Annotated in this window: 48 protein-coding genes, 2 tRNA genes and 4 pseudogenes (2 of these 54 running past the window's edge); 36 read left to right on the top strand and 18 right to left on the bottom strand. The window is 67.7% G+C overall.

Annotation, left to right across the window (positions count from 1 at the left end):
- Positions 1–24, bottom strand: the 5' end (the start) of a protein-coding gene (locus J2W78_RS03245) for an SDR family NAD(P)-dependent oxidoreductase (protein ID WP_253368000.1). 765 nt of this gene lie to the left of the window's left edge; 24 of the gene's 789 nt are visible here — the first part of the coding sequence; the start codon lies at positions 22–24; the stop codon falls past the left edge of the window.
- 109 nt (positions 25–133) lie between these two features.
- Between J2W78_RS03245 and J2W78_RS03240 the strand changes: the two genes are divergently transcribed.
- Complete coding sequence (locus J2W78_RS03240) at positions 134–706, top strand: TetR/AcrR family transcriptional regulator (RefSeq protein WP_253367999.1); 573 nt, start codon at positions 134–136, stop codon at positions 704–706.
- Positions 707–1,239: 533 nt separating this feature from the next.
- Here J2W78_RS03240 and J2W78_RS03235 read toward each other — a convergent pair.
- The gene (locus tag J2W78_RS03235) at positions 1,240–1,935 is read right to left on the bottom strand and encodes a TetR/AcrR family transcriptional regulator (protein WP_253373949.1); all 696 of its coding nucleotides are present in this window, start codon (positions 1,933–1,935) and stop codon (positions 1,240–1,242) included.
- A gap of 116 nt (positions 1,936–2,051) precedes the next feature.
- Between J2W78_RS03235 and J2W78_RS03230 the strand changes: the two genes are divergently transcribed.
- The 10 genes from J2W78_RS03230 (at position 2,052) to J2W78_RS03185 (ending at position 12,588) form a co-directional block, all read left to right on the top strand.
- Complete coding sequence (locus tag J2W78_RS03230; RefSeq protein WP_253367998.1) at positions 2,052–2,930, top strand: FAD binding domain-containing protein; 879 nt, start codon at positions 2,052–2,054, stop codon at positions 2,928–2,930.
- Complete coding sequence (locus tag J2W78_RS03225; RefSeq protein ID WP_253367997.1) at positions 2,927–3,430, top strand: (2Fe-2S)-binding protein; 504 nt, start codon at positions 2,927–2,929, stop codon at positions 3,428–3,430. Before J2W78_RS03230 ends, J2W78_RS03225 begins: the two co-directional genes overlap by 4 nt.
- Positions 3,427–5,805 carry a xanthine dehydrogenase family protein molybdopterin-binding subunit gene (locus J2W78_RS03220; protein WP_253367996.1) on the top strand — a complete coding sequence of 793 codons (2,379 nt, stop codon included), beginning with the start codon at positions 3,427–3,429 and terminating at the stop codon, positions 5,803–5,805. The genes J2W78_RS03225 and J2W78_RS03220 overlap by 4 nt, the downstream gene beginning before the upstream one ends.
- Positions 5,806–5,871: 66 nt before the next feature.
- A complete protein-coding gene (locus J2W78_RS03215; RefSeq protein ID WP_253367995.1) occupies positions 5,872–7,119 on the top strand; it encodes an ABC transporter substrate-binding protein in 1,248 nt (415 codons plus the stop codon).
- 17 nt (positions 7,120–7,136) lie between these two features.
- Positions 7,137–8,027, top strand: a complete 891-nt coding sequence (locus J2W78_RS03210; protein WP_012252921.1) for a branched-chain amino acid ABC transporter permease — start codon at positions 7,137–7,139, stop codon at positions 8,025–8,027.
- Between the two features lie 11 nt (positions 8,028–8,038).
- Complete coding sequence (locus J2W78_RS03205) at positions 8,039–9,052, top strand: branched-chain amino acid ABC transporter permease (protein ID WP_253367994.1); 1,014 nt, start codon at positions 8,039–8,041, stop codon at positions 9,050–9,052.
- Positions 9,049–9,819 (top strand): ABC transporter ATP-binding protein, encoded by a 771-nt coding sequence (locus J2W78_RS03200; protein ID WP_253367993.1) that lies wholly within the window; start codon positions 9,049–9,051, stop codon positions 9,817–9,819. The genes J2W78_RS03205 and J2W78_RS03200 overlap by 4 nt, the downstream gene beginning before the upstream one ends.
- The gene (locus J2W78_RS03195; protein ID WP_253367992.1) at positions 9,812–10,516 is read left to right on the top strand and encodes an ABC transporter ATP-binding protein; all 705 of its coding nucleotides are present in this window, start codon (positions 9,812–9,814) and stop codon (positions 10,514–10,516) included. Before J2W78_RS03200 ends, J2W78_RS03195 begins: the two co-directional genes overlap by 8 nt.
- 29 nt (positions 10,517–10,545) lie before the next feature.
- Complete coding sequence (locus J2W78_RS03190) at positions 10,546–11,022, top strand: SRPBCC family protein (RefSeq protein ID WP_253367991.1); 477 nt, start codon at positions 10,546–10,548, stop codon at positions 11,020–11,022.
- Positions 11,023–11,088: 66 nt separating this feature from the next.
- Entirely contained in the window at positions 11,089–12,588 is a 1,500-nt protein-coding gene (locus J2W78_RS03185) for a CoA-acylating methylmalonate-semialdehyde dehydrogenase (RefSeq protein WP_253367990.1), read from the top strand.
- A 224-nt stretch (positions 12,589–12,812) separates the two neighbouring features.
- Here the strand turns inward: J2W78_RS03185 and J2W78_RS03180 are convergent.
- Positions 12,813–13,795 (bottom strand): annotated as a pseudogene (locus tag J2W78_RS03180) (IS481 family transposase).
- A gap of 285 nt (positions 13,796–14,080) precedes the next feature.
- Between J2W78_RS03180 and J2W78_RS03175 the strand changes: the two are divergent.
- Positions 14,081–14,420, top strand: a pseudogene (locus J2W78_RS03175) (transposase); the annotation flags it as partial.
- 4 nt (positions 14,421–14,424) lie between these two features.
- Positions 14,425–14,664, top strand: a pseudogene (locus J2W78_RS03170) (IS5/IS1182 family transposase); the annotation flags it as partial.
- Here J2W78_RS03170 and J2W78_RS03165 read toward each other — a convergent pair.
- Entirely contained in the window at positions 14,652–15,602 is a 951-nt protein-coding gene (locus J2W78_RS03165; protein WP_253367989.1) for a LysR family transcriptional regulator, read from the bottom strand. The pseudogene J2W78_RS03170 and the gene J2W78_RS03165 sit on opposite strands and share 13 nt — an antisense overlap.
- A 622-nt stretch (positions 15,603–16,224) precedes the next feature.
- On the opposite strand from J2W78_RS03165, the pseudogene J2W78_RS03160 reads away from it, so the two are divergent.
- Positions 16,225–17,348 (top strand): annotated as a pseudogene (locus J2W78_RS03160) (IS3 family transposase).
- Positions 17,349–17,373: 25 nt separating this feature from the next.
- Here the strand turns inward: J2W78_RS03160 and J2W78_RS03155 are convergent.
- Positions 17,374–18,159 carry a DUF6538 domain-containing protein gene (locus J2W78_RS03155; protein WP_253367988.1) on the bottom strand — a complete coding sequence of 262 codons (786 nt, stop codon included), beginning with the start codon at positions 18,157–18,159 and terminating at the stop codon, positions 17,374–17,376.
- Positions 18,160–18,246: 87 nt separating this feature from the next.
- A tRNA-Ser gene (locus J2W78_RS03150) sits at positions 18,247–18,336 on the bottom strand.
- Positions 18,337–18,468: 132 nt separating this feature from the next.
- Here J2W78_RS03150 and J2W78_RS03145 point away from each other — a divergent pair.
- The 8 genes from J2W78_RS03145 to J2W78_RS03105 all read left to right on the top strand — a co-directional run bounded on the left by J2W78_RS03145 (position 18,469) and on the right by J2W78_RS03105 (position 28,680).
- Positions 18,469–19,782, top strand: coding sequence for a replication-associated recombination protein A (locus J2W78_RS03145; RefSeq protein ID WP_253367985.1), 1,314 nt, complete (start codon positions 18,469–18,471; stop codon positions 19,780–19,782).
- A 35-nt stretch (positions 19,783–19,817) separates the two neighbouring features.
- The gene (locus J2W78_RS03140) at positions 19,818–21,311 is read left to right on the top strand and encodes a carboxypeptidase M32 (RefSeq protein WP_253367983.1); all 1,494 of its coding nucleotides are present in this window, start codon (positions 19,818–19,820) and stop codon (positions 21,309–21,311) included.
- Between the two features lie 106 nt (positions 21,312–21,417).
- On the top strand, positions 21,418–22,665 hold the full coding sequence (locus J2W78_RS03135; RefSeq protein ID WP_253367981.1) for an Hsp70 family protein: 1,248 nt from the start codon (positions 21,418–21,420) through the stop codon (positions 22,663–22,665).
- 212 nt (positions 22,666–22,877) lie between these two features.
- Positions 22,878–24,233: an RluA family pseudouridine synthase gene (locus tag J2W78_RS03130; protein ID WP_253367979.1), complete on the top strand. Its 1,356-nt coding sequence runs from the start codon at positions 22,878–22,880 to the stop codon at positions 24,231–24,233.
- A 613-nt stretch (positions 24,234–24,846) separates the two neighbouring features.
- The gene (locus J2W78_RS03120; RefSeq protein WP_253373948.1) at positions 24,847–25,548 is read left to right on the top strand and encodes an HAD-IA family hydrolase; all 702 of its coding nucleotides are present in this window, start codon (positions 24,847–24,849) and stop codon (positions 25,546–25,548) included.
- A 60-nt stretch (positions 25,549–25,608) separates the two neighbouring features.
- The gene (locus tag J2W78_RS03115; RefSeq protein ID WP_253367975.1) at positions 25,609–26,412 is read left to right on the top strand and encodes an ATP12 family chaperone protein; all 804 of its coding nucleotides are present in this window, start codon (positions 25,609–25,611) and stop codon (positions 26,410–26,412) included.
- Between the two features lie 171 nt (positions 26,413–26,583).
- Positions 26,584–26,721 (top strand): hypothetical protein, encoded by a 138-nt coding sequence (locus J2W78_RS03110; RefSeq protein WP_253367974.1) that lies wholly within the window; start codon positions 26,584–26,586, stop codon positions 26,719–26,721.
- Positions 26,722–27,147: 426 nt separating this feature from the next.
- Entirely contained in the window at positions 27,148–28,680 is a 1,533-nt protein-coding gene (locus J2W78_RS03105; RefSeq protein WP_003597263.1) for an acyl-CoA carboxylase subunit beta, read from the top strand.
- Between the two features lie 61 nt (positions 28,681–28,741).
- Here J2W78_RS03105 and J2W78_RS03100 read toward each other — a convergent pair whose 3' ends face one another.
- Both J2W78_RS03100 and J2W78_RS03095 read right to left on the bottom strand, forming a co-directional pair.
- Positions 28,742–29,296: a TerB family tellurite resistance protein gene (locus tag J2W78_RS03100; protein ID WP_253367972.1), complete on the bottom strand. Its 555-nt coding sequence runs from the start codon at positions 29,294–29,296 to the stop codon at positions 28,742–28,744.
- Positions 29,297–29,433: 137 nt separating this feature from the next.
- A tRNA-Val gene (locus tag J2W78_RS03095) sits at positions 29,434–29,508 on the bottom strand.
- 224 nt (positions 29,509–29,732) lie between these two features.
- On the opposite strand from J2W78_RS03095, the gene J2W78_RS03090 reads away from it, so the two are divergent.
- From J2W78_RS03090 to J2W78_RS03075, 4 genes are all read left to right on the top strand, one after another.
- Positions 29,733–30,380, top strand: a complete 648-nt coding sequence (locus J2W78_RS03090) for a TetR/AcrR family transcriptional regulator (protein WP_253367970.1) — start codon at positions 29,733–29,735, stop codon at positions 30,378–30,380.
- Positions 30,381–30,413: 33 nt separating this feature from the next.
- Complete coding sequence (gene ilvC, locus J2W78_RS03085) at positions 30,414–31,433, top strand: ketol-acid reductoisomerase (RefSeq protein ID WP_056246484.1); 1,020 nt, start codon at positions 30,414–30,416, stop codon at positions 31,431–31,433.
- A gap of 165 nt (positions 31,434–31,598) precedes the next feature.
- Positions 31,599–32,252, top strand: a complete 654-nt coding sequence (locus tag J2W78_RS03080) for a pyridoxamine 5'-phosphate oxidase family protein (protein WP_253367968.1) — start codon at positions 31,599–31,601, stop codon at positions 32,250–32,252.
- Positions 32,253–32,310: 58 nt separating this feature from the next.
- Positions 32,311–33,183 (top strand): class I SAM-dependent methyltransferase, encoded by an 873-nt coding sequence (locus J2W78_RS03075; RefSeq protein ID WP_253367966.1) that lies wholly within the window; start codon positions 32,311–32,313, stop codon positions 33,181–33,183.
- A gap of 67 nt (positions 33,184–33,250) precedes the next feature.
- Here J2W78_RS03075 and ccrA read toward each other — a convergent pair whose 3' ends face one another.
- Both ccrA and J2W78_RS03065 read right to left on the bottom strand, forming a co-directional pair.
- The gene (gene ccrA / locus J2W78_RS03070; RefSeq protein WP_253367964.1) at positions 33,251–34,549 is read right to left on the bottom strand and encodes a crotonyl-CoA carboxylase/reductase; all 1,299 of its coding nucleotides are present in this window, start codon (positions 34,547–34,549) and stop codon (positions 33,251–33,253) included.
- Positions 34,550–34,729: 180 nt separating this feature from the next.
- The gene (locus J2W78_RS03065; RefSeq protein WP_253367962.1) at positions 34,730–36,202 is read right to left on the bottom strand and encodes a catalase; all 1,473 of its coding nucleotides are present in this window, start codon (positions 36,200–36,202) and stop codon (positions 34,730–34,732) included.
- Between the two features lie 355 nt (positions 36,203–36,557).
- Between J2W78_RS03065 and J2W78_RS03060 the strand changes: the two genes are divergently transcribed.
- Positions 36,558–38,624 (top strand): protein meaA, encoded by a 2,067-nt coding sequence (locus J2W78_RS03060; RefSeq protein ID WP_253367960.1) that lies wholly within the window; start codon positions 36,558–36,560, stop codon positions 38,622–38,624.
- A gap of 92 nt (positions 38,625–38,716) precedes the next feature.
- Here the strand turns inward: J2W78_RS03060 and J2W78_RS03055 are convergent, their stop codons facing one another.
- Together J2W78_RS03055 and J2W78_RS03050 are read right to left on the bottom strand one after the other, a co-directional pair.
- Positions 38,717–39,400 carry a DUF2490 domain-containing protein gene (locus tag J2W78_RS03055; protein ID WP_253367958.1) on the bottom strand — a complete coding sequence of 228 codons (684 nt, stop codon included), beginning with the start codon at positions 39,398–39,400 and terminating at the stop codon, positions 38,717–38,719.
- 300 nt (positions 39,401–39,700) lie between these two features.
- The gene (locus tag J2W78_RS03050) at positions 39,701–40,447 is read right to left on the bottom strand and encodes a glucose 1-dehydrogenase (protein WP_253367956.1); all 747 of its coding nucleotides are present in this window, start codon (positions 40,445–40,447) and stop codon (positions 39,701–39,703) included.
- A 108-nt stretch (positions 40,448–40,555) separates the two neighbouring features.
- On the opposite strand from J2W78_RS03050, the gene J2W78_RS03045 reads away from it, so the two are divergent.
- Together J2W78_RS03045 and trpS are read left to right on the top strand one after the other, a co-directional pair.
- A complete protein-coding gene (locus J2W78_RS03045) occupies positions 40,556–40,885 on the top strand; it encodes a winged helix-turn-helix domain-containing protein (RefSeq protein WP_253367954.1) in 330 nt (109 codons plus the stop codon).
- A gap of 151 nt (positions 40,886–41,036) precedes the next feature.
- The gene (trpS, locus tag J2W78_RS03040; protein ID WP_253367952.1) at positions 41,037–42,098 is read left to right on the top strand and encodes a tryptophan--tRNA ligase; all 1,062 of its coding nucleotides are present in this window, start codon (positions 41,037–41,039) and stop codon (positions 42,096–42,098) included.
- Positions 42,099–42,110: 12 nt separating this feature from the next.
- On the opposite strand, the gene J2W78_RS03035 is transcribed toward trpS, so the two are convergent.
- Complete coding sequence (locus J2W78_RS03035) at positions 42,111–42,284, bottom strand: hypothetical protein (protein ID WP_003597291.1); 174 nt, start codon at positions 42,282–42,284, stop codon at positions 42,111–42,113.
- Positions 42,285–42,445: 161 nt separating this feature from the next.
- Here J2W78_RS03035 and leuD point away from each other — a divergent pair, with 161 nt between their 5' ends.
- Positions 42,446–43,051, top strand: coding sequence for a 3-isopropylmalate dehydratase small subunit (gene leuD / locus J2W78_RS03030; RefSeq protein ID WP_253367950.1), 606 nt, complete (start codon positions 42,446–42,448; stop codon positions 43,049–43,051).
- A gap of 93 nt (positions 43,052–43,144) precedes the next feature.
- Here leuD and J2W78_RS03025 read toward each other — a convergent pair whose 3' ends face one another.
- Together J2W78_RS03025 and meaB are read right to left on the bottom strand one after the other, a co-directional pair.
- The gene (locus tag J2W78_RS03025; protein WP_253367948.1) at positions 43,145–43,777 is read right to left on the bottom strand and encodes a peptidase C15; all 633 of its coding nucleotides are present in this window, start codon (positions 43,775–43,777) and stop codon (positions 43,145–43,147) included.
- A complete protein-coding gene (gene meaB / locus J2W78_RS03020) occupies positions 43,774–44,763 on the bottom strand; it encodes a methylmalonyl Co-A mutase-associated GTPase MeaB (protein WP_253367946.1) in 990 nt (329 codons plus the stop codon). The genes J2W78_RS03025 and meaB overlap by 4 nt, the downstream gene beginning before the upstream one ends.
- 146 nt (positions 44,764–44,909) lie before the next feature.
- Between meaB and J2W78_RS03015 the strand changes: the two genes are divergently transcribed.
- Together J2W78_RS03015 and J2W78_RS03010 are read left to right on the top strand one after the other, a co-directional pair.
- Complete coding sequence (locus tag J2W78_RS03015; RefSeq protein ID WP_253367944.1) at positions 44,910–45,944, top strand: alpha/beta hydrolase; 1,035 nt, start codon at positions 44,910–44,912, stop codon at positions 45,942–45,944.
- Between the two features lie 185 nt (positions 45,945–46,129).
- Positions 46,130–46,477 carry a hypothetical protein gene (locus J2W78_RS03010; RefSeq protein ID WP_253367942.1) on the top strand — a complete coding sequence of 116 codons (348 nt, stop codon included), beginning with the start codon at positions 46,130–46,132 and terminating at the stop codon, positions 46,475–46,477.
- Positions 46,478–46,554: 77 nt separating this feature from the next.
- Here J2W78_RS03010 and J2W78_RS03005 read toward each other — a convergent pair whose 3' ends face one another.
- Both J2W78_RS03005 and J2W78_RS03000 read right to left on the bottom strand, forming a co-directional pair.
- Positions 46,555–48,435: a S9 family peptidase gene (locus J2W78_RS03005; RefSeq protein WP_253367939.1), complete on the bottom strand. Its 1,881-nt coding sequence runs from the start codon at positions 48,433–48,435 to the stop codon at positions 46,555–46,557.
- Between the two features lie 67 nt (positions 48,436–48,502).
- Entirely contained in the window at positions 48,503–49,420 is a 918-nt protein-coding gene (locus J2W78_RS03000; protein ID WP_253367937.1) for a L,D-transpeptidase, read from the bottom strand.
- A 340-nt stretch (positions 49,421–49,760) separates the two neighbouring features.
- Between J2W78_RS03000 and J2W78_RS02995 the strand changes: the two genes are divergently transcribed.
- The 4 genes from J2W78_RS02995 to J2W78_RS02980 all read left to right on the top strand — a co-directional run bounded on the left by J2W78_RS02995 (position 49,761) and on the right by J2W78_RS02980 (position 56,691).
- The gene (locus J2W78_RS02995) at positions 49,761–50,021 is read left to right on the top strand and encodes a hypothetical protein (RefSeq protein WP_253367935.1); all 261 of its coding nucleotides are present in this window, start codon (positions 49,761–49,763) and stop codon (positions 50,019–50,021) included.
- Between the two features lie 125 nt (positions 50,022–50,146).
- On the top strand, positions 50,147–51,412 hold the full coding sequence (locus J2W78_RS02990) for an exonuclease SbcCD subunit D (RefSeq protein WP_253367933.1): 1,266 nt from the start codon (positions 50,147–50,149) through the stop codon (positions 51,410–51,412).
- Positions 51,413–51,423: 11 nt separating this feature from the next.
- A complete protein-coding gene (locus J2W78_RS02985) occupies positions 51,424–55,170 on the top strand; it encodes an AAA family ATPase (protein WP_253367930.1) in 3,747 nt (1,248 codons plus the stop codon).
- A gap of 261 nt (positions 55,171–55,431) precedes the next feature.
- A complete protein-coding gene (locus J2W78_RS02980; RefSeq protein WP_253367928.1) occupies positions 55,432–56,691 on the top strand; it encodes an MFS transporter in 1,260 nt (419 codons plus the stop codon).
- An 81-nt stretch (positions 56,692–56,772) separates the two neighbouring features.
- Here the strand turns inward: J2W78_RS02980 and J2W78_RS02975 are convergent, their stop codons facing one another.
- Positions 56,773–57,375: the 3' portion of a ComF family protein gene (locus J2W78_RS02975; protein WP_253367926.1), read on the bottom strand. 165 nt of this gene lie beyond the right edge of the window; the window shows 603 of its 768 coding nt (coding positions 166–768); its start codon lies off the right edge, out of view; the stop codon is at positions 56,773–56,775.

Raw genomic sequence — 57,375 nt, 5'->3', positions numbered from 1 at the left:
GAGAACCGAACTGTTGGCTGTCATGAGACACGCCCTTTCCTGTCAGATCCATAATCATGATTGCAATCATGATTGAACTTAAATATGATGACTATCATATTTGCGTCAACGGGGCCGACGGGGAATTTTTGAGATGCGTGTCACGCAGGAGCAGATGCGGGAGAACCGTCGCCGCATCCTGGCGGCGGCGAGCCGCCTGTATCGCGATAAGGGATACGATGCGGTCGGCGTCGCCGAGGTGATGAAGGCCGCCGGCCTGACGCACGGCGGCTTCTACGGTCACTTCGCCTCGAAGGAGGATCTGATGGCGCACGCCATCGCGCATGCCACGACCGAGGTGTCGGACAGGGGCGGCGACCTGCAGACGTTCATCGAGAAATATCTGTCACCCGCGCATCGGGACGACGCCGCGGATGGATGTCCGATGGCAGCCCTGGCCGCCGACGTTCGTCACCGCCCGCCAGCGGCGCGTTCGGCGATGACGACGGGCATCCGCACGCAGATCGACCGGATGGTTCAGGCGGTTCCGGAGGGCGTCAGCGCCGACCGCCGCCGCGAGGCCATCGGCACCTACGCGGCTATGATCGGAGCGCTCATCCTGGCTCGGGCAGCCGATGATCCGGCACTCTCGGACGAGATCCTCCAGCAGACCCACGCTTGGCTTGTCGACGGCACCAGCGAAGCGAGCGCCTCGACCGACACATAACCCTTCATACCAAATCCGTTTGATCCCTTCGGGATGGCGGATTTGGGCTTCGCTCAGGCGCCGCGCAGGCCCCACTGTCCAACATGGTTCGCCTGGAAAAGTGCACGCCCCAGATCTGGCGGGTCACGGTGTCCAACCCGCCCTTCAATCTCGTCGTCCCCAAAATGGTGTCGGCGCTGCATGCCGTCGTCTTGGAAGCGGACGGTCCGAGGGGCGGCACCGGCAGGAAGCCTAGCCGCAAGTGAATGTCCGGTTTCGGGCGGTGCGCTGGTGGCCGCTCCTGGCGCACAGCCGAACAAGCGGAGCGCGAAATCCTGCCCTCTTCCGGACCTCTGCTTGCAACTGCTCAGGGGTCCGCTACGAATTCAGTCGGTCTGGAAACGATCGCTTGTTGCGCTGGCTTGAGCTGCTCCGACGACGAGAAGATTCTGTGCACATCAGATTAATGCAGCATCACAATGTTCAGACCAATTTATAAGTAGTAGATTTCTATGACATGACCAACAACGCAGGTCCATCGATGCTATGTTTCATCAAGCACCGTGTATGCTATCGAAGAAAATTTTCGGTGCGCCGCGCATGAAGACGCCGACATCATCGGAGAGCGTCTGTGACAGATCTTCTGGGATCGGCCAGCCATAAACAAACTTTCGGATCGCGAGATAGAAGACCTTACCGTGTAGGGCCCAGGCCGCCTCGGCCTCCCGCTCGGTCAAGGGCACCGTGGCGAAATCCGGCAGGCCGAGATCCGCCCGGAGTTCAGCGCAGATCGGATGGATGACGCGGTCACGCACGATCTCAAGATAGCGCGGAGCGATGTCGTAGCCCTTCAGCCCCGAGAAGACGAAGATGCGCACCCAGACATAGTCGAAGATCCTCCCGGCATACTCGCTGTAGAAGCGCAGGATCCGCGTCTCCAGCGGTTGCGAGCGATCCTGCACCAAGCCGCTCCAGGCCGGATTCCAGCGCTGCACGTAGACGTGCTCGTAGACGCGGTCGAGCAGCGCTTCCTTGGTGGGGAAGTAGCGAAAGATTGCCGAGTGCGTGATGCCGAGGCTCTTGGCCAGTTCCCGTGTCTGACCGCCGAGACCGTGCTCGGCGAAGAACTGCGCCGCTGCCTCGACGATCTGCTGCTCACGCTGCGCCGCGGGGAGACGCCGCCGGCCAGTAGGGTCCAGCGTCAGCGGCTTCCCAACCGGGACATCCTCCAGGGTGGCGGGCGAATCCATGCTTCGTGACCGTTTGGTTATTTCGCTTGACGCGATCGTCCGCACTTGGATAGCTTGTAACCAAGCGGTCAACAACGATCGACCGCGGCGACATGCGGCCTGTGGGAGGGACGCTCATGAAGGCTCGTGCCTTCGATTACCGTCGCGTGGCAAGCGTGGCGGAGGCGCTCGACACCTATGCCGCCTGTGAAGGCGAGGCGCGCTTCCTCGCGGGCGGCCAGAGCCTTCTGCCGGCTCTGAACCTACGCCTCGACGCGCCCGACCTGCTCATCGACATCGGACGGATCGAAAGTCTGCGCGGCATCGCGCTTGAGGGCGACCGGCTGCGCATCGGCGCCCTGACGCGTCACGCTGAGACCCTGACCTCCCCGCTGATCGCCAAGCACGCCCCGCTCCTGACCCAGGCCGCGGCCTACATGGCGCATCCGGCGATCCGCAATCTCGGCACGATGGGCGGCAGCCTCGCCCTGTCCGACCCGGCCTCCGAACTGCCGGCCTGCATGCGATCGCTCAGCGCCGAGCTCGAGATCACCGGCCGTGACGGTACCCGTACGATCGCGGCGGACCACTTCTTCCTCGACCTGTTCGAGAACGTGATCGAGCCCGGCGAGATGTTGACCGCGGTGCGCGTGCCGCTGCCCGTGCCCGGCACGCGGATGCGGTTCGAGGAAATCGCCCGGCGACGCGGCGACTACGCCCTGGTCGGCCTCGCGGCGCATCTCGTCCTCACCGGTGCGACGGTCGAATCGGCCCGCCTCGCCTTCTGCTCGGTCGGCCCAACGCCGATGCGGGCGCCAGCGGCCGAGGCTGTGCTGGCCGGCCGGCCGCTCGATGCGGCGGCGATTGCGGAAGCCAAGGCAGCGCTCGCCCAAGACCTCGCGCCGGACGAGGACGAGGGCTTCTCGGCGGCGGCGCGGATGCATCTCGCCCGCGTCCTGCTCGGCCGGGTGCTGTCCGCTCTGAGGGGACAAGAGTACGGGGAGATGGCGGCATGATCGAGCCGCAGCCCGTCACCGTCACCGTCAACGGCGCCCGCGTCCACCGCTTCGTCGAGCCGCGGGTCTCGCTCGCCGACTTCCTGCGGCGCGATCTCGGCCTCACCGGCACCCATCTCGGCTGCGAGGTCGGCGCTTGCGGCGCCTGTATCGTCAATCTCAACGGACAGCCGGTCCATGCCTGCCTGATGCTCGCGGTGCAGGCGGACGGGATGCGGATCGACACAATCGAAGGCCTGTCGGATTCCGGCGAACTCGCCGAACTGCAGGCGGCCTTCCACGCCCGCAACGCCCTGCAATGCGGTTTCTGCACGCCGGGCATCCTCGTGATCGCCCGTGACTTTCTCCGCGACTGCCGCGCCAGCGGACGCAGGCCCACGCGTGCGGCGATCCGCGACGCGCTCTCGGGCAATTACTGTCGCTGTACCGGTTACGAGGCGATCGTCGACGCCATCGAGAGCGTCGCGGGCGCAGCCCCGATGCGGGAGGATGCGGCGTGAGCGCGGCGACCGACAGCCCAACCCACCGCGGCGAGAAGGGCCGCTATATCGGCCGCGGCCTGCCGCGTCCGGGCGCCAAGCGCCTGCTGGCGGGGCGGGGCCGCTACACCGACGACGTGAGCCTGCCGCGCATGCTCCACGCCGCCTTCCTGCGCAGCCCCTACGCCCATGCCCGGCTCGGCGCCATCGACGTGTTGGAGGCCGCCGCGATGCCCGGGGTGCACCGGGTGCTGACGGGCGCGGATTTTTCCGCGATCTGCACACCGTGGGTCGGAACGCTCAGCCATTTCAAGGGCATGCGATCGGCGCCCCAACTGCCGCTGCCCCTCGAGAAGGTCGTCTGGGCCGGGCAGCCGGTGGTGATGGTGGTGGCCGAGACTCGCGCCGAGGCAGAGGACGCGCTCGAAGCGGTCCAGGTGGAGTTCGAGGAGCTGGAGGCGGTGGTCGATCTCGACGCCGCCCGCGCGCCCGACGCGCCCCGCATCGACGCGGACGCGACCGACAACATCCTGTTCCGCACCCGCATCGAGTTGGGCTCGACGGCGGAGGCCTTCGCGGGAGCGCACAGCGTCGCGGTCGATCTGCGCTTCGGCCGGCACACGGCGGTAACGATGGAGCCGCGCGCCACGCTCGCCGATTTCGACCCGAGCGAGGAGCGGCTCACCGTCCACCAATCGACCCAGACGCCCTACCAGTTCCAGGATCTCTACGCCCGCCATTTCGGCCTGTCCGAGGCGCGGGTGCGGGTGATCGCGCCCGATGTCGGCGGCTCCTTCGGTATGAAGCTGCACGTCTATCACGAAGACATGGCGGTGGTGGGCGCGAGCCTCCTGCTCAAGCGTCCGGTGAAGTTCACCGCCGACCGGATGGAGGCCTTCGCCAGCGACATCCACGCCCGCGACCACCGGGTGCGCGCCCGCCTCGCCTTCGCTCCGGACGGCACCCTGACCGCGATCGAGGTGGACGACGTGACCGGCGTCGGCCCGTTCTCGGCCTATCCGCGCACCAGCGCGGTCGAGGGCAACCAAGTCGTGCGCCTGATCGGCGCGCCCTACCGACTCACCGATTACCGCGCCGACCTCACCGTGGTGGCGCAGAACAAGGTGCAGATGAGCCAGTACCGTGCGGTCGGCCACCCGATCGCCTGCGCGGTGACGGAGCGTCTCGTCGATCTCGCCGCGGACCGGCTCGGCCTCGACCCGTTCGAGATCCGGCGGCGCAACTACGTGACCGACGACATGTACCCGCACACCACGCCGAGCGGGTACCGGTTCGAGAAGCTCTCGCTCGCGACCTGCCTTTCGCGCCTCCACGACCTGATGGACTATCCACGCCTGCGCGTCGAGCAGGCCGCACTGCGGGAGAAAGGCGTTCATCGCGGCATCGGCATCGCCACCTATGTCGAGATCACCAACCCGACGCCCGCCTTCTACGGGGTCGGCGGCGCCCACATCTCGGCGCAGGACGGCTGCGTCCTCAAGCTGACGCCCGCGGGCGAGGTGCAGTGCGCCATCAGCATCACCGAGCAGGGCCAGGGCAGCGAGGCCATCGTCGGCCAGATCGTCGCCGAGGGGCTCGGCGTCGACCGGGACTGCATCCGGGTGCTCACCGGCGACACCGAGACGACGCCCTCGGGCGGGGCCACCTGGGCCTGCCGCGGCGCCGGCATCGGCGGCGAGACCGCGCTCCAGGCGAGCGGCAAGCTGAAGCGGCGCATCCTCGAGATCGCCGCCGCGATCCTACAGGCGGAGGCCGGTGCGCTCGACATCCGCGAGGGCGTGGTGACAAATGCCGACGGCGCGCCGCGTATGACGCTGAAGGAGCTGGCGAACCTCGCCTATTACCGCTCCGACCTGCTGCCACCGGACGTTTCGCCGGCGCTGACGGTGGCGCACCACTTCGCCCCGCGCGGCTATCCCTTCGCCTTCACCAACGGCATCCACGGCAGCCTCGTCGAGATCGATGTCGAGACCGGCTTCGTCACCCTCCTCAAGCACTGGGTGGTTGAGGATTGTGGGCGGGTCATAAACCCGCTGTTGGTGGACGAGCAGATCCGCGGCGGCGTGGTGCAGGGGCTCGGTGCCGCCTTCTTCGAAGAGTGCCGCTACGGCGAGACCGGTCAGCTCCTGAATGGCTCGATGACCGATTACCTCGTGCCGATGGCCTGCGAGATGCCGGACATCGTGATCGCCCATGTCGAGACGCCGACGGGCGACACCGAACTCGGGGCCAAGGGTGTTGGCGAGGCCGGCACCGCCGCCGCCTCGGGTGCGGCGCTGAACGCCGTCAACGACGCCCTGCGCCCGCTGGGCGCCAGCGTCTCGCAGCTGCCGATGACGCCCGAACGCATCTTGAGGGCGCTCGACGTGATCTGAGCGCGCTCATTCGACTTCGCGACGCGGGCCGCACGCATGAGCCCGCGCGACGACAGGGAGAGAACGATGATCCGACAGGGACCGGGATACAGCGCCGTCTCGCGCCGCACGCTCGTGCGGGGCATGGCTGCGGCCGGCGCGCTCGCCGGGATCGGCATGCCCTTCGTCGCCCAGGCGGCGGAGCCGATCCGCATCGGCTTCCCGACGCCGGTCACCGGCCCGTTCGGCGCCGAGGCCAAGGACCAGATCCGCTCGGCGGAGCTGGCCGTGAAGCAGTTCAACGAGGCCGGCGGCCTGAACGGTCGAATGGCCGAGCTGCTGGTGCGCGACGACAAGCTCAACCCCGGCGAGGCCGCGACCCGGACGCTGGAGCTGATCGAAAAGGATCGGGCTCACTTCATCGTCGGCGCCCTGTCGAGCGCAGTGCAGCTTTCGGTCAACGAGATCACCCGCTCGCGCAAGGTGCTCTACATCTCGATCAGCCAGTCCGACACGATCAACGAGGCTAAGGACTTCAGCCGCCACACCTTTCACGAGGCTCTGAACCCGCACATGACCACCGCAGCGGTGGCTAAGCACGCCTTCAAGAAGGGCACGCGGGTCGCCTACCTCGTCGCCGACTACGCCTACGGCCACGAGATGCTGCGCGGCTTCAAGCGCGCGGCGGCCGCCATCGGGGCCGAGACGGCGGGCGAGATCCTGCACCCGTTCGGCGCGCCCGACTATTCGACCTTCATGCCGCGCCTGCGCTCGATGCGCCCAGACATCCTCTGCATCTGCAATTTCGGCCGCGACCAAGCCAACAGCATCAAGCAGGCCAACGATTTCGGTCTGAAGAAGGCCGCGCGGATCGTTGTGCCGGTGCTGCTGCACAACCAGCGCCTCGCGGGCGGTGCCGACGCCTTCGAGGGCGTGGTGGGTGCCAGCAACTACTACTGGCGTCTCGGAGAGACAGTGCCCTCGGCCAAGGCCTTCAACGACGCCTTCCGCGCGGCCTATGGCGGCGCACTGCCCACCGATTATGGTGCCTACGGCTACACGGCCGTGCGCTCCCTGCTGATGGCGGTGCAAGCGGCAGGCGACACCGACACGGACCGGGTGATCGCCGCGCTGGAGGCGCTGCAATACGACGTCGCCAAGGGCTCCGAGCGCTACCGAGCCTGCGACCACCAAGCGATCCAGTCGGTGCTCATCACGGAATCCAAGAAGAAGTCCGAGATGCAGGGCGAGGCCGACCTGTTCAAGATCCTTGAGGTCGAGCCGGGCGCGGAGGCGATGCTGCGCTCCTGCGACGAACTTGGCCACCGGGCCTGACGCGAGCGGGGGCGGCCATGGATCCGGGATTCCTCGACCTCGAACTCATCGCAATGCAGCTCTTCTCGGGCGTAGCGCTCGGCGCCGTGTTCGTGATGCTGGCGCTCGGCCTGTCGATCATCTTCGGCATGCTCGGCATCGTGAACTTCGCCCACGGCAACGTCTTCATGGTCGGCGCCTATGCGGGCGTGTTCGTGATGGAGCGCACGGGCTCATTCTGGGCCGCGCTGCTGTTTGGGCCGCTGATGGTCGGGGCACTGGGCCTCCTGATCGAACGCTTCCTGATCCGGCCGTTGGCCGGGCGCTCGCCGGACGATCCGCTGCTGCTCACGTTCGGGCTCGGCTACGTGCTGGTGGAGGGCGTCCGCATCCTGTTCGGCTCGGACGGCCTGCCCTTCGCCACGCCTGAGGAACTCTCGGGCGTGGCCGATCTCGGCATCGGCTTCTTTCCGATTTACCGGCTGTTCGTGGTGGGCGTGGTGGCGCTGGTCCTCGTCGCCCTCTGGTACGGGCTGGAGCGCACGCGGCTCGGCCTGATCGTGCGGGCCGGCGCCCGCGACCCCGAGATCCTGCGGGTGCTCGGCGTCGATATCCAGCGGCTCTGGCTCTGGGTGTTCGCGCTCGGTATCGCGCTGGCCGCGCTCGGCGGCGTGCTCGCCGCCCCGATGCGCTCGGTGAATCCGGAGATGGGCAACGTCGTACTGGGCGAAGCCTTCGCCGTCACGGTGATCGGCGGAATGGGCTCGCTGATGGGCTCGGTCGTGGCCGGGCTGCTTGTCGGCATCGTGGTCTCGATGACCGCGCTCTTCGCCCCCGAGATGGCGAGCATCGCGATGTTCGCCTTCATGGCCCTGGTTCTGCTGGTCCGGCCGCAGGGCCTGTTCGGCAAGCCCGGCCTCGGCGTCTGAGGAGCCCCGCAATGCAGACCCTCGACCAGACCGTCGTCGCGGCACCGCCGAAGGTGCCGCGACGCTCGCCGATCGCCCTCGACGGCGTCTCGCGCTGGCGCGCGCCGCTTTCGATCCTCGCGCTGCTGGCGCTGCCCTTCCTGCTTCCCTCGCAGGCACTCGCGGTCAACGTGCTGATCTACGGGCTCTACGCCGTCGGCTACAACCTGCTCTACGGCTATACCGGCCTGCTCTCCTTCGGCCACGCCGCCTTCTTCGGCACGGGGGCCTACCTCACCGGGATCGGCATCGGCGCGTTCGGCCTGCACCCGCTGTTGGCGATGGCGCTGGCGGTCGTCGCCGCGAGCGGGCTGGCACTCGTCATCGGCACCGTGTCGATCCGCTCGCGCGGCATCTACTTCGCCATGGTGACGCTGGCGCTCGCCCAACTCGTCTACTACGTCGCGCTCCAAGCCTCCTCCTGGACCGGGGGCGAGAACGGTCTTCGCGGCTTCACGGTCTCGACCATCGACCTCGGGATCGTCTCCCTCAACATCCTGAACCCGCTGACGAAGTACCTCTTCGTGCTGGCCTTCGTCGGCGCGGCGCTCGCGCTGATCTCGCGCATCCTCGCCTCGCCCTTCGGCGCGGTGATCGAGGCGATCCGCGAGAACGAGACCCGGGCCCGCGCCTGCGGCTTCGACGTGGAGCGCACCAAGCTCCTCGCCTTCGTGCTGTCGGGCCTGTTCTGCGGCCTGAGCGGAGCGCTCTCGGCGATCCACCTCTCGATCGTGCCGCTGGACAGCCTCGCCTACCACACCTCCGGCACGGCGGTTGTGATGACGCTGGTGGGCGGCGCGGGCACCTTCTTCGGCCCCTTCGTCGGCGCCCTGACCGTGCTGGTGCTGGAGGACGTCCTGAGCCTCTGGACGCCGCACTGGCAGCTCGCGCTCGGCTCCGTCTTCATCCTGTTCGTGCTGTTCCTGCCCCGCGGCCTTTGGGGCACGGCGCTGGGGCGGCTCACCGCGTTGCGGGGGCGCCGATGAACCCTGTTTCGAACCCCATCCTCGAAGTCGAGAACCTCGGCCGGCGCTTTGGCGCCTTCACCGCCCTCGAAGGCGTCTCGGCTGCCTTCGGCGAAGGGCGCATCACCGCCATCATCGGCCCGAACGGGGCGGGCAAGAGCACGTTCTTCAACCTGCTCTCCGGCGCCCTCAAGCCGACGAGCGGGAGCTTGCGCTTCTCCGGCCGCGACATGAGCCGTGTGCCCCAGGCGCGCTTTGCCCATCTCGGCATTGCCCGCTCCTACCAGATCACCAACCTGTTCCCGCGCCTGACTGCCCACGAGAACGTGCGCACGGCGATCCAGGCCCGCACCCGCCGCTACGATTTCTGGAGCCGGCGCGACGCGCTCACCGGCCTCGGCACGCGCGCCGACGAGATCCTCGACGCGGTCGGCCTCTCAGGCCGCCGCGACCGGACCGCCGCCTCGCTCGCCCACGGCGAGCAGCGGGCCCTGGAGATCGGTATCGCGCTCGCCGCCGACCCGAAGCTGCTGCTGCTCGACGAGCCCACCGCCGGCATGGGCCCGGAGGAGACCAAGGAGATGGTGGCGCTGCTGCGCCGCCTGGGTGAGAGCCGCACCATCCTGCTGGTCGAGCACAAGATGAAAATGATCCTCGGCCTGTCCGAGCGGATCCTTGTGCTGCATCACGGCCGGCTCATCGCCGACGGGACGCCGTCCGAGATCCAGACCGACCGGGAAGTACGCCGAGTCTATCTCGGCCAGAGCGGCGGTTACGGCCATGCTTGAGATCGATCGCCTCGACGCATGGTACGGCCCGAGCCATGTCCTGCACGGCCTCTCCCTCGAGGTGCGGCCGGGTGAGATCCTGGCGCTGGTCGGCCGCAATGGCGCGGGCAAGACCACGACCATGAAGGCCGTGATGGGCCTGATCCCGAAGGTCGCCGGTAGCGTCCGCTTCCTCGGGGAGGATCTGCTCGGGCGCCCGGCCCATGCCCGCTTTCCGCTGGGCCTGGCTTACGTGCCCGAGGACCGACGCATCGTGCCCGGCCTCACCGTGCGCGAGAACCTGAAGCTCGGTCTGCTGCGCGCACCGGCCTCCATCAAGGAGGGACCGGCCATCGCCGAGATCGCCGAGACCTTCCCGCGCCTCGCCGAGCGGCTCGACCAAACGGCCGTGACGATGTCCGGCGGCGAGCAGCAGATGCTCGCCATCGCTCGCGCGATGATCGCGCGCCCCAAGCTGATCCTGCTCGACGAGCCCTCCGAGGGCATCATGCCGGTGCTGGTCGAGGAGATGGGTCGGCTGTTCGTGTCTCTGCGCGGGCGCGGCGTGACGCTGCTGCTCGTGGAGCAGAACGTCGAATGGGCGCTCAACCTCGCCGACCGCGCCGTCATCATCGATCAGGGCGCGGTCGTGCACGAGAGCTCGGCCGCGGCCCTTCGCGCCGATACCGCGATTCAGGATCGCTACTGCGCGGTCTGACCGCCACGACCCGTTACGGGAGGTAAGCCATGGATATCACAGGCGAGTACCGCATCGCGGCGCCGCGCGCGGCCGTCTGGGCCGCCCTGAACGACCCGGAAGTGCTCGCCCGCTGCATCCCCGGCTGCAAGGAGCTGACGCAGGCCTCGCCCGAGGAGCTGGCCGCCAAGGTCGCCCTGAAGGTCGGTCCGGTCTCGGCAACCTTCGCCGGTACCGTGCGGTTCGAGGACATCCGCGCCCCGGAGGGCTACACCCTGGTCGGGCAGGGCAACGGCGGCATGGCGGGCTTCGCCAAGGGCCGCGCCGTCGTCTCGCTCCGCGAGGAGGGTGCGGACACCGTGCTGACCTACGAGGCCAAGGCCGAGATCGGCGGCAAGATCGCCTCACTCGGCGGACGTCTGATCCAGGGGACCTCGCGCAAGCTCGCCGACCAGTTCTTCGGCACCTTCACCGCCGAACTCGGAGCGCCCGTGCCTGCCTCCGAAGCGGCCGTCGCCGCCCCCTGAACGCCCCTTTCACCGAAGCTTCGAAGATCCACCGGCCCGCAAGGCTGGCACGGACAGGACAGAGCCATGCCTCAAGAGATTCCGCACTTCATCGATGGCGCCCGCGCCTCGGGCCGCTCCGGCCGCACCGCGCCGGTCTACAATCCGGCCACCGGCGAGGAGACCGGCGCGGTGGCGCTGGCGAGCCGCGACGAGGTCGAGGCCGCGGTGGCATCGGCCAAGGCCGCCTTCCCGGCCTGGGCGGCCACGCCGCCCCTGCGCCGCGCGCGCATCCTCAACCGCTTCCTGCGCATCCTCGAGGAGCGCACCGACGAACTCGCTGCCGTCATCACCGCCGAGCACGGCAAGGTGCTTTCGGACGCCAAGGGCGAGATCCAGCGCGGGGCCGAAGTCGTGGAATTCGCCACCGGCATCCCGCAGCTTCTAAAGGGCGAGGTGACCGAGAATGTCGGCACCCGCGTCGACAGCCACTCCCTGCGCCAGCCGCTGGGCGTGGTCGCCGGCATCACGCCGTTCAACTTCCCCGCCATGGTGCCGATGTGGATGTTTCCCGTGGCGCTCGCCTGCGGCAACTGCTTCGTCCTGAAGCCCTCTGAGCGTGACCCGTCCACCGCTTTGCGGATGGCCGAGTGGCTCAAGGAGGCCGGCCTGCCCGATGGCGTGTTCCAGGTGGTGCAGGGTGACAAGGAGGCGGTCGACGCGCTCTTGCACAGCCCCGGCATCAGCGCGATCAGCTTCGTCGGCTCGACCCCGATCGCCCGCTACATCTACGCGACTGCCACCAGTACCGGGAAGCGCGCTCAGGCGCTGGGCGGCGCCAAGAACCACATGATCGTCATGCCCGATGCCGACTTGGATCAGGCGGTCGATGCCCTGATGGGCGCAGCCTACGGCTCGGCGGGCGAGCGCTGCATGGCAGTCTCGGTGGCGGTGCCGGTCGGCGAGCGGACCGCCGACGCCCTGATCGAGCGGCTGATCCCGAAGGTGCGCGCCCTCAAGGTCGGCCCCGGCACCGACCCCGAGTCCGAGATGGGCCCTCTGGTGACGCGCCAGCACTACGAGAAGGTGCGCGGCTACATCGATCAGGGCGTGGCCGAGGGCGCCGAGCTCTTGGTCGACGGGCGCGATCTCAAGCTCCAGGGCTACGAGGCGGGCTACTTCATCGGCGGCTCGCTGTTCGACCGGGTGACGCCGGAGATGCGGATCTACCGGGAGGAGATCTTCGGGCCGGTCCTGGCCGTGACTCGGGTGCCGGACTACGCCGCGGCCGCGCAGCTCATCAACGAGCACGAGTTCGGCAACGGCACCGCGATCTTCACCCGCGACGGCGACGCGGCACGCGAGTTCGCCCACGCGATCGAGGTCGGCATGGTCGGCATCAACGTACCGATTCCGGTGCCGATGGCCTTCCACTCCTTCGGCGGCTGGAAGGCTTCGCTGTTCGGCGACCACCACATGCACGGGCCGGAGGGCGTGCGCTTCTACACGCGCCTCAAGACGATCACGACCCGCTGGCCGACCGGCATCCGTACCGGCGCCGACTTCGTGATGCCGACCATGCAGTAACGCAGGCAGGTTGGCCGATACGCAGGAGGTCAAAAATTGGCCTCCTGCAGACTTTGATGCCTATCGCGAGCCTGCGCTTAGCGACCAATCCAAGAGCCTGACGTAACCTCGTGCTCATGCTGATCGCGTTCGAATAGGCGCGGGATCTAATGACGCTGGAAGAACTCTGTCCACCCCACTCGGGCAAATCGGTGAGCGGGGGCCAAGTCGTTCAGTCCGGCCTCCTAGATGTTTGGTCCCGGCATTTGGTGGAGCGGGTTTGACCTGAAGCGGCTGGGCTCGGCGGACCATGCTTTGCAGATGGCCTCGTAGGGCGTGAGACCGCGCAGGGTCTTCAGGCGGCGGCCAAAGTTGTAGGCACTGACGAAGTCGCCCAGGTGAGCGCGGAGTTGCTCGTGGCTGTCGTAGTGATAGCGTTTGACCGTGGCGTCCTTGATCGTGCGGTTCATTCGCTCGACCTGACCGTTGGTCCAGGGGTGACGCGGCTTTGACAGGCGATGATCGATATCGTTTCGGGCGCAAGCGGACTCGAAGCTGTGGGCTCGGAATGTCTCGCCGGCTGCAATCGCTTCCCTGATGATGGAGGCAGCTGAAGCGACGTTGCCCGGCGTGGTGAAGTGAGTGCCGTTGTCGGTGAGCACCGTGTGCACCTTGTAGGGCACGGCCTCGATGAGATGCCGTAGGAATTCGCCGCGTCGCCTTCTCGTGCAATTGCACGAAGGCGAACTTGGTCGTACGATCGATGGCGACGAGCAGGTAGAGCCGGCCTTCGGCCGTGTGAACCTCGGCCAGATCGATATGGAAGTAGCCGAGCGGATAGGCCTTGAAGCGCGACCGCTTGGGTTTGTCGCCGTCGACCTCCGGCAATCGGCTGATCCCATGGCGCTGCAGGCAGCGATGCAGCGACGAGCGGGTCAGGTGCGGGATCGTGGCCTGCAGCGCATAGAGGCAGTCGTCCAGCGGCAGGAGCGTGTGACGCCGAAAGGCCGACCACCACCGCTTCGTCTTCGGGTGACAGCACCGTCGAGTGCGGATCCTTTGGACCGGTGCACTGGTCGGCGACCGAGGTCCGCTGGCGCCACTTGGCGACCGTCTTCGGGTTGATCCCATAGCGCTTCGAGAGCGCCCTCAGGCTCGCTTGACTATGCTGGATCGCTCGACGGATCGTCTCAGTCGTCGTGGCGCTGCCGTGAAGAACCTGGCCCATAGCGCGTCCCTCCACTCCAGTGTGAAGAGTGCACCATCAAACCCTGGGATCAAACATCCAAAGCACCGGGACCGACAAAATCATAGCGCGCCAACTCCTGACCCTTCTCAGGCCATCGGAAGGTCTGCATATCTGCAGTCCGATTGGCCTCGGAAGAGCGAGCATAGCTGTCAGCTTCCCGTCCGGTTAGAGAGCGCTAGGCAGAAAGACGGACTTTACTATTTGGCCTGCTGCCGGTTTCACGGACACCCGGTTTAGGTGTGATGGTGAAGCCGGAGGTGCTCCATGCAACGTCGCAAGTTGGCGCGTGAGTTTAAGATTGAGGCGGTTCGACTGGTTCAGGAACGCGGAATCAGTGTTGCGCAAGCGGCGCGCGACCTCGACGTTCACAAGACGATGCTGCATCGCTGCATCGCTGGGTAAAGCAGGCGGCGGCTGATCCGCAACATGTCTTCCCTGGTCAGGGTCAGATGAAGCCCGAGCAGGTTGAGATCGATCGGCTGTGCAAGGAGGTCTCTCGTCCGAAGGCGGAGCGTGACATCCTAGAAAAGCCTGCCACTTACTTTGCGAGGGAAGCGATATGAAGTTCGCTTTCATCGCAAAGCATCGCGCCGTCTGGCTGGTGCTGCGATAGCGACGCCATCCGTCATCAGATCGAGGCGACGGGGGCAGCGCCCAACATCCCGCCAAAGTCCAACCGCCGGTGGAAGCCGTGCTTTTCCCCCGTCCCGTTCAAGGGATGCAACGCCATCGAGCCCATGTTCGCGCGCCTTAAGGATTTCCGCCGCATCGCCACCCGATACGACCGCCTGGCAGCCAACTACCCGGTCGCCGTCTGCATCGCCGCAACTGTCAGCTACTGGTTATGATTCCGGAGCCTAAGCCCACTTTGTCTCCCTTGATGGGACGTAACCATGAGAGCGGGGAGCTGCTTCATAGCGTAGTCGATAAAGCTTCGCGCCTTTGCTGGCAGGAGGCGTGAAGTCGTGACGATGTAGACAGGTGTTGGCGCCAGATCCCACTCCGGCAGCACCTGCACCAACCGCCCATTCGTAACATCGCGCTCGACGCTGAGGTGGTGAGCGTTGAAAATCCCCTGACCTGCCAGTGCAAATCGGCGCGCGAGGCTTGGCGAGTTGCAAGAGATCGGGCCGCTTACAGCCACTGAAACGATTTCGCTGCCGCGGGTGAACGACCAGGTCGTGCCTGCACCGCCATCGGACACGATGGAATGGTGTACTGAAAGGCATTCAGGCGTTCTCAGCGAGCCTTCAGCGCTGAGATAGGACGGCGCGGCGAAAAGCCCGTTCTCCACTTCAGCTACTTTGCGTACGATCAGCGAGGTTTCACGCGGCTCCTTGATGGCAATCGCGAGGTCGTAGCTGTCGCTCACCAGATCGACGGGAGTGGGCTTCAGATCGACGTGGACGCTAATATTCTCGTAAACGGACGAAAAATCGGTGACGATCCTTGAGAGGTGATGCAACACCCAAAAATCCGGCGGGGCAGCGATCTTCAGCAGGCCGCTCGGCCCCCTGGCTTCAGCGACGAGGTTATCGAGGACCTGTTGTGCCTCGTCAACAAGACGGGTTGCTTGTGCAAGATAGACTTCGCCGTAAGACGTTAAGATGAGCTTGCGAGTGTTACGGTCGAGAAGGCGCAGACCAACCGATTGTTCAAACGATGCAATTCGCCGCGAGAGCGAGGAGATCGGCATGCCTAGTGCTACTGCGGCTTGGCTGAAGCTTTTCCGTTTAGCCACCTCGACGAACAGCGCCATGTCACGCAGCACCTGGGAATTCGGCATGTGTTTGTCGTGCCCTCGTGATCACCCGAATTAGGGCTTTCACAGTCCCAGCTTCCGGAAATTTCCGCACGTTATGAGAGGTAGATACAACGGCTTGCGAAGGCCTCTTCAACGCTAGGATCGTCCAAACCGCTCTTAGGTCGGACACCTAACAAATGGCACAAAACCAATCCATGAAGAAGGCTATAAATGTCGCAGAGGGAGGTTTTCGGCTGATTTCGAGCCGGAAATATGTTTTTCATAGGATTTTCAAAATTTGACATATACAGACAAAATTCAGATATTTTATTTAAATACACGTCCATTATATAGTATATACATCGGCATTTTTATGGTACGCACGTTTTCTTCTGTGCAATTTGATCGCATATCGAGGTTTGCGCGCTGGCGCTACGAGCAAGGCCAAATCCCCAAACCGAAGCGCTACGCAGCATTCCGACTTGACGAGCGTCCGCTGATCCACAACTCAAATCTTAAATGCCAGCTGCGCGCAATTTAAAAGTGCGCATGGTTTTGCGAGCTACTGCTGCGAAACCCTTGATGTACTGGCCTGCTGCCGGTGATCCGCCCGCATTGAAGTGGTCCGCCCTGAGGTATGGGCTGCGGGCCAGGACGAGGACGGATGGGAACGAAGCGGCACAAGCCGGAGGATGTGGTCACCAAGCTGCGGCAGGAGGACGTGCTGATTGCGCAGGGCCAGAGCGTGGGCGCGGTGATCCGCGCCCTCGGTGTGACGGAGGTGACGTACGACCGTTGGCGCAAGGAGTTCGGCGGCCTGAAGACGGATCAGGTATGACGGATGAAGGACCTGGAGGTCGAGAACCAGCGGCTGCGCAAGGCGATTGCCGACCTGACGCTGGACAAGCTGATCCTGCAGGAGGCGGCTCGGGGAAACTTCCGAGCCCCGCGCGCCGCCGCGCCTGTGTCGAGCCCATCGTGAAGACGATGGAGGTGTCCGAGCGCCGGGCCTGCCGGGCGCTCGGGCAGCATCGCTCGACGCAGCGCAAGGCGCCGCGGGGCAGAGACGACGAGGCCGCCCTGACAGCCGATCTCGTCGAGCTGGCGGCGCGGTAGGGCCGCTACCGCTATCGGAAGATCAGCGCATTGCTGAAGGCCGCCGGCTGGCTAATCAACGACAAGCGCGTGGAGCGGATCTGGCGGCAGGAAGGCCTGAAGGTCCCGGCCAAGCGCGGCCGCATCTGGGACGGGGATGGCTCCTGCCTGCGGCTGCGAGCGCAGCATCGCGATCACGTCTGGTCCTACGACTTCGTCGAGGCTCGCACCCATGACGGGCGCAAGTTCCGGATGCTCAAGGTGGTCGATGCGTTCACGCGTGAGTGCCTGGCGATCCGGGTGGCGCGCAAACTCAAGGCGGCGGACGTCATCGACGTGCTGTCCGACCTGCTCATTTTACGCGGTGTGCCGGGCCACATCCGCTCGGACAACGGTCCGGAGTTCATGGCCACGTCGGTCCAGGCCTGGATCACCGGCGTCGGCGCGAAGACCGCCTGCATCGCACCCGGATCGCCATGGGAGAACGGTTGCGTCGAAAGCTTTAACGCACGGCGACGAGACGAGTTCTTGAACGGCGAGATCTTCTACACGCTCAAGGAGGCGCAGATCGTGATCGAGAGTTGGCGACGACACGACAACGGCGTGCGTCCGCACGCTTCACTCGGCTACCGGCCGCCAGCCCCGGAGGTGTTCGTGCCCGCCTCACCCGACCAGCTCCGCCGGCCAAGCTAACCGTGGATCAGAGCCCGACCCTGCACTAACTTTGAACTTGCACCACCCAGTGGGGGCCGATCACCTGCGCTCTGAGCGCATCAACCCAGTCCGAAACTTCGTCCGGGGTGACGCGGGCGAGGTCGTCGTGGCCGACGGACGCTTCCAGCGTGGCCAGGGCCGGCCGCCAGCGCTTCCGGGTGGAGGCCGCGAGCTTCGATTCCTCGGCGTACTTCGCGAACCATTCGTCCAAGGGCAGGACGAGCGTCGCAGGCTTGTCCGGCTGCTCCGGAAACCGCCCCGCCCGTGGGTCGGGGCTGAAGTCCCCGACGAGATACTTCTCGCTCTGCTCGACGGCCTGAAGGATCGCCTTGGCGATCGCGAACTCGAGCCCGCCCCGCGTCTCCGGGTCGACGACCAGTCCCTTGCGCGCGAGGTGGGCGTCGATCTCCCCTCCGTAGAAGCGCAAGACCTCGTTGCGATTCTTTGGGCTGCAATCCTTGATGTAGCGTTCGATGACCCCGGCCGTCATCAGGTTGAAGAAGGGCAAGAACTGGCCTGCCTGGAACTTGGGGATGAGGGCCTCGTAGACCTCGCCAGCGATGGCGTTGATCTCAAGGATGTTCAGCCGCCGCACGCCGATCCGAAGGTTCGCCCAGCGCTGCTCGACCAATGCGGCATGCGCGGCGTGGCGGCGCTTGGCCTCGCCGACGTCCTTCGTCCCGAGGCTCGCCTTCTCCTCACGCCGGCCGACGAGCGCCACGAAATCCTTCGGGATCCGCCTTCGGAACCAGAAGACACCGGTCTTGGGATGGGGCCAGGGACGCGACATTGCCAGAACCACGCGCGTACCACCGGACGGCCGCGAAGTCGCTGTTCCCCTTGTACAAGTCTGAAAAATAAGGCTTTTCAGGCTGAATGGCGGAGAGGGGGGGATTCGAACCCCCGATGGGCTTGCACCCATGCCGCATTTCGAGTGCGGTGCATTCAACCGCTCTGCCACCTCTCCGCAGAGGTGTCGTATCGACGCGGAGCGCCCTAGCACGGGGCGGGCCGGGCCACAAGCCGGCTTCGCAGAGGATCGGGGACTTCGCCGGCTGAGCCCTTGCGGATGGATGGCCCTGCGGTGTTCATGCCACGCATGTCCGATCTGTTCGCTTCCGCCGGTCTCGATACGGGCGCGCCCCGGCCGCTTGCGGATCGTCTGCGTCCGCGCCGCCTCGCGGAAGTTGTGGGGCAGGAACATCTCACGGGGCCGGACGGTGCGCTGACGCGTCTGCTCGCCTCCCGCAGCCTCGGCTCGCTCGTGTTCTGGGGGCCGCCCGGCACCGGCAAGACCACCGTGGCGCGGCTGCTCGCGCACGAGACCGACCTGCATTTCGAGCAGATCTCGGCGATCTTCTCCGGCATCGCCGAACTGCGAAAGGTGTTCGAGGCGGCACGCAAGCGGCGCGCAACGGGTCAGGGCACGCTCCTGTTCGTCGATGAGATCCATCGCTTCAATCGCGCGCAGCTCGATGCCTTCCTGCCGGTGATGGAAGACGGGACCGTCACGCTCGTCGGCGCGACGACGGAGAATCCGTCGTTCGAACTGAATGCCGCTCTGTTGTCGCGCGCGCGGGTGCTGCTGTTCCGTGCGTTGGACGCGCCCGCCCTCGCCCGGCTGCTGGCCCGGGCCGAGGAGATGGATAGCCAGCCCCTCCCCCTCGACGAGGAGGCGCGTGCGGCGCTGGTTCGCATGGCCGATGGCGACGGGCGCGCGGCGCTGACGCTTGCGGAAGAGGTGTGGCGCTCGGCGCGTCCCGGCGAGATTCTCGACGCAGAAAAGCTCCAGACCCTCGTGCAGCGCCGCGCGCCGATCTACGACAAAGCGCAGGAGGGGCACTACAACCTCATCTCCGCACTGCATAAGACGGTGCGCGGCTCGGACCCCGACGCGGCACTCTATTACCTTTGCCGCATGCTGGATGCCGGCGAGGACCGATTGTTCATCGCCCGGCGCCTCGTGCGGATGGCGGTGGAGGATATCGGGCTCGCCGACCCACAGGCCCTCGTCGTCGCAAACGCGGCCAAGGACGCCTTCGACTTCCTCGGCTCGCCCGAGGGCGAACTCGCGCTGGCACAGGTAACCGTCTACCTCGCCTGCGCCCCGAAATCGAACGCGGTCTACACGGCCTACAAGGCGGCGACACGGGTAGCGAAGGCTGCGGGCTCGCTCGCGCCGCCGCGCACCATCCTCAACGCCCCCACGGGGCTGATGCGACGGATCGGCTACGGCGAGGGCTATCGCTACGACCACGATGAGCCCGATGCCTTCTCGGGCCAGGATTACTGGCCGGAAGCGCTCGGGCGCCAGCACTTCTACGAGCCGACCGACCGGGGCATGGAGACGCGCTACCGGGAGCGGCTGGCCTACTGGGAACGGCTGCGGCAGGAGCGCCGCGGCAACGATTGACCGTCAGGAACGACATCAAGGGATCGCGACCGATCATGCAGGCCTACACCGCGCTCACCGCCACCTTCGCCCGCCTCGGCGCGCTGGAGGATGCGAGCGGCATCCTTGGCTGGGACACGCAGACGCAGATGCCGGACGGCGCCTCCGAAACACGCGGCGAACAGCTGGCCGTGCTGAGCGTGCTCGCCCACGAGATCCTCACCGACCCGCGCAACGCGGAGCGGTTCGACGCGGCGGCGACCGAGGCCGACCTCGGCGAATGGGAGCGGGCCAACCTGCGCGAGATGCACCGGGCTTATGCCCATGCGGCGGCGGTGCCGGGCGATCTCGTTGCGGCGGCGTCGAAAGCGGCGACGCGCTGTGAGATGGTCTGGCGCGAGGCGCGGCGCGATTCGGATTTCGCGCGCCTGCGTCCGCATCTCGAAGAGGTGCTGCAACTGCGACGCCGTGTCGGCGAGGCCAAGGGGGCGGCGCTCGGCCTTGCGCCCTACGATGCGCTGCTGGACGGCTACGACCCCGGTATGCGGCGCGCCCGCATCGATCCGATCTTCGACGCGCTGCGCGCCGTCCTGCCGGATCTGGTCGTCGCGGTGCGCGAACGGCAGGCGGCCGACGCCCCTCCCCTGCCGCTGCCGGGTCCGTTTCCGGTGGCGATCCAGCGGGAGATCGGTCTGGGGCTGATGCGGGCCGTCGGGTTCGATTTCACGCGCGGACGGCTCGATGTCAGCCTGCATCCGTTCTGTGGCGGGGCCACCGACGACGTCCGCATCACCACCCGCTACGACGAGGCGAGCGCCACCGGAGCGCTGATGGGTGTGCTGCACGAGACCGGCCACGCGCTCTACGAACAGGGCCGCCCGGCGGCGTGGCGCCACCAACCGGTGGGGCAGGCCCGCGGCATGAGCCTGCACGAGAGCCAATCGCTGCTCGTCGAGATGCAGGCTTGTCGCTCGGCCGAGTTCTGCGCCTTCCTCGCACCGACCCTGCGCATGGCGTTCGGCGGCGAAGGGCCGGCCTGGGAGGCGGAGAACCTGCACCGCCTCTACACCCGCGTCGAGCCGGGCTTCATCCGAGTCGATGCCGACGAGGTTACCTACCCGGCCCACATCCTGCTGCGGTACCGCCTGGAGACGGCGATGATCGCCGGTGATCTCGCGGTCGCCGACCTGCCGGGCGCCTTCAATGACGGCATGAAGGAGCTGCTGGGGCTCACCGTGCCCGATGACCGGCACGGTTGCCTTCAGGACATCCACTGGCCGGGCGGCAGCTTCGGCTACTTCCCGACCTACACCCTCGGAGCGCTGGCCGCCACGCAGCTTTTCAAGGCCGCCTGCGCCGCCCATCCCGGCATCCGCCCGGCGCTCGCGGAGGGCGATTTTTCGCAGTTGCGCGGCTGGCTGCGGGAAAACGTCCATGCCCGGGCGAGCCTGATGGACACCGACATGTTGCTGACCGCCGCGACCGGAAAGCCGCTCGGGGCAGAGGATTTCCTGGCGCATCTGCGCCGCCGCTATCTCGGAGCGGCTTAGGAATGGGTCGAACGAGATTGCCGGGCAGTCGCTTCTGGGATTGCACTCTGAGGCCGGGGGCCGTAACGGGGCCGCCCTCCCCTTAGAATCCAAGCGATCCGGTCCCATGGCGGCCTGCGGCCTCGATTTCGGCACGTCCAACACCACCCTCGGGATCGGCACGGACGTCCGTCCGACCTTGGTGCCGCTGGAAGGGACACATCGTACCTTGCCGAGCGCGATCTTCTTCGCGCCCGGCCATGAGGCGCAGATCGGGCGGGAGGCGATCGAGGCCTATGTCGAGGGCACGCCCGGCCGCCTGATGCGGGCGCTCAAATCCGTGCTCGGCTCCCCCCTGATCGAGGAGACCACGCCGGTCGGGCGCGAGCGCATCCGCTTCCGCGATGTCATCGCCCGCTATCTCACCCTGGTGAAGGCGCGTGGCGAGGCGCAAGCCGGCGTCGAACTCGACACCGTGGTGCATGGGCGCCCGGTCCACTTCGTCGACAACGACCCGGCAGCCGACCGCAAGGCGGAGGACACGCTGAGGCAGATCGCCGAGAGCATCGGCTTCTGCCACGTCCGCTTCCAGTACGAGCCGATCGCCGCCGCGCTCGATTACGAGCGCACGGTGACGTCGGAGGAGATCGCGCTGATCGCCGATATCGGCGGCGGTACGTCCGACTTCTCCATCGTCCGGCTCTCGCCCGAGCGGCATCGGCGCGACGAGCGGGCCGAGGACATCCTGGCCAATGACGGCATCCGCATCGGCGGCACCGATTTCGACCGCAACCTCAGCCTCGGCGCGGTGATGCCCCTTCTCGGCCTCGGCAGCCCGATGAAGCGGGCGGACCTCGCCGTGCCGAACGCGTACTTCCACGACCTCGCCACGTGGTCGAGCATCAACCGGCTCTACAATCCCAAGACCCTGCGCGAGATCGACGAGGTGGTGCGCGACGCCGCCCGGCCGGAACTCGTGGCGCGTTTACGCACCGTCGTCGAGGCGGAGCGCGGGCATTCCCTCGCCATGGCGGTGGAGGGGGCCAAGATCGCGGCGTCCGATGCGGGGGCCGGCACGGTCGATCTCGAATGGGTCGAGTCGGGCCTGGCTGCGGATGTAGACCGCTCACGGCTCGCCGGACATACCGACGACCTCGCGCGGCGCATGGCACAGCGGATCGACCGCTGCCTCGATCAAGCCGGGCTGACGGCCGATCGGATCGACGCGCTGTTCCTCACCGGCGGCTCGACCGGCCTGCCGCATGTCCGCGCGGCACTGACCGCCTGCGTGCCGGGGGCGCGGGTGGTCGATGGCGATACGTTCGGTTCGGTCGGACTCGGCCTCACACTGGAGGCGGCGCGGCTCGCGGCCTGACGCGATCACCCCGGTGCGGAACAAGCCCGCGGCATCTTCACCTATGCCGGGCTCTCTCGACAGTTCGAACTAAATCGCCATGTTTCGCGGCTCCCATGCCACGGGGCGCTGAGGCTCGTCGCCATGCGTTGCACGCGGTCGCGGACAGGGATTCTGCCTTGCAACCGCCCGCAGCGCTTTGCGCCGTCATCTCAGGGTGATAGCAGCGGCACATGAAGGGACGTCCACCACATCGCGGGTCCGGCGCAAAGCGCGGACCCGGCGGGTTCGCGCCGCGCGCCGGCACGGGGCCGCGCAGCTCCGCCAAAGACGCCGCGCAGCGCGCCGCCCGCAATCGCGGCGAGGATGCCGCCGAACGCTCGCCCTGGGATGACGGCGCGGCCGGTGAGAGCGCGCCGCGCCCGAAGCGCGTACCCGAAGCCGCCGCACCGAAAGCAGAAGCGCCGCGCGCCAAGCCCCGCTCTGCCAAACCATCCTTTGCAAAGCCTGACCCGGCCCAGGCGCCACCCGCGGAGGCTCCGTCCGGACCGACGCGCCGCGAGCAGCGGGCCGCGGCATCGGCGACGCTGGCAAGCGGCGTGCAGACGCTGACCGTCGATTCCGACGAGGCCGGGATGCGCATCGACCGCTTTCTCGGCGCTCGCTTCCCGCAGCTTCCCTTTACCCGCGTGCAGAGCATCGTCCGCAAGGGCGAGTTGCGGGTCGATGGCAAGCGCGTGAAGCCGAGCGACCGGCTGGAGCCGGGTTCGAGCGTGCGGGTGCCGCCGCTCAAGCTCGACCAGCCGACCGAGAGGCCGCGCAGCGCCGCCAAGATCGACGGAGACGCCGAATTCCTGCGTTCGCTGATCCTCTACGAGGATGCGGACATGATGATCCTCAACAAGCCGTTCGGCCTCGCCGTGCAGGGTGGCACGGGCACTGTGCGCCACGTCGACGGTCTCTTGGAGGCGCTGACCGGGCCGGACGGGCAACGCCCGCGCCTCGTCCACCGCCTCGATAAGGACACCGCCGGTTGCCTGATCGTCGCCAAAACGCGGCTCGCCGCCGCGACCCTGGCCAAGAGCTTCCGCTCCCGTGCCGCGCGCAAGATCTACTGGGCGCTGGTGGCGGGCGTGCCCCGCACCCGCCAGGGCCGGGTCTCGACCTATCTCGTCAAGGACGAGCCGACCGATGCCGATGCGCGGATGCGCGTCGCCAAACACGGCGACGAGGGCGCCAGCCACGCGCTCACCTACTACGCCACGGTCGATCAGGCGGCGCAGAAGCTGGCGTGGCTCTCGCTGAAGCCCGTCACCGGGCGGACGCACCAGTTGCGAGCCCACGCCGCGCATATCGGCCACCCGATCGTCGGCGACCCGAAATACTTCGACGTGGAGAACTGGGAGCTGCCCGGCGGCATTCAGAACCGCCTGCACCTTCTCGCCCGCCGCATCGTGATCCCGCATCCGCGCACCGGCCAGCCGGTCGATGTCAGCGCCCCGCTGCCGCCGCACATGGCGCAGAGCTGGAACCTGCTCGGCTTCGATGCGGCCCGCTACGACCCGATCGTCGAAGCACCGGAAGCCTGAAGGATCCAAGTCTCTTCACGAAAGCGAAGAGAGCCTTGGAACCGAGCCCTGTTGCCATAACTCTCGCTTCGTCAGCCTGCTGCGTGGACGAGGGCATCGCGAGGTGCTTCTATCGGCACCGCGTTTCAGGCCCGGAATCCCGGTGCCGAAGTTCGGATCGACGGGCTACGGTCGGGGTTGCCCGAAGCCCCTCCCCTGCCGCGGCCCGGTACAACGAGGTTCAGGATCGCATGAGGCCCCTTACCCTGTTGTCCGTCGCGCTGGCCGGCCTGCTCTGGGCCGCCGCGCCGGCCGGCGCGGCGCCTCCCGGCGATGGGGCGCCGGGGCAGCCCCAGGGACAGTCGCAAGTACAGCTCCAGGGCGCCCCCCACTCGGCGGCCCCTCCCCCGTCTCAGACGGCACCGGCGGCGCGACCGGCAGGTCAGGGTGTGCGGGCGTCGGAGCGCCGACGCCGCATCTCCTACGCCGCCTGTAACCGCGAATCGCACCGCCGCAGGTTGTCCGGCGGCGCACGACGACGCTTCCTCGTTCGCTGCCGCCTCGGTTACGAGCGGCGCCCGGCCTCGCAGCCGGCGCCCGCTCGCAGGCCATGAGCCGACGGGGCGCTCCGGCCGTGCTCAAGCTGATCGTCTTCGATGTCGATGGCACCCTGATCGACAGCCAGCACCTGATCGTGGAGGCGCAGCATCGCGCCTTCTCCGAGCATGGCTTGGAGGCGCCCCCGCGCAAGGAGGCGCTGTCCGTCGTCGGGCTGTCCCTGCCCGAAGCGTTCCGTCGCCTCGTCGGCGAGGCCGGGCCGATCGAATCGCTCGCGCACAGCTATCGCAAGGCGTTCCAGGCGTTGCGGGTCGATCCCGACTATGAGGAGCCGCTGTTTCCCGGAATGGCCGAATTGGTCGAGCGGCTGCACCGCCGTGACGACATACAGCTCGGCATCGCCACCGGTAAGTCGCGCCGGGGCGTCGATCATCTCGTGGACAAGTACGGCTGGGAGCGCTGGTTCGCCACGATCCAGACCGCCGACGACGCCCCCTCCAAGCCCGATCCGGCCATGCTGCTTCAGGCCATGGCCGAGACCGGCGCTGAGCCGTCGATGACCGTGATGATCGGCGACACGACCTTCGACATGATGATGGCCCGAAGCGCGAGCGTGGCCGCCATCGGCGTCGGCTGGGGCTATCACACGCCCGGCGCCCTGTTCAGCGCGGGTGCGGTGACGGTGGTCGATTCGGCTGCCACTCTGAGCGACCTGTTCTCCGGCCCCCTGGACGATTCGCAGCCCGGCCCGGTGACGGAACGGCTCGCGACCCAATAGGCGCATCCTCCGTCGCGCCGGAGACTCGCGCGCGGCGATGAGAAATCCTATCTGCGGACCATGAGCACTTCAGGCGACGACGTCACCCGTGATTGGCTGGGCGAACCCGGGGAGAACGGAAGACCCGACCGCGTCCAAGCCTCTCGCTCCGGTACGGGGCCGACTCTGCCGAAGCGCTTCTACGCGCAGGCCGGCCTCACGGAGACCGAGGGCGGCTTCCGCCTCGTCCTCGACGGGCGCGGGGCCAACACACCGGGCCGCCGACCGCTGGTCGTGCCCGACCGGGTGCTGGGCGAAGCGCTCGCGGGGGAATGGGAGGCGCAGGCGGAAGTGATCGACCCGCGCACCATGCCGCTGACCCGCCTCGTGAACACCACGATCGACGGCGTGGTGGAACGTCGCGCCGCGGTCGCGGAGGATCTGGCCGCCTTTGCCGGCACCGATCTTGTCGCCTACCGGGCCGGGGCGCCGGAACGCCTCGTCGCGATGCAGGCCGAGGCCTGGGATCCGCTCGTGGCTTGGGTGGCCGAGACGCTGGGCGCGCGGCTGTTCCTCGCCGAGGGGGTCATGCATGTCGAGCAACCGGAGGGCTCGGTGGCGGCGTTGCGTGCCGCGATCGAAGCGGTGGACGACCCCTTCCGCCTCGCGGCCCTTCACACGCTCACGACGCTGACCGGCTCCCTCGTGATCGCTCTGGCCGTCCTACATGGCCGCCTAAGCGCGGACGACGCCTGGGCGGCGGCTCATGTGGACGAGACCTATCAGGCGAGCGTCTGGGGCCGCGATGCGGAAGCCGAGGCGCGTCTCGCCCACCGCCGGACGGAGTTCGAGACCGCGACGATGGTGGCGCAGCGACCCAACTGAACGGCCGCCTGCACATGAATGATGCGGGTGCGATCACTGTTGAGGCACCATGCATTTTCTTGAAGCGATTATAATATCCTGAACCTATTAAGTCGAAGTGTCACTTCATTGCACTATCGGCATGGCTTGCTCGTGTTCCAGTTTTGGCATCGTCCAACTTTGGAGACGAACGTGCCGACCCTTCGACTCGACACCCGGCGGATCGCCCTCGCCACCATCACGGCCGTGCTCACCTTGAGTGCCGCCGCCTGCGCGACCAAACCCCCGCCCTCACCGGTCGAGCCGGCGCCGCTGATCAAGAAGGGCTGAGGACGGGCATTCGTTTCGAGCGAATCTCTGATACCGTTTCCGCTTGATCCGAGCGGGGACGGGATCAGCAAGCCCGCGCGGCGACTGAGGAGGGGACCCATCGCGCCAGCGCGACGGGATCCAGCCGAATCCCAAATCCGCCATCCCGAAGGGATCAACGCGATTTGTATAACAACGTGTGGTCCCGGCCCTCGCGCCGGGGCTACCCTCTCGACGATAAGACACATGGATTGGCTTCGGCCGAGCATCGCCCCAAAAGCGGTCCACCTGCTTTTGGAGAAAAGCACAATGCTCCCGCTGCGTCGCAGGCCGTTTCCGAGGGCGGGAACGCGTGCTAAGGGCGATCGATCGATGCAAGGTCAAGCTCTTACGCTTTGATCTGCATTCAAAAAACGATTTCGATCCCCAGGGAGTCTCGCCAGCACCATGAAGGACATTCTCGAGAAGCTTGAGGAGCGTCGCGCGCAGGCCCGTCTCGGCGGCGGGGAAAAGCGGCTCGAGGCGCAGCACAAGCGCGGCAAGCTCACAGCGCGCGAGCGTATCGAACTCCTGCTCGACCACGGGTCGTTCGAGGAATTCGACATGTTCGTGCAGCACCGCTCCACAGATTTCGGCATGGAGAAGCAGAAGATCCCCGGCGACGGCGTCGTCACCGGCTGGGGCACCGTCAACGGACGCACCGTCTTCCTGTTCTCCAAGGACTTCACGGTGTTCGGCGGCTCGCTCTCCGAGGCGCACGCGGCCAAGATCGTCAAGGTCCAGGACATGGCGCTGAAGATGCGCGCGCCGATCATCGGCATCTTCGATGCCGGCGGCGCCCGCATCCAAGAGGGCGTGGCGGCACTCGGCGGCTACGGCGAGGTGTTCCGCCGCAACGTCGCGGCGTCCGGCGTGATCCCGCAGATCTCGGTCATCATGGGGCCGTGCGCAGGCGGCGACGTCTACTCGCCGGCCATGACCGACTTTATCTTCATGGTGCGCGACACGAGCTACATGTTCGTGACCGGTCCCGACGTGGTGAAGACCGTCACCAATGAGGTCGTCACGGCCGAAGAACTCGGCGGCGCCAAGGTTCACACCTCGAAATCCTCGATCGCCGACGGCTCGTTCGAGAACGACGTCGAGGCGATCCTCCAGATCCGCCGGTTGCTCGACTTCCTGCCCGCCAACAACATCGAGGGCGTGCCGGAGATCGAGAGCTTCGACGACGTCAACCGCCTCGACAAGTCGCTCGACACGCTGATCCCGGACAACCCGAACAAACCCTACGACATGGGCGAACTCATCCGCCGCGTGGTGGACGAGGGCGACTTCTTCGAGATCCAGGCAGCTTACGCCCGCAACATCATCACCGGCTTCGGCCGCGTCGAGGGCCGCACCGTCGGCTTCGTCGCCAACCAGCCGCTGGTGCTGGCAGGCGTGCTCGATTCGGACGCCTCCCGCAAGGCGGCCCGCTTCGTGCGCTTCTGCAACGCCTTCTCGATCCCGATCGTCACTTTCGTCGATGTGCCAGGCTTCCTGCCGGGCACGGCGCAGGAATATGGCGGTCTGATCAAACACGGCGCCAAGCTGCTCTTCGCCTACTCCCAGGCCACTGTGCCGCTCGTCACCATCATCACCCGCAAGGCCTTCGGCGGCGCCTACGACGTCATGGCGTCGAAGCATGTCGGCGCCGACCTGAACTACGCGTGGCCGACGGCGCAGATCGCCGTGATGGGCGCCAAGGGAGCGGTCGAGATCATCTTCCGCGCCGAGATCGGCGACGCGGATAAGATCGCCGAGCGGACCAAGGAATACGAGGACCGCTTCCTCTCGCCCTTCGTGGCGGCGGAGCGCGGCTACATCGACGAGGTGATCATGCCCCACTCCACCCGCAAGCGCATCGCGCGGGCGCTGGGGATGCTGCGCACCAAGGAGATGGAGCAGCCCTGGAAGAAGCACGACAACATCCCGCTCTGAACGCGGGACAACGATAGGCCGCCCTTCGGGGCGGCCTTTTTCGTTCGAGCGACGTCGCGTCCTATCCGAAGTTGCCGGCGCGACTTGTCGCCAGTTCCGGCCTGCCGGCGATCAGCCGCCGCTTCAACCGCGCCAAGGCCTCACGCTGCAGCTCGCTCGGAGCGGAATGGGCGGAGGCGACCTTCGTCAGCATGTCCACGAACTGCATCCGCTCCTCGCCGGTCAGCTTCTCGCGAAACAGCGGCAGCAGCGGATCGGCGACGAGCGAGAACGGGCGGCGCTCCTGCGTGTAGCGCCATGCCCGCTCGAAGGTCGCGGAGATCGTCTGGATCTCCAGCGGGTTTTCCATGAGTTCGAAGATGCGGGTCTTCTCGGATGCCGTGATCGGGCTGCCGGTGCGCACGATCTGGATCATCAGGATCACGGCCGCGAGCCGCACGTCGTTCACCCGCTGCAATGGCGTCCCGACGAAGCCCTCGAACACCGACTTCGCCTTGCGCTGAAGCCCCTTGGTGTCCTGATCGATCTCCTTGAGCTGCTTGACCGTGTAATGGGCCCGCAGGAGCCAAATCAAAACGCTGGCGACGACGGCGGTGAAAATGATGAGGATCGGCAACAGGCGGTCTCCGCGAACCCACAAATGATGCGAATCGCCGCCTAACCGACCACGCGGACGTGCGCGGGTCAAATATCCGACAGCAGCGGAACGAGCGAGATTTGTGCTGGAGAACGATCGACGTTCGATGGGGGGCGTGGTGGGCGCGACAGGGATCGAACCTGTGACCCTTCGCGTGTGAAGCGAATGCTCTCCCGCTGAGCTACGCACCCGAGCCCCGACGTGCCACCGCGGGGATGGGCGGCACGGGCGTCGCTGTGGCGACGGAGGGCCGTATACGCCGAGGCCGGGCGCTCGGCAAGCGGGTTCCGCATCACGGCGACAGAAACGTGACGGTACGAGGAACAGCGCGATATAGGCTACCCCGCTTGTCGCGCGCGGCCGGGTCGGCTAGACGAGCGTACCGTACGGTACGGTACTGCCCAGCAAGCGGAACATGCAGGCGAGCCCCCTCATCACCGACGAGCTTTCAGCCGAAACGCCCACCCCCCGCCAGCAGGCGGTGCTGGATGCCGCGTTGGCGCTGATGGTCGATGGACGTGATCCGCTGACCATGGACGCGGTGGCGCGCCGGGCGAGCTGCTCGAAGGAGACGCTCTATCGCTGGTTCGGCGACCGTGACGGCCTGCTCACCGCGACGGTGCGCTGGCAGGCCTCGCGCGTCCATGCCGGCCGCTACGACGTGAGCGGGCTGGACGCCGTCGCCTTGCGCAAGAACCTGCTCGATTTCGCAGAGACCTGGCTCGCGGTCATCACCAGCCCGACCTCGGTTGCGCTCAACCGCATCGCCATCGCCGATGCGGGGTCCAGCAAGAGCACTCTCGGCGGCATCGTGCTGGCCAACGGGCGCTTTGCCATCGGCGAGCGGGTGAAGCCGGTGTTGGAGGCGGGCCGCACAGCCGGTCTCCTCGTCTTCGAGGACAGCGAGGCGGCTTTCCGGACCTTCTTCGGTCTGGTCGGCCGCGATATTCAGATCCGACTTCTTCTCGGCGACGCGCTCGATCTCGATGCCGCCGGGATCCGGAGCGACGCGGCCCGTGCCGTCGAGCAGTTCCTGGCCCTCTACGGCCGGGCGAAACCCTGAACCGAAACCACCGACACGAGAGAGGACACCACCATGCGCGTCTATTACGATCGCGATGCCGACCTGAACCTGATCAAGGGCAAGAACGTCGTCATCGTCGGCTACGGCTCCCAGGGCCATGCCCACGCGCTCAACCTGCGCGATTCGGGCGTGAAGGACATCGTCATCGCCCTGCGCGAGGGCTCTGCCACCGCCAAGAAGGCCGAGCACGAGGGCTTCAAGGTGATGAACGTCGCCGACGCCGCCAAGTGGGGCGACGTGGTGATGATGCTGACCCCGGACGAGCTGCAGGGCGACATCTACAAGGAGTCGCTGGAGCCGAACCTGAAGCAGGGCGCCGCGCTCCTGTTCGCCCACGGCCTCAACGTGCACTTCAACCTGATCGAGCCCCGCAAGGACCTCGACGTGCTCATGGTCGCCCCGAAGGGCCCCGGCCACACCGTACGCGGCGAGTACCTCAAGGGCGGCGGCGTGCCGACCCTGATCGCCATCGCCCAGGACGCCTCGGGCAACGCCCACGACCTCGGCCTCTCCTACGCCTCGGCCAATGGCGGCGGCCGCGCCGGCATCATCGAGACCACCTTCAAGGAAGAATGCGAGACCGACCTGTTCGGTGAGCAGGCCGTGCTCTGCGGCGGCCTCGTCGAGCTGATCAAGGCCGGCTTCGAGACCCTGGTCGAGGCGGGCTACGCCCCCGAGATGGCCTATTTCGAGTGCCTGCACGAGGTGAAGCTGATCGTCGACCTCATCTACGAGGGCGGCATCGCCAACATGAACTACTCGATCTCGAACACCGCCGAGTACGGCGAGTACGTCACCGGCCCGCGTATCGTCACGCCGGAGACCAAGGCCGAGATGAAGCGCGTCCTCAACGACATCCAGTCGGGCATCTTCACCCGCAACTGGATGCTGGAGAACAAGGTCGGCCAGACCTCGTTCAAGGCCACCCGCGCCAAGCTCGCCGCCCACCCGATCGAGGAGGTCGGCGCCAAGCTCCGCGGCATGATGCCGTGGATCTCGGAGAAGGCCCTGGTCGACAAGTCCAAGAATTAATTTGGGATCGGGAGGCCGTGCTTTGCTCGGCCTCCACCGTTGTGGAAAGAGGCCGGTTCGCGCAAGCGTGACCGGCCTTTTTTGCGGCCCCGTTTGCACCCTCATGCCTTTGCCTTAAACGCATCCCGAGGAGGCCCGAAGCAATCGGCCCCGGAGGAGACGCATATGGCATCGCTCTACTCGGAGGCGCACCGCGCCCTCCAGGAGGAATTCGGCACGACCAAGCTCGCCGTGCGCCTCGACGAGGATTGGGTGCACGAGACGATCCAGCCGGAGGAAGCCGCGTTCATCGGCTCGCGGGACATGTTCTTCCTCTCGACCGTCGATCCCGACGGCATGCCGACCGTCTCCTACAAGGGCGGCCCGACCGGCTTCGTGAAGGTCGTGGATGGCTCCACGCTGGTCTTCCCCGGCTTCGACGGCAACGGGATGTTCTACTCGATGGGCAACATCGAGGGGCAGGCCAAGATCGGCCTCCTGTTCATCGACTTCGAGACGCCGCACCGCATCCGGGTCCAAGGACATGCCTCGCTGCTCCGCGACGATCCGCTGATGGCCGATTACACGGAGGCGAAGTATCTCGTGCGCGTCGATGTCACGAAGATCTGGGTCAACTGCCCGCGCTACATCCACAAGTACAAGAAGCTCGAGCAGAACAAGTACGTTCCCCGCCCCGACCGCGAGACGCCACTCGCCGCCTGGAAGCGGCTCGACCTCGCCGGCGACGTCATCAGCGACGAGGACAAGGCGCGCGTCGCGAGGGAAGGCCGCCTCGAAGTCCCGGAATACGAGGCGCTCGTCGCCCGCGGCGAGGCCTGACGTCGGACGGCTCTCGTGATCGTTTAGACCCGGCCGGCTTTACGAGCCGCGCCGGGTCGTGCTTCGTGCGCGCGACCTCGATAACCGCACCGGGCCGCCTCTCGGCATGACGTTCCTCAGACAAGCCCTACAGAACCATCCGCAGATCAAGCGGGCACTCAAGTCCGTCGCCAAATCGGCCGGCTTGTTTCGCGACAGCCCGGCCAACGACTTCTATCGCGATCTGGCCGAGGTGAAGACGCGGGGCGACGACGCCTTCTCAAAGCTGTTTTACGGCTATGACGGTGACCACCTGATCAACAAGTGGAACCACTTCCTGCCGATCTACAGCCGGCTGTTCGCGCCCTTCCGCGACGGCAGGCCGGACGGGCGACCGCTGCGCTTCCTCGAGATCGGCGTCTACGAGGGCGGTTCCCTCGATCTCTGGCGGCGCTTCTTCGGCCCCTCTGCCATCCTCTACGGCATCGATATCGATCCGCGCTGCGCGGTGTTTGACGGCCGCGCCGCGCAAGTCCGTATCGGCTCGCAGGCCGATCCCGCCTTCCTTCGGTCCGTGGTTGAGGAGATGGGCGGCGTCGATGTCATCCTCGATGACGGCAGCCACGTCGCGAGCCACCAGCGCGTCACCTTCGAGACGCTGTTCCCGCTCCTGGCGCAGGACGGACTCTACGTCGCCGAAGACCTGCACACCGCGTACTGGCGCGACTACGAGGGTGGCTACCGCCGCCGGGGCACGTTCCTGGAGATGACGAAGGCGTTCATCGACGACATGCACGCTTGGTATCACGATCGCGGCGCGCAGGAGATCGGCCGGAGCATCGGCGCGATTCACGTCTACGACAGCATCGTCGCCTTCGAGAAAGGCAGCGGCGAACGGCCGTTCCACACCACCATCGGCACGCCGCAGCGGGCGATCGACCGAGTGCGCTGAGGGTCGAAACGAAAACGCCCGCGCCTCCAAAGGGAAGCGCGGGCGCTTTTTCGTTAGGTTGACGGGCTCACATCGCCTTGAGTGGCCCGGCCTCGATCACGTCCTCGACGGTGCGCAGGCCTGCGCGGGTCGAATTCACGAGCACCGCCATGTTGCCCGGCGGGTGCTGGTTCTTCCACATCTTGGTGTGGGCGGCCGGGATCTTGTCCCAGGGGAACACCTCACTCATGCAGGGATCGACGCGCCGGTCGATGACGAACTGGTTGGCGGCCGAGGCCTGCTTGAGATGGGCGAAGTGCGAGCCCTGGATGCGCTTCTGGCGCATCCAGACGTAGCGGGCGTCGAAGGTGATGTTGAAGCCGGTGGTGCCGGCGCAGAACACGATCATGCCGCCGCGCTTGGCCACCAGGGTCGAGACCGGGAAGGTCGCCTCGCCGGGATGCTCGAACACGATGTCGACGTCGTTGCCCTTGCCGGTGATGTCCCAGATCGCCTTGCCGAACTTCCGGGCTTCCTTGAGCCAGGTGTTGTACTCAGGGCTGTTCACCTTCGGCAGCTGGCCCCAGCAATCGAAGTCCTTGCGGTTGATGACGCCCTTGGCCCCGAGGCTCATGACGTAGTCGCGCTTCGACTCGTCCGAGATGACCGCGATGGCGTTGGCGCCCGAGGCCGCGCAGAGCTGCACGCCGAACACGCCGAGACCGCCGGAGGCGCCCCAGATCAGCACGTTCTGTCCCGGACGCACGGTGTGCGGCGCGTGGCCGAACAGCATGCGGTAGGCGGTGGCGAGGGTGAGGGTGTAGCAGGCGGCCTCTTCCCAGGTCAGGTGCTGGGGCCGCTTCATGAGCTGGCGCGACTGCACCCGGCAGAACTGGGCGAAGGAGCCGTCACCGGTCTCGTAGCCCCAGATGCGCTGCGAGGGCGAGAACATCGGGTCGCCGCCGTTGCACTCTTCGTCATCGCCGTCGTCGCGGTTGCAGTGAACGATGACTTCGTCGCCGACTTTCCAGCGCTTCACCTTCGAGCCGACCTTCCAGACGATGCCCGACGCGTCCGAACCGGCAATGTGGTACTCGCCCTTGTGCACGTCGAAGGGGGAGATCGGCTCGCCGAGGCCGGCCCAGACGCCGTTGTAGTTCACGCCCGCGGCCATGACGTAGACGAGCACCTCGTCGTCGCCGATGTCCCACACGGGGAGCACTTCGAGCTGATGCGACTCCTCCGGCGGCCCGTGGCGCTCGCGGCGGATCGCCCAGGCATACATCTTGGCAGGCACGTGGCCGAGCGGGGGGATCTCGCCGAGCTCGTAAAGGTCCTTGGCTTCCGCCGTCTGCCCGGTCCAGGCCGGCGCTGCACTTGCAGCCATCGTGGCACTCCCTGTTTCTCTGGATTCGCGCGTGACGAAACGCGCGACCTTGGCCGACGCTATAAGCACGATGTTTCCGGCCTTCCAAGTGGCCTAAAAGGCAACGGTTTGTCTCGTCCGCACAAAAAAGAGGCGCCGGCCACGGCCGACACCTCTGAATTCAAAATAACATTGAGATGACTACTCGGCGGCGGCCCGTGCGGTGTCGATGCCGAGACCCTGTGCGACGCCGCGCCCAAAATCCTCATGCACCTTGAACCAATGGGCGATCATCCGCTCCTGAATGTTGCGCGGGCTGTCGCCCATGGAGGTGACGATGTTCTCCACGAGCCGCTGGCGGCCGCCCTCGTCGAGCACCTTGGTCCAGAACAGCTTGGGCTGACCGTAGAGGTCTTCGTCGTCGCCCGGCCAGCCATAGCGGCCGGCATCGCCCCGGATCCGCAGCGGCGGCTCGCTGAAGGAAGGGTCCTGCCTCGGACCGCCGAAGGAGTTCGGCTCGTAATCGACCTGGGCACCGTGATTGCCGTCGGTGCGCATGGCGCCGTCGCGGTGATAGGTCTGGACGGACGCGTTCTTCGCCTGGTTCACCGGGATCTGCTGGTAGTTCACGCCGAGCCGGTAGCGGTGCGCGTCTGCGTAGGAGAGCACCCGGTTCTGCAGCATTTTGTCCGGTGAGAAACCGATGCCGGGCACCACGTTCGAGGGCTCGAAGGCGGATTGCTCGATCTCGGCAAAGTAGTTCTCGGGATTGCGATTTAGCTCCATCTCGCCGATCTCGATCAGCGGATAATCGCCGTGCGGCCAGACCTTGGTGAGGTCGAACGGATTGATGGAGTAAGTATCGGCGTCCAACTCCGGCATGAGCTGGATGGAGACCTTCCATTTCGGGAAGTCGCCCTTCTCGATGGCGGTCGAGAGATCGGCGGCGGAGTAGTCCGGATCCTTGCCCGCCACCTCGTCGGCCTCGTCGGCGGAGAAGTTCTGGACGCCCTGCTTGGTGTGGAAATGGAATTTCACCCAGTGGCGCTCGCCCCGGTCGTTCCACAGCGAGAAGGTGTGCGAGCCGTAGCCGTTCATGAAGCGCGCCGATTTCGGCGTGCCGCGATCCGAGTACAGGAACATCACCTGATGGATCGCCTCCGGCGACAGGCTCCAGAAGTCCCAGCGGCGCCAATGCGGCTTAAGGTGCGTGCGCGGATCGCGCTTCTGCGTGCGGATGAAGTCGGAGAACTTGATCGCGTCGCGCACGAAGAAGATCGGGGTGTTGTTGCCGACGAGATCCCAGTTGCCCTCCTCGGTGTAGAACTTGAGGGCGAAGCCGCGCGGGTCGCGGGCGGTGTCGGCCGAGCCGGACTCGCCGCCGACGGTGGAGAAGCGCGCCACCATCGGCACGTCCTTGCCGAGTTCGGTCAGCACCTTGGCGCGGGTGAACTCGGCGAGGCTCTTGGTCAGCCGGAACGTCCCGTAGGCGCCGTAGCCCTTGGCGTGCACCACCCGCTCCGGAATTCGCTCCCGGTTGAAATGGGCCATCTTCTCGATGAGGTGGTAGTCCTGCATCAGCACCGGCCCGCGCGGGCCGGCGGTGAGCGAGTTCTGGTTGTCGGAAACCGGGTTACCGAACGCCGTCGTCAGGCGCGGGCTCTGGTCTGCCATCGCGTGCTTCTCCTTGCTGATGCCTCTATGGGCGAGCGTCGCAACCGGCGGTGAGCCGTGCGAGCGTTGCGGGCCCAACGCGCGAGGCCGAGCTTGGAGCCATTCGATTCTGCAACGATGCGATGCATCTGTCGCCGTAGAGTTGAAGGATCATTGGCACTCGATCGGCGCCCTCCGCCATCCGCTCGGATGCCGCACGACAAATCCGCTTCACGTCCCCTCAAGTTTTTCCAACAGCAGCGACGTCGATCCTCGACCTTTCTCCCAGATGACGCGGCGCAGCGGCTTCGCTACGGTGCCGGCCAACAGCCGCGCCTCGAGGCGTGCGATCGCATCGGACAGGGAGTCGAGTGGGATGAGCGCGCAAGCGAGCGTTGCCGAGGTCAAGCGCGACAAGCCGTGGATCATCCGCACCTATGCGGGTCACTCCACGGCGGCAGAGTCGAACAAGCTCTATCGCGGCAACCTCGCCAAGGGTCAGACCGGCCTCTCGGTCGCCTTCGATCTGCCGACGCAGACCGGCTACGACCCGGACCACGAACTCGCCCGCGGCGAGGTCGGCAAGGTCGGCGTCTCGATCGCGCATCTGGGCGACATGCGGGCCCTGTTCGACCAGATCCCGCTGGCGCAGATGAACACCTCGATGACGATCAACGCCACGGCGCCGTGGCTGTTGTCGCTCTATCTCGCTGTGGCCGAGGAGCAGGGCGCGCCGCTCGCCGCGCTCCAGGGCACCACGCAGAACGACATCATCAAGGAGTATCTCTCACGCGGCACCTACGTATTCCCGCCCGCGCCCTCGCTTCGGCTCACCAAGGACGTGATCCTGTTCACGACCAGAAACGTGCCGAAGTGGAACCCGATGAACGTCTGCTCCTACCATTTGCAGGAGGCGGGGGCGACGCCGGTTCAGGAACTCTCCTATGCGCTGGCCATCGCCATCGCCGTGCTCGACACGGTGCGCGACGACCCCGATTTCGACGAGGCGAGCTTCTCCGACGTCTTCAGCCGGATCTCGTTCTTCGTGAACGCCGGGATGCGATTCGTCACCGAAATCTGCAAGATGCGGGCGTTCGCCGAGCTGTGGGACGAGATCGCCCAGGAGCGCTACGGCATCACCGACGCCAAGAAGCGGATCTTTCGGTATGGCGTGCAGGTCAATTCCCTTGGATTGACGGAACAGCAGCCCGAGAACAACGTCCACCGCATCCTCATCGAGATGCTGGCGGTGACGCTCTCCAAGCGCGCCCGCGCCCGCGCGGTGCAGCTCCCGGCCTGGAACGAGGCGCTCGGCCTCCCGCGCCCGTGGGACCAGCAATGGTCGATGCGGATGCAGCAGATCCTCGCCTTCGAGACCGACCTGCTCGAATACGACGACATCTTCGACGGCTCGACGGTGATCGAGGCCCGCGTCGAGGCGCTCAAGGAGCAGACCCGATCCGAGCTGACCCGCATCGCCGAGATCGGCGGGGCGGTCACGGCGGTCGAGGCGGGCGAACTCAAGCGGGCGCTGGTCGAGTCGAATGCCCGGCGCATCTCGGCGATCGAGAAGGGCGAACAGGTCGTCGTCGGCGTCAACAAGTGGCAGCAGGGCGAACCCTCGCCGCTGACGGCCGGGGACGGCGCGATCTTCACCGTCTCGGAGACGGTCGAGATGGAAGCGGAAGGCCGCATCCGCGAGTGGCGCTCCAAGCGCGACGACCGGGCGGTCGGCCAGGCGCTCGCCGATCTGGAACAGGCCGCGCGCTCAGGCACCAACATCATGCCGCCCTCCATCGCTGCCGCGAAGGCGGGCGTGACCACCGGCGAGTGGGGCCAGCGCCTGCGCGAGGTGTTCGGCGAGTACCGCGCGCCTACGGGCGTGACGCTGCAGACCGTCACCTCCGGGGCGGCGGAAGATGCCCGTCTGCTCATCGCCGATCTCGGCGAGCGGCTGGGCGAGACGCCCCGCCTCGTCGTCGGCAAGCCGGGCCTCGACGGCCACTCCAACGGCGCCGAGCAGATCGCGCTGCGTGCCCGCGACGTCGGCTTCGACGTCACTTACGACGGCATCCGCCAGACCCCGACGGAGATCGTCGCCAAGGCGAAGGAGCGCGGCGCTCACGTCATCGGCCTCTCGGTGCTGTCGGGCAGCCACGTGCCGCTGGTGCGCGAGGTGAAGGCCAAGCTGCGCGAGGCCGGGCTCGATCACGTCCCGGTCGTCGTCGGCGGCATCATCTCGACCGAGGACGAGTTGGTGCTCAAGAACATGGGCGTCACCGCCGTCTACACGCCGAAGGACTACGAGCTCGACAAAATCATGGTCGGCCTCGCCAAGGTGGTGGAGCGGGCGCTCGACAAGCGTGCTGCCGACCGGGCGGATACGGAGGCCGGCGTACCGGGCGCGCCGAAGCGGAACGAGGGTGCGGCGCAGGTTTTCTAACGTCTGCCGCGATATCCTGGGAGCGGTCACGAACCGATCGCCGCCGCTCCCACCCTCGCCGCGCCGGTATCGACCGCTGCGCGGGGAGCCGCTCAGTACCGTAGGAAGAGATTCAGCGACAGGATGTGATGCAGCTCGGTGCCGCCGGCCTGCGTTCGGGCCGTCTGGTTCAGGTAGCCGATCTCGACCGTCGATTTCCCAGAGATCGGCAGCTCGAAGCCGACAAAGGCCCGGATGCGGTCGAAGCCGGCTCGCGCACCCCAATCCGTATCGTTCAGGGCGACGAAGACCTCCGTCCAACCGACAGCCGAGACACCGCCCCAGTCCTGCGGCAGGGGCATCGCGAAACGTACGTTTTCGCGCAGCCGGAACCCCACATCCCGTCCGGCAGATTGCCACCGCTGCTCGAAACGGGTGCGGGACGAAACCTTCACGCCGGTAATTTCACCGATCTTCCAGTTGATCTCCTGAAAGCTGCGATCCTCGGTCCGCACCGTGTCAGGCATGCCGTGGTCTTCGACGTAGGCATAACCCTGGTAGAGCACGAGCGCGTCGTTGACCTTCCAACCGACCGCCGGGCGAAGAATGAGTTGATCGAGCTGTGAGATGCCGTTGCCGATGCGCGGCTGGACTTCCGCAAAGTACGCCACGTCGCCGACGGATCCGAACAGGCTCGTGTTGATCCAGAGTTGGCCGTCCTGCACCGGCTCTGCAAAGGCCCGCGCTCCCGGTGCGATCAGGCAAACGGCCATGAGGAAGCGCGTCAGTCGGATCACGATCCACTCTCTGCACGCAGCATCGCCCATTCTCGGCCGACGGCGCAAAATTTGAAGAGCAGTTGTCCGTTCTCCCAACCCAACGTCAAGCTCATCGCGAAACCGTGTGCGACGAGAGCATCAAGCGGGCCGGCGGCGAGACTGTTCTCGACGCGAGACATCCACTGACGCGTGAGCTGCCTCCCTCAGAAAACGCGGCGAGGACGCAGGTCGGCGATGGCGGAACATGGCCGGCCCGCTTCCTTCAAGGTCTTTTCCTGCGCTCACTGCGAGTGTGCGCAGGCGCGAAAACGCTGCGCCTCAGCGAACGCCGCCGCTGGCGTTGATCACTTCCCCGGTTACCCAGCGGGCATCGTCGGAGGCGAGGAACGCGACGACCCCGGCGATATCGTCCGGCTGGCCGGATCGGCCGAGCGGCGTCTGTGCGACGAAGCCGGCCTCCATCTCCGAACCGGCGATGCCGGCGGTGTGGGTGCCCTCGGTCACGACGTAGCCGGGGCTGACGACGTTGACCCGGATCTTGCGAGGAGCCAGCTCGTTGGCCAGGACGCCCGAGATCGCGTTCAAGGCCCCCTTGGTTCCGGTATAGACGGCACTCGTCGGCGTCTGCACGTCGGTGACGGCAGACGAGATGTTGATGATGCTCCCGCCCTCCTCCAGGTGTTTCGCAGCCGCCTGAGTCGCAAGCAGCACGCCCAGCACGTTGACGTCGAAGAGGCGGCGGTAATGCGCTTCGGTCACCTCTTCGATCGCCGCAAATTCGTAGATGCCGGAATTGTTCACCAGCACGTCGAGCCGGCCGAAGTGCTGCACCGCCGCCTCGACCAAGCCCCGCGCCTGCGCGGCCTGCGAGACGTCCGCCTTGACTGCGATGGCCCTGCCGCCTGTGGCGGTGATGGCATCGACGACGGTATCCGCGCCGACCTTGCTCGACGCGTAGTTGACGATGACGGCCGCGCCATCTTTCGCCAGTGCCTTCGCGATGGCGGCGCCGATCCCCTTAGACGCGCCGGTCACGACCGCGACCTTGCCTTCAAGCTTCGACATCTGTGCTAACCCTTCGACGGGAGCCGGCGCCGATACGGTCGCCGCAATCCCATAGTTCGGGATTTCGGAACTATTGAAGCGGGGTTCAAGCCCCCATATGGATAAATCATGAGGCCCCTGTTTCACCCCGCGATCGAGGACGTCCCTCCGGAGGCGATCCTCCACGCCCTGTCCGACCCGCGCCGGGCGGCCATCTTCGCCCGGATCACCAAGGCGGGGTGCGTGGAGGCTTGCTCGGCCCTCTCGTCGGTCGGCGATCAGGTGATCCCGAAATCGTCGCTGTCCAGCCACTTCAAGGTGCTGCGCGAGGCTGGGTTGATCCGCTGCGAGCGCCATGGCGTCGAGATGCGCAACCACTCGCGCTGCGCGGAAGTGGAGGTACGTTTCCCCGGCCTGCTCTCCGCGATCATGAACGCCTACGCGACGCGGGCTTCGTGATCGCTCGCGGATCATGAGCCCGCCGGACGGGCGGCACGCGAGCGCGGCCCATCCTGCTTGACCGGCCGCCGCTGCGGGTGCCAGAACCCGCCGCTTCAAGCGGGATGCGAGATCGCCTCGGCCCGGACCTTCTTTCCAGGGACCCGCGCCGATGGCCGCGTTCACCGAACTCGTGTTCTCCGGCGTCCAGCCGACCGGGAACCTGCACCTCGGCAATTATCTCGGCGCCATCAAGCGCTTCGTCGAGATGCAGGAGCGCGATGCGCAGTGCCTCTATTGCGTGGTCGATCTCCACGCGATCACGATGTGGCAGGACCCGCAGGCGCTCAAGGGTCAGATCCGCGAGGTCACCGCCGCCTTCCTCGCCGCCGGCATCGATCCGAAGCGCTCCATCGTCTTCAATCAGTCCCAGGTGCCGCAGCACGCCGAACTCGCCTGGATCTTCAACTGCGTCGCCCGCCTCGGCTGGCTCAACCGCATGACGCAGTTCAAGGACAAGGCCGGCAAGGACCGGGAGAACGCCTCCATCGGTCTCTACGATTACCCCGTGCTGATGGCTGCCGACATCCTCGCCTATCGCGCCACGCACGTGCCCGTGGGTGAGGACCAGAAGCAGCATCTCGAACTGACCCGCGACATCGCGCAGAAGTTCAACAACGATTTTTCGGGGTCGATCCTGGCCCATGGTCACGGTGAACAGTTCTTCCCGATCACCGAACCGCTGATCGGCGGGCCGGCGGCGCGCGTGATGTCGTTGCGCGACGGCACCAAGAAGATGTCAAAGTCGGACCCGTCCGAGTATTCGCGCATCGCGCTCACCGACGACGCCGACGCCATCGCCCAGAAGGTGCGCAAGGCCAAGACCGATCCGGAGCCCCTTCCGTCGGAGGTCGCGGGTCTGGCCGGCCGACCGGAGGCCGACAACCTCGTCGGCATCTTCGCGGCGCTCCGCGGCATCACCCGCGACGAAGTTCTGGCGGATTTCGGCGGCGCGCAGTTCTCCAGCTTCAAGCCGGCTCTGGTCGATCTGGCCGTCGAGACGCTGGCGCCGATCAGTGCCGAGATGAAGCGGCTCGTCGCCGATCCGGCCTATATCGATTCGGTTCTCGGGGACGGCGCGAGCCGGGCCGAGGCGATCGCGGCGCCGACGCTGGATGCGGTCAAAGACATCGTCGGCTTCGTCCGGCGCGGGCCGGCGCTCAGGGCAGTGTGATCCGTCGCGCCGTTACCGCCGGGGCTCGTCCTTGCGCAGGTGGCGGCCATAGGCCTGCTCCTTCTCCTCGCGCTCCTTGATCAGGTCGGCATAGGCTTGGCGCATCTCGGGGGAGACGCTCACGCTCTTGCCCTTGGCGGGCTTGCGCTTGGGCGCCTTCTTGAAAGTGTCTGACGTGTCGGCCATCGGTTTCGCTATCCCCCTTCGCGAACGATCATATCATAAAGGCAAGCCCGGTGCCGGCTGAAACGGGGCGGCTACCGGCGAAGCGATTCGACTGCTAGATAACGGCGGACCGAGGCCGGAAGATCTTTACCCGGCAGCCGACGACGATTTCGAGAAGACAAATGGAAAAGTTCACGACCCTTGAGGGCGTCGCCGCGCCCATGCGGATCATCAACATCGACACCGACCGCATCATCCCCAAGCAGTATCTCAAGACGATCAAGCGTACCGGGCTCGGCCAGGGCTTGTTCTCGGAGATGCGCTACAACGACGACGGCTCGGAAAATCCCGATTTCGTCCTCAACCAGCCCGCCTACCGCGACGCCAAGACCCTCGTCGTCGGCGACAATTTCGGCTGCGGCTCCTCGCGCGAGCACGCGCCCTGGGCGCTGGCCGATTTCGGCATCCGCTGCGTGATCTCCACGAGCTTTGCCGACATTTTCTTCAACAACTGCGCCAAGAACGGCATCCTCGCGATCATCGTCTCGCCGGAGGATCTAGAGAAGCTGTTCCAGGACGCGGAGCGCGGCGCCAACGCGACGCTGACGATCGATCTCGCCGCGCAGACCATCAAGGGCCCGGACGGCGGCACCCTGCATTTCGACATCGACGAGGGCCGCAAGCACAACCTGCTCAACGGCCTCGACGAGATCGGCCTGACCCTAGACCAGAAGTCTCCGGCGATCGACGCCTACGAGGCGAAGCTCGCCCAGCGCGAATGGGCATGACTGGCGGCTAGAGCGCATTCCGACGAAGTGGAAACCGGTTCGTCGAAAGAATGCGCGTCAAAACAAGGATCGAGAGACGCCGGCCTGATGCAATCAGGTCGGATATGGCTCTAAAGCCCTGCCCCGCAGGGCGAGCACCCGCGCCGCCTCGATGAAGGCTTCGGCCCAGAGATCGAGCGCGGGCCGGTCGCGCCCTCCGCCAGGTTTCGGACGCCGGGTGCGCGGCGGCATCGGAATGTGCAGGAACAAAGCCGGCCGCCCCGTCGCCAGCACCTGGTAGTACGAAGCGTTGCACAGGTAGCGTCCGGCCTCGCGCGAGGCGGCGGCATCGAGGCCGGCGCGCCTCAAGGCCACCCGCACCTGCGCCGCCGCGGCGCTCCGGCGCTGCGCCGGGCCGTCCGGGTCGAACGCGAGGGAACGCCCCACCGCCCCGCTCGCATCGGGAAACAACCGGCTGACCCGGTTGACCGCGCGGGTCTCGACACAGACGCGGGAGCGGCGCGCGGCAACCCCGATCATGAGCACGGCGCGCGGGCCCCTGGCCAGGGCCGGAGCCAGCCCCGTGTCGAGAGCGTCGTAGCGCGTGTCCAGCACGAGGCAGTGCGGCGTGTGGCCGAGGATGCGGCGCAGATGCGGTGACGCCGCCAGACGCCGGGCAAGGCGGGCGCTCGGGTTGTCGGGCACGGTCGGGAACGGGCCGAAGCCCGTGATGAGCAGGCGGCTCACAACCCTATCAGGGTCGCGATCGCATCGGCGCCGGCAGCGGGTGAGTGCTCGCCGCCCGCGACCGCCCGCTCCGCCTCGGCGGTGGCTTGGCGCACTTCCGCGCTGCCGACGAGGCGCTGGTGCAGTCGCTCGTGGACGAGCGCCCACATCCACTTCACGTCCTGCTCGCGGCGCTTGCCCGCGATCTCGCCGGTGGCGGTGAGCTTGCCGCGGTGATCCTCGATCCGGCTCCAGAGGGAATCGAGGCCCTTGCCGTGCAGGCCGGAGATCGTGACCACCGGCGGCGTCCACGTGGCGGACGGCGGCGTCAGGATGTGGAGCGCGGCGCGGTACTCGGAGGCGGCGGCACTCGCCCGGCGCTCGCCGTCGCCATCGTCGGCCTTGTTGACCGCGATCATGTCGGCGAGTTCCAGGATGCCCTTCTTGATGCCCTGAAGCTCGTCGCCGGCCCCCGGCAGCATCAGCACGAGGAAGAAGTCGGTGAGGTCGGCCACCGCCGTCTCCGACTGGCCGACGCCGACGGTCTCGACCAGGATGACGTCGAAGCCCGCCGCCTCGCACAGCAGCATGGTCTCGCGGGTCTTGGCCGCGACGCCGCCGAGGGTGCCCGAGGAGGGCGAGGGCCGGATGAAGGCGTTGCGATCGATGGCCAGCCGCGCCATCCGCGTCTTGTCGCCGAGGATCGAGCCGCCAGTGCGGGTCGAGGACGGATCGACGGCCAGCACCGCCACCTTGTGGCCCGCCGCCGTCAGGAGCGAACCCAGGGCGTCGATCGTGGTGGATTTGCCGACGCCCGGCACGCCGGTAATGCCGACGCGGATCGCGCGGCCGGTCTGCGGCAGCACCGCGTCGATGAGGTCGCGCACCGCCGCCCGATGATCGGCCCGGCGCGACTCGGCGAGCGTGATGGCGCGGGCGAGCGCTGCCCGGTCTCCGGCCAGAAGCCGCTCGCGGAGTGTGTCCATGTCGGGAAGGGTCGCGCTCATGCCCCCTTCATGCCGGGGCGTCGCGCGGGCGTCGAGTGCCCAAAATCCCAATCGTGCCCCGCCACGGTCAAGATCGTGCGCGAAGGAGGGGAGCCCAGCGCCGGCTTGCCACCGGAGCGGGATTCTTCGGGGACTCGAAACCGCTCATGCAGCCCTCCGACGCGACCCGCCGCTCCCTCCTGCGCCTCATGGGTTTGGCGGGCGTGGCCGGCCTCTCCCCTGCCCTGTCGGCCTGCGTCATGGATGGGCTTGCCACCGGCACCGTCGGCGAGACGCAGTCGGCGCTCGACGTGAGCCCGGTGCTCCTCATCGCCACCACCCGTCGCCCGGCCAGCGGCAATCCGCCCAAAGCACCGTTCTTCGGCTCGGAGCGCGGCCGGGGCCTGAGCTTTGCCGAGGCGCGCATGACTGCGCCGGACCGCTCGCTGATCGGCAAGGTCTCGTCGGTGGTGAGCGGCGATTGGGGCGTCCGCTCCGTCGGCGACGTCACCACGGGGTCGGGCGCGGCGGCGGCCTTCGCCCAATCCGCCTTCGGCCGCGACGTGCTGATCTACGTCCACGGCTACCGCGAGAGCTTCGAATCCGCCGCGGTGAGCGCCGCCCGCCTCTCCGACGGCATCCGCTTCAACGGCGCCTCGGCGCTGTTCACCTGGCCCTCGGCCGCGGCGACCTTCGATTACGGCTACGACCGCGAGAGCGCGCTGTGGTCCCGCGACGCCCTCGAGGATCTTCTGAAAACCGTGGCGACCACGCCGAGCGGCGGGCGCATCCATATCGTCGCTCACTCGATGGGCACGCTCCTCACGCTGGAGACCCTGCGCATGTTGCGGGCCGAGGCCGGCGAGGCGGCGGTCGCCCGGATCGGCGCGGTGGTGCTGGCCGCCCCCGACATCGACATCGACCTGTTCGCCAACGGCGTCGAGCGCCTGGGGCCGGACGCCAAGCGCATCACCGTCATCTCGGCGACGAACGACCGGGCGCTCGAACTCTCCGGCGCCATCGCGGGCGGCGTCGTCCGCGCAGGCGCCGCGGACCGGGAGCGCCTGGAGGCCCTGGGCGTGCGCGTGGCCGATGCCTCGGATTATGGCGGCGGCCTGTTCAACCACGACCTGTTCCTGTCGAACCGCGAGGTTCAGGCCGTCGTCAAGCGGGCCGTCTCGCGGGGCAGCAGCGGCACCTGAGGCAAATTCAGTGGCGTGATACCTCGCTTTGCGGCGATTGCCGGGAACGCGTGGCTTTGGCCCATCGACGAATCCGACTCCGCCGTCCTACAAGCGCCGCCGAACCCGGCCAGTCCGGTCCGGGTTTCCCGCGCAAAGCCGCCCGTCGGCCCGCGGCTCTTTCCCCTCTTTCGAGGACAGTCCCGATGTTCACGCTCGAGATCGACGGCAAGGCGATCGCGGTCATCAACGGCGACGAGGCGACCGCCCGCGACCTGTTCACCTGCGACGGCTTCAAGGAAGACATCCGCACGATGACGATCGACGGCCAGCCGATCTGGAACGGCACGTCGGATCTGACCGTACGCAAGGCCAGCGAGGACGAGATCGAAGAGTTCGAAGACGCGCTCGCCTCCGATGACGGCGAGGGCGATTTCGAGCCCGACGCGCAGCATGAAGCGGAAGGCGACAGCTCGGACGACGAGGACGAGGCCGACATCGTCTTCCTCGTGGACATCGACGACGAGGACGAGGATCAGACGCTCGACGCGTGACGGAACGCAAATCTCCGCGCGAGGACAGGCCATGCCGGCAATTTCCGCCGGCGTGGCCATACGATCGGGAGGCGCAACTATCCCTCCCGCACCACCTGCATCGACGTTCCCGCTGATTCGTTCGCTTGGATCGGCTCGCAGCGCCCCCCGAGATGGCGCGCCAAGAAGTCTTCCGCACGCGCGAAGAAGGCGAGCCGGTTGGCCGGGCGCACGAGGCCGTGGCCCTCGTCCAGGAACAGCAGGTAGGTCACCGGGATGCCGCCCCGCTCCATCGCGGCGACCATCTGGTCGGATTCGGCCTGCTTCACCCGCGGATCGTTGGCGCCCTGCACGATCAGCAGCGGCGCCTTGATCCGGTCGGCAAAGTAGACCGGGGAGCGCTCGCGGATGAGGGCCATGCCCTCCTCGGTGTCGGGATCGCCGATGGCGCGATGGAGTTGCGCCCGCATCGCCTCCCAGTAGGGCGGGATCGTCCGCACCAGGGTTTCGAGGTTGGCCGGGCCGACGAGGTCGATGCCGCAGGCGTAGGATCCCGGGTTGCGGGTCAGCGCCATCAGCGTGGCATAGCCGCCGTAGCTGCCGCCCATGATCGCCACGCGAGCGGGATCGGCCACACCCTGCGCCACGGCCCAGGCGACGGCATCGCTGAGGTCGTCGTCCATCCGCCGGCCCCATTCGCGGTCACCCGCATTGAGGAAGGCTTTCCCGAAGCCGGTCGAGGAGCGGAAGTTGACGCTGAGCGCGGCATAGCCGCGGTTGGCCAGCCATTGATGGATGCCGTCGAAGCCGAAGCTGTCGCGCGCCCACGGGCCGCCATGGACGAGCAGCACGAGCGGGCCGGGGCCCTGCGCATCGAGCGGGCGGGTCAGATACGAGACGAGATCGAGGCCGTCGCGGGAGCGGATGATCGCCGGGCTCATCGGGGCGAGCGGCGCACCCTCCAGCTCCGGACGGGCGCTGCCGAGCGAGCGCAGGCTCTTCGCCCGCCGATCGTAGATCGCAGCCTCGCCGACGCGGGTGTCGGCGCGGGCCACCACGATCCAGAGCGAATCGTCCTCGGTGCGGCTTGCCGGGTACCAGTCGCCGAGCCCCTGTGTTTCGAGGAAGGCGAAGTCGTCGGTGAAGCGCGGGTCGAGCACGTGCCAGGATTTGCGGGCATGAGTGACCGAGTAGGCCACCGGCTCGTGCGTCTCGGCATCCTGCAGCACCGCGCCGATATCCGCCTCCTCGTGCGCGGCGAGCACGCGGGTCTCACCGGTGGCGAGATCGATGCGGGTGAGCGCCGCGGTGTTGCGCCCGCGGCTGTCGCGGCAGAACAGGGCGGTGCCGGCCGCGTCGAGGTTCTCCGCGCCGGAGACGCGGGCATCCTCGGGCGGGAAGGTGAGCCACGGCTTCCATTTCGCGCCGTCGGGGGCGATCAACTGGCTCGAACCGTCCGGAAGGTTGCGGAAGGCGAAGCGCACCGTGTAGCGCTCGTCGATCAGGAAGCCGGCGAAGCCCGGATTTTCAGCCACCAAGCGGCGCTCGCCGGTAGCGAGATCGACGCTGTGCAGGTCGTGGAAGCGCGCGTCGCGGTCGTTGATCGCTACGAGCACGCGGTCGCGCACGATGCGGCTGAGGCCGACGATCGCCGCGGCGATGCCGGGGATCGGCGTCAGGTCGCGCCGCTCGCCCGTTTCGAGATCGACGGCGTAGAGGTGGTGGTTCTCGTCGCCGTCCGCGTCCTGCACGTAGAGGAGGTGGCGCCCGTCATAGGCGAAGGCATAGGCGTCGATGCCGCGGCGGCGGTCGGTCGTGACGGGCGCGGCCGCATCGAGATCGTCGATCGGTGCCGACCAGATGTTGAGAACGCCCTCATGCGGCGCCACCCAGCCGAGGCGGCGTCCGTCGGGGCTGATCTGATGGCCGTAGCGCGTCGGGTTGCCGAAGAGATGCGCGCGCGGGATCAGATCGACCATGATGTTTCCTCGTGTCCGGCGCCCGCCGTTCGGAGACGGGCCCCCGTGCGAGGAAACTATCGCGGGATCAGCCGAGCACCACCACCTTCGCGCCGACTTCGACACGGTTGAACAGGTCGATGGCGTCCTGATTGATCATGCGGATGCAGCCCGAGGACACGCTCTTGCCGATGGAGTGCGGCTCCAGCGTGCCGTGGATGCGGAACAGCGTGTCCTTGTTGTTCTGCCAGAGATACATGGCGCGGGCGCCGAGCGGGTTGCGGCTGCCGCCGGGCACGCCGAGACCGCTCTGCAACTTGTCGACCTCGCGGGCGAGGTCCGGCCTGCGAGCGATCATCTCCTTGGGCGGATACCAATCCGGCCAGGCCTGCTTCGAGTTGACGGTGGCGCTGCCCGACCACGAGAAGCCCTGCTTGCCCACGCCAACGCCGTAGCGCCGTGCCCGGCCGTTCGGCAGGATGAGGTAGAGGAAATGCGCCTTGGGATCGACCACGATGGTGCCCGGCGCCTCGTTGGTGCGGAACTCGACCTCCTGGCGCAGGTAGATCGGGTTGAACTTCTTGTAAGGAATCGCCTGGACCGGGAAGGGCTCGTTGGCGAGCGCCGCGTAGGCCCGCGTGTAGTCGATCGGGCCGTTATCGGGCTCCTGCGGCGGCACCGGATAACCGGCCTGCTGCTGGCGCGGCGTCTGGTTCGGCGCCTCGGCGGCGGGCGGCTCGCCCATGCGCTCGGCCCGGCGACGGGCATAGGCCTCGGCGTCGAGGTCCGTCTGCGTCTCGGGCACCGGCCGCCCGTTGCTGACCCGGCCGTTATAGGGAACGTACTGCCCGCCACGGCGGCGGTAGAGCTGGCCGTTGCCGTCCTGATAGAGACGGTCGTCGTCGAACCCGTCGAAACTTTGGGCGAGGACGTGACCCGGCAGGGTCGCGAGCCCGAGGCTCGTCACGGCTCCGAGAAGAAGCTTACGGCGGTTCTGAACTGACATGGATCGCTCGATCGAAGTGGCCGGGCCGGGAAACGTCTCCGGAATACGGGGAAACGGTCACGATCATCCGGGCCGGCTGAACTGCCCCGCTTGCTCCCTAGCAAGGAAGCGGCCGGGCGTCAGGGCCGAACGCAACCGTCACGGCTCCTGCACCGGCAAGTGTGCGAACATTGTGTCCGAAAGGTTACACGCACGTCCGCCATGCGCGGAATGAAGGGCTTTAACGATTTCGTAAAAAAGGTGCGGATTCCGGGGCGAATTGAGGACGGCGGCAATTGCATTGGCCGGCCCGGTCTCTAGATCCAGCGTAGCCGTTCGGCCCGACCACGGACCCCTTCCCTTGCGCGCCTCCCTCCTCCGCTCCTCGTTCGGATTGCTCTGCCTCGGCCTGATGCTGCCCGGCGAAGCCCTGGCCGCTTGCAAGGCCGCGCCCTCACGCCCGACGGGGACGGCCGTCGCGCAGTCAGCGGCAAAGCCGCAGCCGCTCGCGCCGCAGACCGCCTGGACCGCCGCCGAAGCCGCCAACTGCAACCGCGTGCGGCGCAAGCTCTGGCAGGCGGACGAGGGCTGGATCGTGAAGACGGTCACCGTCTGCCACTGATCCAGTTGACCGCGACTCACAAGAGATCCGGGCCTGCGGCCGGGACGCTCTCGAAGCCGGCGGGCTAACCCGCTACAAACCGCCGGAGGCGGCGACGGTCGCGGCCCCGGTGAGTGGCGTCCTCAGTGATCCGCGTTCTCCATACGGGTGATTGGCATATCGGCCAGACCCTGCGCGGCTTCTCCCGCGAGCGCGAGCACGACGCGGTGTTCGGCTACCTCGAGAGCATCGTCGTGGAACGCGAGGTCGATGCCCTTGTCGTGGCCGGCGACGTGTTCGACAGCCAGAACCCGTCCGGCGAGTCGCAGGCGCGGTTCTACACCTTGATGGCCCGCCTCCACGCGGCGCGGCCGGCCATGACCATCGTCATCACCGCCGGCAACCACGATGCCGCCGGGCGGCTCGAAGCGCCGCGCCCACTGCTTGAAGCGATTGGGGTCCACGTCGTCGGCAATGTCCGCCGCCGCGACGGCGCGATCGATCTCGACCGGCACCTCGTGCCGGTCCGCTCGGCCAACGGCGATGTGGCCGCACAGGTGCTCGCGGTCTCCTATCCCACCGCCGCCTGCCTGCCGCCGCTCTCGTCACTTGGTCGGGAAGCGTCACTTGGCCAGCAGCCCCGCATCGGCGAGACTTCGCCGATCGTGCGGGCGGTGCGCGACCTCTACGGCCAGCTCTTCGAAGCGGCCCGGCCGCGGCTCGCCGGCCTGCCGCTCCTCGTCACCGGCCATCTCCACGTGGCGGGCGGCCTCGAATCGGAGGGCGCGGAGCGGCGCATCCTCGTCGGCGGCGAGCATGCCGTGCCGTCCGACGTGTTTCCGGAGGAGGCGCGCTACGTGGCGCTCGGTCATCTCCACCGGGCGCAGGCGCTGGGCCGGGGACAGGTGCGCTATTGCGGCTCGCTGATGCCGCTCTCGGCGGCCGAGCAGCCCTACCGCCACGGGGTCACCCTGGTGACGCTCGGCGCGGGCGCGGCGGAGATCGAACATATCGAGATCCCGCGCCCCGTGCCGTTCCTGCGTCTCCCGGCATCGGGCGACATGCCGCTGGCCGATCTTGGCGACCATCTCGCCGCCCTGGCGCTTGCTCCCGATCTGCCGATGGACGCGCGGCCCTACATCCAGGTCCGGCTCGCCCGCGAGGGTCTGCTGCCGGGCTACCGCGCCGAGGTGGACCGCATCGCCGAGAGCTTTCCGGTCCGCGTGGTCGATGTGCGAGTGACGGTGCCGCCGCGGGCCGCGATCGAGATCGTGGAATCGGAGGCGCCACCGCCGCGCTTGTCCGAGCGCGACCCGGAGGAGCTGTTCCGTCTCGCCTACCGCGCCAAGTGGGACGAGGAGCCCGAGCCTGCCCATCTCGACGTGTTCCACCGCGCACGAGCGGACGCCTGAGGCTTTAGCACATGCGCATCCTCGCGATCCGCGGCGAGAACCTCGCGAGCCTCGCGGCACCCTTCGCGGTGGATCTCGCGGCCGAGCCGCTCGGTGCGACCGGCCTGTTCGCCATCACCGGCGAGACCGGCGCGGGCAAGTCCACCATCCTCGACGCACTCTGTCTCGCCCTCTACGGCCGCTATCCCCGCGTCGCCGTGACCCGCCGCGAGGACGTGCCCGATCCCGGCGGCGAAGCGCTGAGCGCCAGCGACGGGCGAGCGATCCTGCGCCGGGGCGCGGGCTCGGGCTACGCCGAGGTCGATTTCATCGGCCAGGACGGCGTGGCCTACCGCGTTGGCTGGGAGGCGTTTCGCGCCCGCAACCGGGCGACCGGGAAGCTTCAGGCGGAGCGGCGGCGCCTGCACCGGCTCGACGACGGCAGTGCTGTCGCCGCGGGCAAGACGCAGGTGCTCGACCGGGTGGTCGCGCTGACCGACCTGACCTTCGATCAGTTCCGCCGCACGGTGCTGCTGGCGCAGGGCGAGTTCGACGCCTTCCTTCTCGCCGCCGAGGGCGAGCGGGCCGAGCTTCTGGAGAAGATCACCGGCACGGCAATCTATTCCGAGATCTCGAAGCGGGTGCATCTCGGCTACGAGGCGCACCGCCGCGCGGTCGAGGCGCTGGAGGTCCGCCGCGGCGAAATCGGCCTGCTCGATGCGGAGGGGGTGTCGAGCCGCAGTATCGAGCGCGAGGCGTTGCGCGCCGGGGTCGAGGCGTGGCGCGAAGAGCAGGCAGCAATCGGCCGCATCCTCGAAACGGCCCGCCGGATCGCGGCCGCGCGCGCGGCACTCGCGGAGGCCGAACGCCGCGCCGCGTCGGCGGGTGAAAGCCTGGACGCAGCCGGACCGGACCGGGACCGGCTCGCCGAACTCGACGCGGTCGAGCCGCTGCGCGGACGGGCCGAGGCCCTGGGCGAGACCGCCCGCGAGCACGGCGAGGCGCAGGCGCGGGTCGAGGCGTCCGGTGCCCGTGTCCGAGCCGCGCAGGCCGCCGCTGAAGCCGTCGAGGGCAAGCGGGCGGAGGCGAATGCGGCGGACGAGGCGGCGGAGGCCGTCTTCAAGAGCTTCGGCCCCCTCTGGGACCGGGCCGCCGCGCTCGACGCGACCATCACCATCGCCGAGCAGGAAGCGGCCGGTGCGGCACAGGGCGCTCTCCGATCGGACGAGGCGGCGGCAGCGGCGGCGGCGGCACTGACGGCAATCGAGCGCCGGCTCGACGAGGCGCGGGCGGCTCGCGACGCCGCGGCCCGCCAACTCGACGCCGACAGCCGCCATGCGCCGCTGGCCGAACGCGGCGGCGACTTCGCCCGGCGCATCCGCGAGCGGGCGCGGCTCGACGCGCAGGCGGCGGCGGCCGGACAGGAAGGCGCGGCGCGGCGGGCCGAGATCGCCGGCTGCGACGGCGAGACGGAAGCCGGCGCTGCCCGGCTCGCCGCGTTCCGCGCCCGCCGCGAGGCCTTGGCCGGCGCGCGCGCGGAACGTGAAGCGGCGCTCGCTGCGCTCGCCGAGCCCGCCGCGCAGGCGCGCAGCGCCGCTCTCGAAGGTCTGCTCGATGGCCTGCGCGAGGCCTATGCCCTGGCCGGGCGCCACGGCACGGCGCTCGCCGACCGCGCCGCCGCCACGGAGGCCGAAGCGGAAGCCGGTCTGGTCGCGGCCGAGGCTGCCGCGCGCTACGCGGTGGAAGACCAAGCGTTGCACGAGGCCGGAGTTCGCCGCGCCGAGATCGCGCCCCTGGCCGAACTCGCCGAGGAGAGCGTCTCGCGCGAAGCCGCTCGGCTGCGCAGCCTGCTGGTCGCCGGTGGGCCCTGCCCTGTCTGCGGCAGCGCCGACCATCCCCACGCCCACGAATCCGATGGTGCGCTCGGTCGGCTCGCCGAGGAGATGCGGGCCCGCCGCACAGAACTCGACGCGCGGATCGCCGAGCACCAAGCGGCCCATGACCGCGCCCGCGGCGATCTCGCGGCGGCGGAGGGCCGGCGCGACGACGCCCAGGAGCGCGCCGCCGCTGCGGCCGAGGCAGCGGCGGCCGCCGCCGCCCGCTATCGCGCCACGCTTCCCGGTGTCCTAGCCTTGCTCGAAGCCGCCGGGCTCGCGGCCGTCCTGCCGCCGGGGCCCGATGCGCCAGCGCTGGCCGCGGCTGGGACGACCGCCCGAGCCGAACGCGATGCCACGCTGCACCGGCTTGCCACAGCGCGGACGCTGCGCGGCGAGATCGACGGCCTGATCCGCGAGCGCGACGCGGCGGAGGCGCGGTCCGAAGCGGAAGCCCGCGCGCTCGATGCCCTCACCCGGCGCCGGACCGAGGCCGGGCTCGCGGCCGAGCGCGCGGAGAGCGCGCGGGCCGCCCTCCTCCAGCGCGTCGCGGAGCTGGCGGATGAGATCGCGCCCGCCCTAAGCGCCGCCGATCTGAGCCTGGGTGATCTCGACCGTGCCCCGGAGATGTGTGCCGAGCGGGTCACGACGCTCGGGCGGGCTTACACGGCCTTACGGACCGGGCATGCCGGCCTGGAAGCGCAGCTCGGCGCCCTGGCGCCCGAACGGGCCGCCGCCGCATCCTTGCGGGAGGCCGAGACGCGTGCGGCCGTGAAGGCGCGCGCCGAGGCCGAGGAACGGCAGGCCCGCCTCGTTCAGGCCCGCGGGGAACGCGCCGGCCTTCTTGGCGGCGAACCGACCGGCCCCCACCGCACCCGGCTCAACAACGAGCGCCGCGCCGCCCGCGAAGCCCTTCAGGCCGCGCAGACGGCTTGCGCCGAGGCCGCCCGCGCGTTGACGGGTGCCGTCACCGACGAGGCCGGTGCCATCGCGGCCTCGGAGCGCGCCGCCACCCGCCAAAGCGCGGCCGAGGCGGCCTTCGTGCAGGCCTGCGGCGAGCGCGGGCGCGAGGCGGTGGCCGCGCTGCTCGCCGTACCCGCCGAGACCCGCGACGCGCTGCGCGCCGGTCTCGACCGGCTGGCGCGTGAGGCGGCCGAGACGCGGACCGCCCTCGCCACCCGCCGAGCGGATGTCCAGGCCCTGGACAGCGAGGCCGGGATCGACGTCGTCGCCGCTGAGGCCGAGGTGGCCCGCCTCGCCGAGGCCATGGCACAGGCGCAGCAACGCCTCGGCGCCCTCGATGCGGAGCTGCGGCGGGACGAGGCGGCCCGCGCCAAGGCCGCCGACCTCGCGGGGGAGATCGAGGCCGCGACGGCCGAGCTGACGACGTGGCACCGGGTCGAGGAGGCCATCGGCTCGGCGGGCGGCGACCGCTTCCGCCGCTTCGCGCAGGGGGTGACCCTCGATCACCTCGTGCATCTCGCCAACGATCAGCTTCGGGCCCTGAGCCCGCGCTACCGCCTCGCCCGCAGCGTCGGCGCCGACCTCGCCCTGCACGTTGTCGATCGCGACATGGGCGACGAGCGCCGGGCGACCCGCAGCCTGTCGGGCGGTGAGCGCTTCCTCGTCTCGCTGGCGCTGGCACTAGCTCTGTCCGGCCTGGAAGGGCGACAGTCCTTCGTCGATACGCTGTTCATCGACGAGGGCTTCGGCTCTCTCGACGCCGAAACCCTCGACCTTGCCGTCGACGCGCTCGAAACGCTTCAGGGCCGCGGCCGCAAGGTCGGTGTCATCACCCACGTTGCCGGAATGATGGAACGCATCGCCGTGCAGATCCGGGTGGAGAAGCGCGGCAGCGGCCGCAGCGTAGTCCGCGTGGTGGATCGCGGCGCTGCCGTCGTTTGAGGCAGCGTGGCCGCTGCATCGTTCATAGGCAGTGATGCTTGCGTCAGCGGCAAACAGCGGTCGCAGCCGGGTGCTGCCGCCGGTTTCTAGCAGGGAATGAGTTGGCACGCCGGCTGCATTGTGAGTGTCGCAGCCCTCGGGCGGCGAGCGGGGCAACGGCGCCTCGCGCTCGGACGGCGCATGTCCGGACACACTCTTCCGCATGAGAGACCGCGCCCGGCTTGCCCGAACGGCGCGTCTTCGAGCCCCACGAGCACGCCGATGGCATCCTTCAAGACCGTGATGAAGTCGGGCCACCCCCCGACCCTGTTCGCCGCCTTCCTCTATTTCGATTTCTGCTTCGCGATCTGGGTGCTCAACGGCGCCATGGGCCCGTTCATCACCGAGACCTACGGACTGACCCCGGCCCAGACCGGCTTCATGATCTCGCTTCCGATCCTGGCCGGCGCGATCATGCGCTTTCCGCTCGGGATTCTGGCCCAGTATATCGGCCGCAAGAACGCGGCACTGACGGAGATGGGCGTCATCGTTCTGGCGATGGCCTACGGCTTCTTCTTCGTCTCCTCCTACAACGACGTGCTCGCCATGGGCGTGCTGCTCGGTATCGCCGGCGCCTCGTTCGGCGTGGCGCTCTCGCTCGGCTCGGGCTGGTTCCCGCCGGAGCACAAGGGGCTCGCCATGGGCATCGCGGGTGCCGGCAATTCCGGCACCGTGCTCGCCGTGCTGTTCGCGCCGCCGCTGGCCCAGGCCTATGGCTGGCAGGCGGTCTACGGCTTCGCCGGCCTGGTGATGATCATCCCGATCCTCGTTATGATCGTCCTCGCCAAGGAGCCGCCGGACTGCCACGGCCAGAGCTTCAAGGAGCACGTCTCCTGCCTGTTCACCAAGGACGGCTGGTCGTTCTCGCTGATCTACATCATCACGTTCGGCGGCTTCATCGGCCTGTCGAACTTCCTGCCGACCTTCTTCTACGAGCAGTTCGCCGTCACGAAGGTCGAGGCCGGTCGCCTCACGATGCTGGCTGCCCTGATGGGCTCCGGCATCCGCATCCTCGGCGGTTACTTCGCCGACCGGATGGGCGGCATCCTCGTCCTCTCCCTGGTGCTGCTGGCCGCGATCGGTTCGTTCCTGGCGCTGACCACCACGCCCTCGCTCGCCGTGACGACGCTGCTGTTCATGCTCTGCTTCGCCGCACTCGGCGCAGGCAACGGCGCGCTGTTCCAGCTCGTCCCCTTGCGCTGGCCGACCAACACCGCGGTCGCCGGTTCGATGATCGGCGAGGTCGGAGCACTCGGCGGCGCGATCCTGCCCAACGTCATGGGCTTCTCGAAGCAGTATACCGGCGGCTTCGCCTCGGGCTTCGTGATCTACGCCCTGTTCACCGGCTTGGTGCTCGGCTGCCTGTTCCTGTGGCAGCGCAAGTGGGTCGGCGCCTGGGTCGGCCCCCGCGGCAAGGTGCTCGATCAGCCGGCCGAAGCGCAGGCTCAGGCCGGGGGCCGCATGGAGCCCGCGGGCGCGTAAAGCGGATCGGTCCGTCTCACAGGGATCGTTCGGACGGGGGCCTTCGCGGCCCCCGTTTCCGTTGGGGGCAACGGAATGGCCTTACAGCCCGTCCCGCGTCACCGTCGCGAAGGTGAGGAGATCGACGCTCGCCGCACCGCCGCGCAGCAGCACCCGTGCGGCAGCGTTGCCCGTTGCGCCCGTGGTGGCCACGTCGTCGATGAGCAGGAGGCGCCGTCCGGCGATCCGTGATCGCGCGGCTTCCGCCACGCGAAAGGCACCCTGAAGGTTCATCGCGCGCTGATGGCGGGTCAGGCCGACCTGAGGCCGTGTCGCCTTCACACGGGCGAGTGTCCGCAAATCGCACGGTGTTCCTGACACACGGGCGATCTCGCGGGCCAGCAAGGCCGATTGGTTGAAGCGCCGCCGCCAGAGGCGCAAGCCATGGAGAGGCACGGGCAGGATCAACTCCGCCTCGTCCAGCAGTTCACGCCCGGCTGAGGCCATCATGCGTGCCATGGTCCGAGCCAGATCGAGACGGTCATTGTATTTGAGACGATGAACGAGGTCGCGTGCGGTGCCCTCATACAGCGCAACAGCCCGCGCCCGACCAAAAGCCGGCGGCTCCGCGATGGCGCCGGGCGAAAGCAGGCGGCCGACGCCGAGATCGAGGGCAAAGGGCGTGCCGAGCCGCTCGCAATAGGG

This window comes from Methylorubrum extorquens, assembly GCF_024169925.1.
GTDB classification, from domain to species: Bacteria; Pseudomonadota; Alphaproteobacteria; order Rhizobiales; family Beijerinckiaceae; genus Methylobacterium; species Methylobacterium extorquens_A.
This window is presented reverse-complemented; position numbering and strand designations above follow the sequence as displayed.

Coding starts and splice junctions, on each gene's coding strand:
- J2W78_RS03155 (WP_253367988.1), bottom strand. CDS start 18,159: ATGTCGCGTCCCTGGCCCCATCCCAAGACCGGTGTCTTCTGGTTCCGA.
- J2W78_RS03035 (WP_003597291.1), bottom strand. CDS start 42,284: ATGGCCGACACGTCAGACACTTTCAAGAAGGCGCCCAAGCGCAAGCCC.
- J2W78_RS03080 (WP_253367968.1), top strand. CDS start 31,599: ATGGCATCGCTCTACTCGGAGGCGCACCGCGCCCTCCAGGAGGAATTC.
- J2W78_RS03010 (WP_253367942.1), top strand. CDS start 46,130: ATGTTCACGCTCGAGATCGACGGCAAGGCGATCGCGGTCATCAACGGC.
- meaB (WP_253367946.1), bottom strand. CDS start 44,763: ATGAGCGCGACCCTTCCCGACATGGACACACTCCGCGAGCGGCTTCTG.
- J2W78_RS03045 (WP_253367954.1), top strand. CDS start 40,556: ATGAGGCCCCTGTTTCACCCCGCGATCGAGGACGTCCCTCCGGAGGCG.
- J2W78_RS03005 (WP_253367939.1), bottom strand. CDS start 48,435: ATGGTCGATCTGATCCCGCGCGCGCATCTCTTCGGCAACCCGACGCGC.
- J2W78_RS03235 (WP_253373949.1), bottom strand. CDS start 1,935: ATGGATTCGCCCGCCACCCTGGAGGATGTCCCGGTTGGGAAGCCGCTG.
- J2W78_RS03140 (WP_253367983.1), top strand. CDS start 19,818: ATGCAGGCCTACACCGCGCTCACCGCCACCTTCGCCCGCCTCGGCGCG.
- J2W78_RS03230 (WP_253367998.1), top strand. CDS start 2,052: ATGAAGGCTCGTGCCTTCGATTACCGTCGCGTGGCAAGCGTGGCGGAG.
- trpS (WP_253367952.1), top strand. CDS start 41,037: ATGGCCGCGTTCACCGAACTCGTGTTCTCCGGCGTCCAGCCGACCGGG.
- J2W78_RS02985 (WP_253367930.1), top strand. CDS start 51,424: ATGCGCATCCTCGCGATCCGCGGCGAGAACCTCGCGAGCCTCGCGGCA.
- J2W78_RS03050 (WP_253367956.1), bottom strand. CDS start 40,447: ATGTCGAAGCTTGAAGGCAAGGTCGCGGTCGTGACCGGCGCGTCTAAG.
- J2W78_RS03065 (WP_253367962.1), bottom strand. CDS start 36,202: ATGGCAGACCAGAGCCCGCGCCTGACGACGGCGTTCGGTAACCCGGTT.
- J2W78_RS03060 (WP_253367960.1), top strand. CDS start 36,558: ATGAGCGCGCAAGCGAGCGTTGCCGAGGTCAAGCGCGACAAGCCGTGG.
- J2W78_RS03090 (WP_253367970.1), top strand. CDS start 29,733: ATGCAGGCGAGCCCCCTCATCACCGACGAGCTTTCAGCCGAAACGCCC.
- J2W78_RS03145 (WP_253367985.1), top strand. CDS start 18,469: ATGTCCGATCTGTTCGCTTCCGCCGGTCTCGATACGGGCGCGCCCCGG.
- J2W78_RS03135 (WP_253367981.1), top strand. CDS start 21,418: ATGGCGGCCTGCGGCCTCGATTTCGGCACGTCCAACACCACCCTCGGG.
- ilvC (WP_056246484.1), top strand. CDS start 30,414: ATGCGCGTCTATTACGATCGCGATGCCGACCTGAACCTGATCAAGGGC.
- J2W78_RS02980 (WP_253367928.1), top strand. CDS start 55,432: ATGGCATCCTTCAAGACCGTGATGAAGTCGGGCCACCCCCCGACCCTG.
- leuD (WP_253367950.1), top strand. CDS start 42,446: ATGGAAAAGTTCACGACCCTTGAGGGCGTCGCCGCGCCCATGCGGATC.
- J2W78_RS03115 (WP_253367975.1), top strand. CDS start 25,609: ATGAGCACTTCAGGCGACGACGTCACCCGTGATTGGCTGGGCGAACCC.
- J2W78_RS03215 (WP_253367995.1), top strand. CDS start 5,872: ATGATCCGACAGGGACCGGGATACAGCGCCGTCTCGCGCCGCACGCTC.
- J2W78_RS03105 (WP_003597263.1), top strand. CDS start 27,148: ATGAAGGACATTCTCGAGAAGCTTGAGGAGCGTCGCGCGCAGGCCCGT.
- J2W78_RS03240 (WP_253367999.1), top strand. CDS start 134: ATGCGTGTCACGCAGGAGCAGATGCGGGAGAACCGTCGCCGCATCCTG.
- J2W78_RS03205 (WP_253367994.1), top strand. CDS start 8,039: ATGCAGACCCTCGACCAGACCGTCGTCGCGGCACCGCCGAAGGTGCCG.
- J2W78_RS03195 (WP_253367992.1), top strand. CDS start 9,812: ATGCTTGAGATCGATCGCCTCGACGCATGGTACGGCCCGAGCCATGTC.
- ccrA (WP_253367964.1), bottom strand. CDS start 34,549: ATGGCTGCAAGTGCAGCGCCGGCCTGGACCGGGCAGACGGCGGAAGCC.
- J2W78_RS03200 (WP_253367993.1), top strand. CDS start 9,049: ATGAACCCTGTTTCGAACCCCATCCTCGAAGTCGAGAACCTCGGCCGG.
- J2W78_RS03190 (WP_253367991.1), top strand. CDS start 10,546: ATGGATATCACAGGCGAGTACCGCATCGCGGCGCCGCGCGCGGCCGTC.
- J2W78_RS03185 (WP_253367990.1), top strand. CDS start 11,089: ATGCCTCAAGAGATTCCGCACTTCATCGATGGCGCCCGCGCCTCGGGC.
- J2W78_RS03165 (WP_253367989.1), bottom strand. CDS start 15,602: ATGCCGAATTCCCAGGTGCTGCGTGACATGGCGCTGTTCGTCGAGGTG.
- J2W78_RS03210 (WP_012252921.1), top strand. CDS start 7,137: ATGGATCCGGGATTCCTCGACCTCGAACTCATCGCAATGCAGCTCTTC.
- J2W78_RS03225 (WP_253367997.1), top strand. CDS start 2,927: ATGATCGAGCCGCAGCCCGTCACCGTCACCGTCAACGGCGCCCGCGTC.
- J2W78_RS03130 (WP_253367979.1), top strand. CDS start 22,878: ATGAAGGGACGTCCACCACATCGCGGGTCCGGCGCAAAGCGCGGACCC.
- J2W78_RS03015 (WP_253367944.1), top strand. CDS start 44,910: ATGCAGCCCTCCGACGCGACCCGCCGCTCCCTCCTGCGCCTCATGGGT.
- J2W78_RS03000 (WP_253367937.1), bottom strand. CDS start 49,420: ATGTCAGTTCAGAACCGCCGTAAGCTTCTTCTCGGAGCCGTGACGAGC.